Below are 57,671 nucleotides of genomic sequence, written 5' to 3'. Positions count from 1 at the left end.
GTTGGTTATTTGTACAAAATGTTCGTTGTGGCCAGCACCTTTTTGGCCAGCACCTTTGTGACATAGTGAACTACGCGAAAAGGCGATAACGCAGTAGAAATACCCAACAAACGCTGGCGCTGAGGTTTCAGTAAAAGCGTTTTTCTCTTTGTTGAGCAGTATTTGCTTAGAATGCTAGGCTACACACTGCCCGCCGCGATAAAAACGCTTTTAGACAAGGAGTTCCCTATCGAACAAAAATTAACCACCAAAGATAAACTGCCCTAGGGTCATTTAGCTTAAGAGTTGCCCACACATTTTCTTATTTTACAAGACTACACATATTTTACCCCTCTAGGTAACATGCTCTTTGGTTTTTACTCTGGTGCATTTAAATGAAAAATTGGTTGTTTCTTGCAGTTGCTATTGTTGCTGAGGTACTCGCGACATCTGGCTTGAAGGCCAGCGAGGGGTTTACAAAACTCTGGCCAAGTTTGTTGGTGGTTTTGGGATACGCCATCGCTTTTTACTTTCTTTCACTGTCTCTTAAAGCTATTCCTGTTGGTATTGCTTATGCAATTTGGGCTGGAATGGGGATAGTGTTGATTTCTGTTGCGGGTTGGTTGATTTATGGGCAAAAGCTGGACTTTGCCAGTATGGTAGGCATGGCCCTGATTGTTGCTGGTGTCGTGGTTCTCAATGTGTTTTCTAAAGCGAGCGTGCACTAAGGGCCTTAGTTTAAATCAGCCGTACAGGCTACATTTCGTTTTCAGGGATGAAAAGCCAAAGCCTATCAGGACATATTCACAGCAGTTTACAGGCAAACATACTATTTGCTGCTCCAGTTATTAACACAGACTTATCATGTCGAATACGACGCAATACCGTCAACTTAAATGGCTTTTCTTAATTTTACTATGACTGGGTTGCAGTAATGTTTTGAGGTAGTTTTCTAATTTGTATAGCGGTTTATAAAGGGCCGCTGGCGCGTCTAAGTTGCCTTGAGTGGTGTAGTTAAAGTAATTTAAGTTTTCGTGACAAACTTGGTTGAACAATGCAATGTCGCGATTGGTCATTTTACTCATCCACTTATTGGCATTTTTATTGTCAATATCGGCGGCCAATTTTGGGGTTTGTAATTCGTTTGGCTGGCTGGATTTAACTTTAAAATTATTAATGACATCGGGATGGAAATCTTGGCCGATGAAGTTAAGGGCCTCGGTGAGAATTTGGCTTGGCTGCGCGATTAGGTCTTCATAATTTAGCGTGATGATGCGATCGCTATATTCTGAATTGAGGGCTGAGCGGAGTGGCTCTAAATAGTAGTTCCAATGCTTGGCGGCGGTGTAAACATTGTGAACACCAAAATCATGGCAACGATCTATCATTGATAAGGCGACATCGCGGCCATCTCGTACGATGGCAATAAATTTGGCATCGGGAAAATGGCGCGCTAGTAATGGAATGTGACGAATATAATAGGGCGTTTTTTCTCCCCAAACTGACTTGCCTTCGCCTCGCGCATTGAGTTGATACAGGGCGTCAATAAACTCTGCCATGGAGTGGTAATCTCGTTGATTGAGCTCTTCCTCCACTTGGGCTATATCGGCTGGTAAACCATGTAAGTCCGTGTCAAAAAAATCGATATTAAAGTGTCTGATATCATTAAGTAGACTGGTAATATCTTGGCGAGTTTTGGGCGATGAGAATCCCTTTAACAGAGGAACAAAGAAGTGGGACTCACCCGTAGGGATTGAGATGTTAGGGTGGCTGCGAAGCATGAATTGCAACAAGGTTGTGCCCGAGCGTGGTGGGCCAATAATAAAGAATTTGTTCATTATCTCTTCCCTGAAGTGCAAATATCCTACTATGACTCTAGTCGAGAGCACGTTAAGCAGCAAGGTTCGGTGTTGCTTTGTACAGCTTCACTTAGCTTGCTCTTTTCCCCTTTTTTACGCGCTAAGCTAAAAATTCACCACTATACTTAAGCCGAGTCTTGGGTAAGCAATACTAAGGTGACTTAACCTTAATAACAGATAGCGTTAGGAATATGCTTGTTACGGCTGTTGGCTTGGGCTTTTTCATAAGGAGGGTGGATCTTGTTAAATAAGCTATGTGTTGTTATTTGTAGCCATCAACGCCAAATACTGCTGCAAAAAACCCTCGACTATCTCAATCAAGCGCAGCGACCCTTGCTTGAATTGCAAATTTGCGTGGTCGCCAATGCCTGTAGTGATGGCACTCAGCAGATGTTGGAGCGATACCATCAAGACCATCCTGGGAGTATTAAACTTATTTGGTTGGACGAACCACGCGCGGGTAAATCTATTGCCCTTAATCTTGCGTTAGCGCATCTGCCCGATTGGCATATTGCTTTGGTGGATGATGATCATCGGGTGGACAGTCAATACTTAGTGCAAATTGAGCAGGCCTTGTTAGCTTGGCCTAACGCCGACTTGATTTGTGGTCGCATCGTACCCGATTGGGATGGTTCTGAGCCCAATTGGGTGCATTTAAAAAGTGATTATGCGATTTATCCTTTGCCGATTCCAGATTACTCTCTGGGCGCTAAGCCGCTAGTGTTAGCGAATCAGCATCGCTTACCGGGTGGTGGAAATTTAGTGTTACGGCAAGGTTTATTTGCCAAAGTAGGTGGTTTTTCCGAAGATTTAGGCCCGACCGGACACAACTTATGTGGTGGTGAGGATGGTGAGTTCGTCAGTCGAGTAATGGCACATCAAGGCATTATTCAATACACCCCTGAGATAGTGCAATTCCATTATGTTGATCCTGAACGTTTACGGCTTACTTATTTGTTATCTAAGGCTTTTCAGCGTTCTTGCTCGGTGGTGATGCTGTCGTCGCCGTTATCCAGTCCGATCCCTAAATATTTGTGGCGTAAGCTATTAAGCTATTTGTTCCACATACTATTTTCATTGCATTGGCCTAAAACCCGCTTCTACATGATGCGCTGCGCTGCTGTGGCGGGTGAAATGTGTGGCTACTATCGGCAGCGTCGAGAATGAGCTGCCTTATACTGGTTATGTTATTGAAGGCTGCAGCCATTCCTGCTGCGCTGGCAAGTTGTGGGTTGCTGCTGCTTAGTGTGCAAGATAGCGCTTACTCGGGGCCTAAAGTAAAAGCGGAAATAACCCAACACTTTTCACTGTATTTTGTTGCTGTGATGTTGCGTTTAAGCAGTTGGAGTTTTCTTATTTTCTTTTGGTTGGGGATGGCGGGGGCATTAATTGGTTTCAGTTTGCTACAGGTATCGGTTAGGGAGTTGAATTTTACAGCTTTAATGGCATCCGCCGGATTAATGATTTTGCTCGGCTGTGGCTTTCAATTTTGTTATCGCTTGCTGATCAAGCCCGGCGCTATATTAATTACGTCGAGTTACAGTATGGCGCGCTTAATCCCGTTATGGCGGCGTTTAAGTATCAGTCGACTGCGCTGGGTTGCGTTGCTATTTGTTGGCTCTTGCTGTTGGCTAGCTTGGCAAACCAGCTTGCTATTGGCCGATGTGGCTCTTAGCTACATATTGCTATGTTGTTTGCTTGCCTTGCCGGTGTTAATTGCTTATTGGCCAGCACTGTGTTTCCCTGCGCGATGCTGGCCCGTTGCGGCTGGGCAGCAGGCCAAAATGAATGTGATTACCTTAGGCTGTGATACCTTACGAGCGGATTGTTTAGGCATTGATGGCTGTGAACGGCAGTTATCGCCAGCCATTGATACCTTAGCGAAGCATAGTTGCTACTATTCACGCTGTTATACGCCTATCCCGCGTACCGCACCGTCACTGGCCTCTTGGTTTACCGGAACCTACCCTGATAAGCACGGCGTTAAAACAAACTTTGTTTCTGATGAGACGGCCAAGCTTAAAGTCAGTGATTTGGCGTCAGAATTGGGCCGTGCTGGTTATCAGACCGCGGTGTTTACCGATTGGACCGGTTCCGATTTCAAAAAAATGGCGATGGGGTTTGATAAAATTCAAGCGCCTGATGATCAATGGAATTTGAAATACTTGCTGCGTCAAGGGCCTAAACATTTTCGTATGTTACTGGCTCTTTTTTCACAGAACCGCTTATTTAAACGGTGTTTGCCGGAGTTGTATTATTTACCTGGCGTGCCTTTAAATCAGGCGGTGACTCAAGATGTCTGTCATTGGTTAGCTTGTGAGCGCAAGCCGGACCAGCCGTTTTTTCTCAATATGTTTATTGGCGCCACGCATCCTCCGTTTAGCTGTGAATATCCCTATTACAGTGCTTATGGTTCGGCTGAATATTTGGGTAATTCAAAATTTGGCATGTGTAAGCTGAATGAGCCTGAAGATATTATTCGCAGCCAAAAAGAGCCTGAGTCTGCGTTTGATTTATCACAGATATTGCACCTTTATGATGGTTGCGTACGCTGTTTTGACGATCAAGTACGCCGAATAAAACAGCAATTAGATCAGCTTGGCTTAACGGAAAACACCTTGTTGGTGATATACAGTGACCACGGCATCGATTTTTTTGAGCGCAATTGCTGGGGCCAAGGTAATGATATTTTTGGTACGGCCAGTGCTCGAGTGCCATTGCTTATTTTTGATCCTCGCCAGCCACAGCCAGAATATAACCAGCAACTTTGCAGCAGTGTCGACTTGATGCCTTCGTTATTGAGTTTACTGGATTTGCCTATTCCCACTTCGGTACAAGGACGAGTGCTACAGCAGCATATTGAGCAGAGCTGTGTTTATTATGAAACGGGACTTTGGCTAGCGCCGCCACCGGCCATGCCTGAACAGCATTTGCGTTATCCTGAGTTGACTGAGTTATTGGAAATTCCCGATAAACAAACAGGTACGTTGGCAATCAAATTGCAATATCAACTAGCGGTCGAGCAAGCTCGGGATAAAATGTTGTTACATCAAGATTGGGCGTTGGCACGTTTAGCCATGAACTCAGGTTATCAGTATCAGTTATATAACTTTGTCAGCGATCCGAGCTTTACTACGAATTTAGCGTCGCAACACCCCGAGTTAGTTAACAAGTTACAATCGATGTTGTAACTAAAATGTATTTTATGCCCGCTTTATCTTTTGGCTTATTTTATCGGTTAATGAGCGTTTATCGAGGGCGCAGTCCATTAAAAATTTCCCTAAGTCGTGATGGCTAGGGGCAAAATATTCGGCTAATTTTTGATAGCGGACTTGGTCATTGCTGCTTTCTTTTAATTGTGTGAGTAAATTCGATTCAGCTTGTTGGCGCTGACTTTTTTGTTGCAGCCATAACTGGGCTGCAATGGCGATCAGCTCGGACTCCGATAAGTGCACCTGAGGGGCTTGCTCAGGGTAGCGTGCAAAATCGAGTGTAAACATGGTATGTCCGCCAAACCAAGTGTCGGCAACATGAGCATTGGATGCTGCAAACTGTTGATAATAGGCTTTTGCTTCAGCACGAGGTGGCAGTGCGGCTGGGCCACTAAAAAGGGCTTCCATTGCTTCTAGTATCCCAAAGCGGTCGGGGTTTAATTGGTTGTTTACATACATAGGCAAGAACTGATTGAACTGTTGTAAAAAATGTTGTCCTTTGGCGTCGAGGGATTCGTTTTGCATTAGGGTTTGCTGGCACAATTGAAAATCTATTTCATAACGCTGGCAAAAATCATAGATAAGATCGCCCTTGGCTAATTTAGTCGGGCAAAAAATAGCGGGCTCTATGTGGGCATAGCCAAATACTTTGGACCATTTTTCTAGCAACAATGCGTAATTAAAAAAGGCATCTTGTGGATCTTCAGGGCAAAAATAGTTTTGTCTCGGTTCGTTATATTTGAGCTTAGTACTATATAAACTAACAGCAAGTTGATCTTGACGCCGAAGGTAAACGCTAACAGCGATTTCTGAAAAGAGTGGTTCGAGTAACTCTTTTAGGCGTTGAATTTCATTCTCGCGAGTGAGTCTTGAATGGCAGTGTTCGTTAGAAAAAATAACCGTATGAATACCTTGTTGCGCAGCGTGTTTTATCTCTTGTTTAAGTTCATGTTGAAAGGTTGCGCGCCATTGTTGGCGCTTGCTTAGTTCTTGTAATCCGCGATAAATGTAAGCATCGTCCTGTTTGTCATCATCAAGGGCATAGGTGTACAACTTTAGGTGGTTTTCATCACCAGGAGAGCGTGCATACAGTATGCCTTGTTGGCTTAACACTTGTCGGTTGTTGCTGAAAAAATGCTGTAGAGAAGTGGTGCCCGTTTTTTCAGTACCGATGTGCAAAATGGCTTTCATATTAGCTCCTGCTGTATTTTGTACGATCTTTTTGAGCGCCAATTATTGTCATTTCAGCTGCTATTTTTGGCTCGGTAGCCTTTAAGCATGCCTAAGGTATGGCAGGCGTTCATCCATTGCCGCAATGCTTCAGGTTGGCCTTTTAATTGTATAATCAAACTATGCCAACTCTGTTTAAGTACTTGAATAAATAAGAAGCCGGGAATGCCAAACAAGGTCTTGCCTTGATACTCAGCTTGGTTGAACTTGGCTTGTTTATAGCCACAGCGATAATGTAATTTTAGGAAATATAGGCGCTTTACGCGCCAAGCTTCAATATGATGTTGCACTTGCATTTGAGGCTCATAGCGTATTCTAATATTGGGTAATGCTAGGCATTGCTTAAATAACTGCATGTCTTCACCGCCGCCAATATCACTGCCGATACGATTGAATCTGGGATCGAATCTTAAGTTTGCATGGTCGCGAAATAGGGACATGTCATAAGCAATGTTAGCTGTCCACAGTGCAGATGTTGTATCTGTTATTACAAATGCTTCTTCGCCATAATCTACCGCCGCTAAGAAAGGTAAATACATATCAGTCAGCCATTTGGGTCTGGGGCAATCAAGCTCCAATATGACTTTTCCGCCCACAATATTAAAGCCATCTTGGTAAATCGATTTGCTGGCGGCCTCAATTAATCCTGGTAAGGGCAGCTCGTCATCATCAATGAATATCATCACGCCTTTATTTAAGCATTCTTTAATCGCACGGTTACGAGCGAAGGTTATGCCCTGCTGGGTTTCGGTTACCACTTTGAGCTCTGCACCCGGTAAATTTTGTAATTCACTGAGAACTTCTAAGGTGTTGTCCTGGCTGTTGTTATTGACGGCTAAAATATCAAAGGGGACGCTACAGGTTTGCGCTCTAATAGAGGCAAGTAATTTGGGCAGCCGCCAAGCGCGATTGTAGGTACAAAAAGCCAGTGTGACTGATGCCGTCATATTAATGCCCTCGTTTTAAAGCCAGTAGCTGCTGATGCAGTCGAATAGGTAGCCAGCTAGGTAACATATAAAGCCATTGTTTTATTTTGCCGTAGCGTCGTTTCATCAATTGACGAAATACTTGGCGGGCAGCATTTAAGTCACCTTGCCAATAGGCTGTCATGGCTTGTGTATATAAGTGGCCCTCACTGAGCTGGGTTAATAGCCCTTGGCCCAGTTCATTGACAAGTTCGGGATGTTGCTTGAAGTAATCTTGTTGGATCTGAAAATGATCGAGTAAGATTTGCGCTCGATTATCGGTTTGTTGGCCATGTGAATGGTGAACGTAATAAGCGAGTACTTCAGGCACTCTGACGATGTCGCGATTAAGAGTTAGACGTAGCCATAGCGCAAAGTCTTCACAGGTTCGATAGTGAGTGTTAAACATACCATTTTCAATTACCAGCTCGCGATTAACCATCACGCCATGGATTGGCCAACGAGTGCTTTGGATAAGCTTTAATTTTTTATCTGGCATGGCTTGGTAATCGGGCGGTACAAAAGGTTCGCCTTGTTGGGTGCCCACGTTTTGCCAGCCACAATAAGCAAAATCTTGTTGCTCCCTTTCGAGCGCTTGGCTCATCTTTTGTAAAAAGTCATTACGCCAGCGATCATCTGCATCTAGAAAGCACAGGTATTGCCCTTTTGCTTGGCTAATGCCGTAATTACGTGCACTTGGTGCCCCCTGATTGGTTTGAGTCAACAGTAGAATTCGAGGCTCTTGGGTCATTAATTGCTGTGCGATCGTTGGGCTGCTATCGGTTGAGCCGTCGTTAATCAAGATTAATTCGAAATCGGTTAAGCTTTGCGCCAACACTGAATTGACGCTTTCAATTAAGGTTTTTTCGGCATTGAACACAGGCATGATCACCGACACTATCATGAGGCCACCTTGGTTTTTAAAATGCGCGAGGCATAGTAACCCGCGACGTCAAACCAGCTCATTTTATTACTTATAAATGTCAGCTTACGTAGCAACGTAGGGGCGCAATCATTGGCGAAAACGGTGATACGAGGGATCGTCAGTGGTTGAGTATGGGGTTGCACAGCGCCTGCACGCGTGGTGCAAGCGTACTCAAATCCAGCCGCAGCCAGTTGTTCCTCATGATGCTGTTGATAGCGGCCAAAGGGGTAAGCAAAACTATTAACGGCTTTGCCTAGCTGCTGCTCCAAATCATCTTTACAGTTGTTTATTTGTTGTTGCGACTGCGAAGCTGAAAGGCGAGTTAAATCAAGATGGTGGCAAGTGTGGCCACCAATTTCCCAACCTTGTTCATCAAGCTTTTGCAATTGTTGGGGCGAGAGCAATGGCTTAGGATTCGGGCTCCATTGACTCACAGCAGGCGCGGCACGAGTGACCATAAATAAGGTAGCCGGAAATTGATACTCAGTGAGTGCCGGTAACGCATTGGTTAAATTATCAAGGTAGCCATCATCAAAGGTAATCGCAATTTGCAGGCCTTGGCTATCTCGGGTTGTCATTAACGTATTAAGGGTGACAACTTGGCTATTTAGCTGAGCTAATAAAGCGAGATGCTGCTTAAATTGGGCGAGTGTGCTGTCGTATTGGGTGGCTTGCTGCGATAGTGTTGGCACGCTGTGATACATCAGCACTATCTTACGTGGGCGATCTAAAAGATTAGCGGCAAATAGTGGGTTAATCATCCGGCTATCCTTTCATGTTGCAGCCAATGGCGAATTTCGTTTTATATTTTTTAATGGCGAGTTTTGCTGCCATCAAAAATCTGCTTCGTTCTGCAGCAATTGCAGTAGAAGGCAGAGTAAAAAACAAAATTAGTGCCAATAATGGTGAGCAGACTAAACAAAGGATAAAGCCAGAGGGCGTGTTGACATCCATGTTAGCCATATTCATCCCTTTTAAGAGTAGAAGAGAAAGGCCCAAATAGCCGAGTAAAAAAACAAAAACACCACTCAGTTGGCGTAACCACTGTTGCAGCGATAAATTTACTAAAGGCAGGGCATAGCTTTGTGCTCTCACTAAGTTATAAGCACTGGCAGCAACTAATGCATAACACAAGCTGCTGAGATCTCTTTGCCAAAACGCAATACAATAAATACCCAGTAAAATAATAATCTCTATATTTATTCTCATGTCTTTTAGCAGTTTTGCTTTGCTAGAAAGCACGGTACTGGCAGGGTTTATCATTAAGCGGATAAAGCCACTCCAAGCAAGGATGCCCAGTAGCTCGCCTGATATTGCCCAGTTTTCACCAAAGACGAGAGAGATAAACGGCTTAGACAGGAGTGCAAGGCTAATGTAGATGGGGCCAATATAAAGCAATAACACACTACAAACTTTGATAAAGAGATCTTGATAGGCTTGGGGTTGATCCCGGAGTTCCGACATGCGGCGAAAGTTAGGTTGTGCTAAAGCATTCACAAATACCATCAAAGGGGTTTCGGCTAAGCTATCGGCTTTGTTCATCAAGCCTAGAGAGCTAGGGCCTAACAAGCTGCCAACCAGAAAACGAGGGATTTGATTCCGAACGTAAAACAGTAAATTGTTGCCGGTAAAAGTAGCGCCAAAGTTGGCTAACTTGTTGACCGAAGCGCGCTTCAAACCAAGTCTTGGTATCCAGTGACTGCAGCGGGTGAGCAATGGAAATGAGATTAAGCTACTGACCAAACCGCCAATGATTAAGCTGTGGGGATTGCGGTAGACCAAAGCCAGTACCAAGCTAATGGTTGAACTGGCGATTAAAGTGATGATTTTAATTCGGGTAATGTGGTGATACTGATAATCACGTTGTAGCAGTACACCTTGAATATTGACCCAAGGTCGAGCGATGAAGGTGGCGGCCGCGAGCGGCATCAGACTGAGGTAAATATCTTGTTTAAAAAAATCAGCAAAGCTTGGGCTGACAGCGGTAAAAGCAGTAAAAAATCCTAAACCTGTTAGCAGTTGTATCGTAAAAACGGTGCGCCTGTCATCCTCTGTTATCTGGTGCTGACGTACGAGAGCTTGACCTAATCCACCTCCGACCAGCAAGGAGGCGAAGCCAGTAAATATTTGTACTGTGACGACTTGGCCAAAGTGTTCGGGTAATAAAATACGAGCCAGAGCAATGGAAAAACCAAACTCAATCACGCGGCAGCTTAAATTCCCTAGGGCAACCCAAGATGCGCTTTTGCGTAGAGTACTTGAAGAACTCATTAGTTAAGCCAACACTATCAAGAAATAAGCGTGCACTTTAGCTTGCCATTTACTGTGCGTTAGTGGCATGGGGCTGCTCGGTTTGTAAAGCTTGAATTCGATCTTGTCGTGGCTTGATCGTGCGAAGTTTAGGAGCGAGTTGTTTTACTTCATCTAATTTAGCTTGCGCTAAAGTGAACTCCCCAATTTCAGTATAAATATCCACTTCGAGCAACTGTGCTCTTATGTCTTTCGGTTTGTATGTTAGGGCATGCTGTAATGACTTTAAGGCGTCGTCATGGCGTTTATCGAAGTGTGCGATTTTAGCATTGAGTAAATAAGTGTCGTACCAAAGTGGGTACTGTTTACCAGCGTGCTCCATCATGTAATCAATATTGTTTTTTGCCCGATTGAGATAGTCTTGGCGCTCGCCAGCATGGGGGCTGGTATAAAAGCGATTTAAGTCGGCCAAGGCAAAGCAATGATGATGTATGTGTACAAAATCTTTGCCAATGACATTTTTCCAATACAAGGTGGTAGGGTGATCGGACTGTAGTCCAATCTTGGCTTTGCAATAGCCTGGCAGGGACGCCAGTTCATTCGCGTCGGGAGAGATGCTTTTTACCGCCGCCAGTGCGGAGCAAGAGAAAACTAATAAACACCAAAGCCATTTCATTTTATACCCCTTCAAGTTGTTGGGTTTGCTGCGCTACCTTTTCCCAGCTTAGTTCATCTAGTACTCGTTGATAGGCGTGACTGGCGAAAGATTGATGGTCTTGAAGTAAGCGGATCAGGGCTTGGCTTAATGCGGCAATATCCTCGCCATCAACATTTAGGCCGGTTTTTTCATGTAACACGGCGTTCGGCGGGCCGCCGACAATACCTGACAAAGACGTTTTACCGCAGGCCGCGGCTTCTATAAAGACCATGCCAAAGCCTTCGGTATCACCATTAATTTCTCGATTAGGCATAACGAAAATGTCACAGGCATTATACCAACGTGGTAGATCGTCAACGTTGACATGGCCAAGAAAACTAACTTGCTCTCTCACTTTTAATTCGTCGGCAAGCTGTTTGAGATAAGCCTCGTCTTCGCCGATTCCTATTATGGCATAACGTACATTGATGCCTTGTTCACGGAGTAATGGTAAGGCGCGAATCACATTATCAAAGCCTTTACGCCGACTGAGCCGACCAACAGAGAGTAATAACTGCTCTTTCGGTTGTAAGCCAATTTGCTGCTTTAAATCTTGGCAAGGCAACTTAGGTTTGAAGGTGCTGGTATCAACTCCTGGATGGATCAAGGTGATTTTTTCTTTGGCGATGCCAAGTTTTAATAGCTCTTCGCGAGTAAATTCACTGTTGGCAATAATGGTGTCGCAGTGTTGATAAACGTAGACCATGGCTTTAAATTTGTTTTTTTGTCGCCAGGTTGTGATCTCTTCGCCATGAGCATAAATGACACATGGAATGCGAAAGACTTTACTGCAGAGTAAGGCGATTGCGCCTTCGGGTAGTACGCGGCCAGCGTGTATGGCTCGACTGCGATAGTGTATGCAAACCCAGCAGCTGTGGAACAATAGGTTCAAGTACATCCAAAGTGACTCTGGTTTTAGCCAGCTTACTCGAGTGAGGCTGATGCGATGCACTGTGTTGGGGTGAGTACTATCATGTTGCGCAGCCCCTGCCACATCTGCGGTAATGATGTGATGCTCTTTACCGCCTAAGCGCCGATAAACTTGGTCAAACCAGACGGCGGTTCCGCCCTTGGTCGGTAAAAACAATTCACTTAACACTAGAATGCCTTTTTTTCTTGTCATGCTCAGCTCCCTATTGCCGATTTAGTAACAGATAGCAAATCACGCAATGTGACTTCGTGATGGCAATAGCCTCGGACAATATCTTTCAGTGCAGCCCAGCGAAGACCTTGATTGAGTTGGCAATAAGCCAAGTCTAAATAGGCTGAACGCAACGCAATTTTTACTCCAGCATGGATAGCGGGTTTGAAGGGCTCTTGAATTAATTTTTTGTAGGCGGCCAGTGTTTGTTGCTGGGCAAATAGAGGATTGGTGCGAGTTGCACTACTTGGGTGTACATAATATGCCGCTAGGGGTTGGGTCACAGCGCCAATATTGTGGCTGTGCTGGCAAAGGCGGATCAGCAGGCTAACATCTTCACATACCTTGAACTCAGTGGGGTAACCACCACTTTGTAAAAATAAGGTTTTACGCACACTGAGAGTGTGGGTATCACCGAAATGCTTACCGACAAAAAGGGTCAGGGCGTGTTCGTCAAAAGTTAGCTGAGTTTGACTTGGGTACTTGCCCAATAAATATTGGCCAGCTGGGGTTTGTGCTAAAGATCGCTTAATGGCATTGTCGCCATCAACCCAGTATTCAAAATCCCCCGTTAGGATATCTATGCTAGGTTGTTGCTGGAGCCATTCACCGTGTAATTGAAGACGGTCAGGGTAATACCAATCGTCGGCATCTAAAAAACACAGCCAATCTCCCCCAGATTTCGCCACGCCAAAATTTCGAGCTGCGGAAACGCCTTGATTTTCTTGGTAGTAGTAATGTACCTGGTGTGATGTAAATGCTTTGGCGATCTCGGCGCTGTCATCAGTCGACCCATCATCCACCAGAATAATTTCATAAGCAGGCCAGCTTTGCTGCAAGATAGAATGGATCGCTTTGGCTAAGGTTTCGGCTGCATTATAAAACGGCACTATCACTGAAAACTTAGGTTGGTATTGGGCGTCAGTGACAGTCTTGACTGTCTCTGATGATTTTTTGGTCGGGGCGAGGTTATCAAAGGGGTTACTCATAGCCAAGCTTCTGCATTAGTGGGGCAATGGTATCTTGGATGGACACTATCGCGTCGTAGTTACGTTTTTTCCATTTCTCTGGCTCGGGCTTACCTGAAACCATGCTGGTGGGCCTTGATGATAGTTGTTCACAGTGGCGTTGTATCTGCGGGTTGAAATTCAACTCAAGTTGCTGGCAAACGCGATTTATCTGTGCCACGGGTTGTGCAATAAATTGCTCATACTGCAGCTCAACCCATTGCTGAGGGGGAATGAGCTGCTTTGCTTCTAATGCTAAATTGTTGGCACTGAGCCATTGCATTGCACACACTTCGGCAAGGCTACTTTGATTGTAGTCACGCCATTGTGGTGGTAAAAAAAAGTGCCACTGATTGAATTCGCCATGCTCGATGTTGACTGGCTCAGGGCTTGCACCAAGAAATTGGTTGAGACCAAAGTGGTTGTGGTTACGCCATCCATCCATTAATGAGCTGATATTGTCACGCCCGTTACGGTATAAAAATACAAATTTGGCATTGGGAAATAGCTGATAAAGATAGGGTAAGCGCAAAATGTTGATACAGGTTTTATCTAAAATTTGGCCGTGGCTAAGTCGTTGGTAATAGTGTTTAAAATAAGCATTTCTATGAGCGGGTTGGGCGTCTTCTGCAGTGGCGGCTTCGGAATGCCATTGATTATGCTGAGGTCCGTGTAGCTTATGCCATAGTTGTGGGGTTTCATAGCCTAATGAGACCACTTCATTTGATTCGCCTAGTGTTTCAAAGGTGACCGTAGTGCCACTACGTGAGCAACCTATGATGAAAATTGGGTCAGGAGTGTTGGGTTGAGTGATTTGCCACCATTGACCTTTAAGCTCCTGCTTTAATGCTGTCAGGTTTTTATGCAGGTAGTCTGCGCTGGTGAGCTTGTGCAAGATGTTGCTGGCCATGGTGTCCGCGTCCTTGTGTCTACTAATGATTTTATTACTTTTTTTAGTTTGGTCTCGTTTTCTGGTTTTGGTGTTGCCACAAGTTAAAATCGGCTATTGGTTTCATCTGTATGATGAGCCAGCAGATAAAGTTCAGCCCAGTTAAAGTAGCAAGGTGGCGAAACTTTGGGAGCGTAAAAGCGCGATTTCGCCAGCACTGTAAGCGATGGCGCCAGTTATGGATCAGAAGTTTATCGGGATCATGTTGTGGCAAACGTACTAACTCGAGACTTGATAGGAAGCAACAATCTGGCCATGTTTTAATGGCTTGCTCCAATAGGTTTCGTATTTGGCTCAAGCTGTTTTGGCTGCCCTCTGGTGAATTAACAAAATTAAATCGATGGGTTTCAAATAGGCAGGGACGTGCCAATCCAATGCTGTTACACACTTTGTCTAGCGCTTCTTGCCATTGGTGACCAAATTCGGGCTCAAAATATTGGTTTCTTACTAAGTATGTTTGCCCTGTGGCAGAAGTTTGATGATTAACGATGCGTTTTTTGTCAGAACTAAAATGGCTATCAGTTCGTTTGATAAAGCGCTGTCCGGGTGTGATGATGGTATGAATACCATGACTGCGCCAACTGATTTCCACCTCTTCGCTCCAGACGAAAGTCGGTGGCACTACAACTTCAGGGGCAAAACCAAAACAACGTTTAAATAAGTCTACCTCTTGCTTTACCGCTACCGCAATGTCAGCAATGTTTAGCGCTGGGTTCCAGCGACTTTGTAGTGGCGATGGCAGTTTTTCGGTGTAGGCGCTATCATGTTCAAGCCATTCTTTTAATTCATTATTTTTCTGTATTCCCGAGAGTAGCTTACTTGGCCAATAATGCTCGCGACCATGTAATTGCAATGAAAATACACCCGCTTGCTGACCTTGTTTTAGGCTACTGAGAATATCGGAAAATTGCGGCAGACATAAGTCGAGGCCAGCATACTCTTGGTACTGACTCTGCTGAATTTTCTCAGCATCCGGAATGGATAAGACGGTGCCTATGGTCATATGAGCGCAATGGCCTCGATAGTCTCTAAATTCACTGAGTAGCTGCTGGATCTTATGCAGTGTTTGAGCGTGCTCGATTGGGCCCGGCCCCCAATCGTCACTTTCAAAGATAATAATGGGCTGCTTAATCATGGGCTCTAACCAAAACTGTCTCAGGGAGTGGCGGTAGCTAAGTAATAAAATTAGGTTACCCACTATTAGCCATAAAAATATAATTTCCAATGAAAGCAATATCATGCAGCAGCTTCCTTGTTGGTTTTTAGTTTCAGCTGTTGGTGTGCTTTTAGCCACAACCCCAGCATCATCAGGATCCAAATTAGCTCGCCATAGTATTCAGCATGCTCCTGTTGATGCAGTTGTTGAACTTGGCTGAGTAGCTGAGGCGAAAAAATATTAAGGCCAGAAAGCGTATTGATACCGGTGCTGGCTAAATCTTGCAGTGCTTGGTTTTCTTTGGTCCAAATACCAAAGGGTAAGCCAAAGCCATGTTTAGGTTTCTTTTGCAGCTCATGAGGCAGAAAGGTTCTAAAGCTTTGCTTGTAGAAATGACGCAGCTTTCCAAAGGGTAACTTCCACTGACTGGGGATGCGACAGCTAAGATCGACTACTTCACGGTCTAACATCGGGAAGCGAACGTCTATGTTTGCCAGTTGGCACATGCTACTCACTTTACGTAAGTCATTATCGGCTAAGGTATGTTTCCAATCGAGCCAGAGCATTCGGTTAAGTTGGCTGGCAGGCTCTGGTATATCAAACCAAGTTTGGTTCTGTTGTTCGGGCTGCTCTACATCCACTTGTGCTAAGAATTCAGGGGTGAAAAAATGCTCTGGGCCAAGGCGATGTATAAAGTTGTAGCTTTCTAATCGCGTCGGTAGCTTTATTTTGGCTTGGTTGAGATAGCTTTGTATTTTTTGCCCTAAGCGCCATTGCTTTAAAGTAGAAGATTGCAGTAACGGGTCGCATACGTTTTTTTGTATAGCCGTTGGTAGTTGTTGATAAATTTCAAAAATTTGCTGCTTGGCATAGCGGGCATTTCCGGCAAACAGCTCATCGCCGCCATCACCTGCTAATAGGGTGTTCATGCCATGCTGCTTAGCTAGGCGGGCACAAAAATAGGTGGGCACGACAGAGGAATTACCAAATGGCTCATCTTGCCATGCGGTGATCTTGTCGATCACGTCGGCGGTTTCATCGGCCTCGATTTTTAATTGCTGCATAGGGCTAGAAAAATGCTTCGCACATAGCTCAGCCCAAGGTAGTTCATTGTATTTTTCGACATGAAAGCCAATCGAAAAGCTTGGGCTATTGGCTTTTATTTGGTTGAGTAAGCCGGTAATGGTCGAGCTGTCTAAACCGCCACTTAAAAAGCTACCTACTTGCTCGGCAGACTCAGGTAGCTGGCGTTGTACGGCCTCTTGTAAGGTGGTGAATAACGCTTGTTGCAATTCCTGCTGACTTTGCTTTTTGTCTTCGCTGAATTGCGGGACAAAATATTGTTGGTGTGTGAGTTGGCCATCCCTAAAGCGCAGCATTTCACCAGGTTTTAGCTTGTAAATCCCTTTGAAGATCGTTTGCGGGCTAGGGATCATATGAAAGTAGAGGTAATTAAATATGGCTTGGTGATCAATAGCAGGGGCTTGCTGTAATTGCAGTAAGAGCATATTCATACTGGTGGCGAATATAAGTTGCTGCTCTACTTGGGTGTAATAAATACACTGGCTAGCGAATGGATCGCTGGCGACAATAGATTGCTTGGTATCGCTATAAACTAAAGCAAAGCGCCCGTTAAGTTGATTGAGCGCCTGTTGCGGTGACTGTATAAACTGATGGCTGAATTGTTGCTGTGCGCTTGGCTGGGTTAATGCCGTTTGCAGCCACTTTGGGTGGCCTATTAAGCAGTAAAAACCAAGTTGGTTTGAAGTAAAGCTTAATTCAGGTTGCTGGGTGGCAAGGCTTAGGTTGGGCCTATCAATCAGGGTTAATTGCCGTGCTTGGTTAACCCGAATCTTGGGGGACCCTGAAATGCCAACCATTGCATCCATGCGCGTTTTCCTGCCAAATTGAACGTTTTTTAAGTGTAGTCAAAAATAAATTTGTTAGGGTAAATCTGTTTATTTTCATACTTTAGGTGGTAAGGAATAAGTGACTTTTTGTTGCTGATCCTTGCGCGAGGTGACGCAAACAAGTTCAACCACCAAGGTAAACAGCTCCAGATCATTGCTAGCTTTCATGGCGGCCGCTAGATCGCTATTTCTTTATGTGCCAAGTTTTCACCTGTTGCGCCTGTCGCTGTTTGAGCTCTATTTGTGTCGGTGTAATGATTAAACTGAGCTGGTAATTGAGTCGCGAGAGGGCGAGCTGATGGCGTCCCTGCTCGGTGAAAAAAGTGTGCTTTGTTATATTGGTTCGATTGGCTAGCTCGGGCTTGAGAACTACCAAAAATTCATCGTTAAGTTGCTGCTTTTCAGGGATTATCTCTAATCGCCATTGACCCGGCTCGGGTTTTGGTTGGCGTTGTTGGTTGATGATAGTGTTGATCTTTCCTGCTTCATCGTAGTTTTTTCCGTCGACATAAAAGTCAAATTCTGGGCCGCCTAAGGTAAGCACGTATGATTTTTGTGGTAGCAAGGGTGATACCCATAAGTTAGCCTCTTGCTGGCGTTCATATTGGGGATAATTTTGTACTAACCAGTCACCATTTTCTTGTTGGCGAGGAACTTGGCTGGTATGGAGTAACCAGCGTTTGGTAAATGCGCTGTGAGTGGCTAGCACCAGATCGTACACAATGGCACTGTCTAAAAATTTATCATAAATAAACAGCCGCTTGATGGACTCTACTCGACGCGTTCGGGCCGAAAATTCGCCTCGGCCGGACGCTAGATTGGTATAGGCAGGGGTCAGATCTGCGTAGACTAATACAAAATCATTGGTTTGGACTTGCTCTAGCACCTTAGCAGTATGATAAGTATCTCTTTGTTGCTGCCATTGCGCTAGGCTAACTGGCGCGGCGCTGCCCCAGCCAGAGCCAATACGCCTTTGCCCACCATCATTGGCTATTTCACGTTCGGCTTGGCCTGAGTTTTTTGCGGGCATCGGCTGGTTGTCTTTGGGATCGGTGATAGTCAGGGTGTTATGGGCAATGGTTTGATAGCTGTAGTTTAAATGGTGATCAGCGCCATAGCCGGGGCCGTAGAAGCCACTGTCGATAGCAAGAGGGCTACCTTTGTATAGGGTGAAGCTGCCTTGATCTAAATGTTGGTGTGACCAGTAGTTATCACCTGCACGAAAATTGACCATGGTGGCTTGATCATCGTCACTGCTACGCGCGATTAAATGCCCAATACCGTCAAACCATTTAGCCCAAGGCAGTGGCGCGGGTTGAGCGGCGGGGATCATCTCTCCAGCCAACGGTCCCCAAGGCCATGAGGTAGGAGCTAGGTCGCGATGACTGATCCTATCTAAGCTAGCTTGGTGGTTAAGCTCAAGTGCTAAGGCTAGTTGATCGGGTATGCCTCGGTTGAAAAAGCGGCCATCACCCCAGCGAATCTGACTATCATCTGGCCGAATACGATACAGTAGAAAATCGGCAAAGCCTCGGATGCTGGGGTCGTTGAAAAAATTGTCACCAGTTGCTTTGCGCCACATTGCAGGTAATTGATAGATGGCTTGGCCAATGCCTATTCCGACATATTCGGCACCTTCATGCCAGCCGCCATGTTGCCCCATAACCTGACGCCAAACTGGCAATACCTGCTCTAGCCAAGTGTAAGCCGTAAAATTCATCACCGCATCAAACTCTGGTGATTCTTGATAGCCAGCAATAGCGCAGGCCATAAGGGCTTGCAATGGGCTGTTATACAAATATACGTTATAGGGAGAGAGTTGTTCGGTGACAATATAATTTTGGGTAAATTGACAACCTTCCAGTAACTTAGCCCTTAACTCAATTAGTTGTTGCTGACTCCAACGGGTATAAAGCCAGTCATAAGCAAGGGCGAGGGGTTTTACTTGTACATTGCCGCGGCCACTAAATTTAAGTGCCATTAAGCTTTGATGCAGCTGCGCTAAATCCACTGATTCTGGGGTGAAATAAGCGAGCTGTACTTGGCTTTCTAACTTACCTCGCTGGCTAAGCCTTGCTAGGGAGCGTAAGTATTGGCCATCATTTTTCAACGCCACTATTTCTTCAACATTAGGTGAAGGTAGTCTAGGGCGCAGTGAATTAAATTTGTTAACGTCAAATTGATAGCTATTGGGTGCGGCTTGAGCTGGCGTTGTTATTTGGCTGAATTGATGAATGCTTAACATGGCGCCAACTAACAGTAAGCACAAAGAAAATACGGCGATGGGCCAATAAGGAACGTGAGCTTCCTGTTGGTTTTGAGTTAAGGCAACATAACGATTGCGCCAAAAATGAACAATAAAGATCCAGCTTATAGTGGCGATAATCGCATCGGTAATATCGGGATAGCGACCCGGCTGACCGACTTGCAGAGCCTCTAAGGCAATAAAAAGTAACGCTATCGCAATGGCACAAATCAGTTCTCGCTTAACAAACCAATTTGCATGGCGTTGCATGGCACAAAAAGCCAATGCAAATACTGGCCACACCACGTTGAACATAGTGGTGGCAAAGGCTAAGTTTTGTAATTGATAAAAGAAAGGTACCCAGTTAAATTCTTGTATCTCACCTGTACTGGGCATTAGCGCCTTGATGAGTAACCAAGCTAATACTATCCCTGCTATGACGGAATATTGCCGTTGACTGGTTTGCTGTTGTTGGCAAGCAAACAGCAGAATGAGGCTGGCACTGATGCTGCCGAGTACTAAATCCAAACTCAACCAGTGATACAAGATAAAGGGGTGCAATAAGGTTAGGGCTAAGGGGGTAAACCAAGCTAACCAGCGTTTTGGCGCTAATAAAATAGCCCGTAGTAATAACCCCATAATCAGGTGTTGTAGGAAAAAACTCACCAGTTTGAAAGCGCTAAAGTCGTATAAGTGAGGCGCGAACAAGGGCTTAATACTTTGCCATACACCGAACGGGCTGAGGTTTGGTTGCAGTGGGCTAAAGTAGCCAATGAGTATACAAACTAGACTTAGCATACCTAACAAACTACTCGGTCTATCAACTATATAATGCTGATACAGGCGGTTTATTTTTTCTAAGTAGTTGCTGTCTGGATGGTAGCGAGCGGCGATTAAACTGCCTAGCCCGCCACCTAAGGTGTTGAGTAATAAATCCAGCTGGGAAGTATTTCGTTCAGGTAAAAAATATTGTAAATATTCCAAGCTATAGCTGAGCAAAAATGCCCAGAGCAGCACCCATAAATGGCGCTTAATCACGGCGCCATAAAAGTGTTGATGCAGCATAAAACCAAAAGGTAAATAGATGATGCTGTTTACTAAAATATCGGTACTGCTTAGCCCTGCTGGTTGGCTGCTAAGCACTGACAACAAGTTTGGTAAGGGGATGCTCTGCCACTGGCTAAAAGGGTATAAGGTGCCGTAAGTGATTAGAATGGCGTATAAAGTTAATGGCCATGCACTAATGTGTAACGAGTGTGATGACGCTGATGCAGAGGATTTAGGTGTGAGTGAGATACTTTGCACACTGAGTTTGCGCAATTGTATCAGACCCATCATTAGCACTATGTAAGGAAGCAATGATAATAGGGTAATAAGTGCCATTGAAACCTGTTGTTGGCGATCAAAGCCCAGCATAAAGCTTAAAGCGGAGTATTGACTGCCGTACTTTTCTACTTGACTTGCGGTGCTGAGCCAGATTAAACCAAAGCTAAATAACCAAGCAATAAAATAAACCAAGATGCGTCGGCCTAAGCGATTAGGATGGCTAAGTAAATCTGCAGTGAAAAAGAGTATAAATAGTGCCGCGGTGATACCAATCAGGCCAAAAGGTGATTGTAATAGTTCGGTAATGTTGTCGGTAGCGGCAAAGGTAATAATAACTAAGTAACTAAAGCTGTAAATAAAAGGACAAAGGGCCAGCCAAAGCCATTTTAATGGGTTGTTTAATGTGGCCAATAACCAACTTAGCTGAATAAGCCAAAGCCAAGCAAAAAACCGCATCATTAACTCGGTTTCCCACGGCCACTGATAAATGGGGTTACCAAGAATATCAAATAAGCTTTCAGCTGCTACTTGGCTGCTTAAGATTAACCAGAGTAAGCAATGACTGATCAGTAAGTAGCCGAGCAAGGACGCAATCGAGATTGAAGCGCGTAATAAGCTAATCGGAAACACAAACACTAAGTAAAGGGTGGCAACTATCGCGAAACTTAAGCCGATAATATTAGATTGTGCAATGAGCTCGTTGAGGTTTTTTCCTACAGGGAGATAAGGCAGAAAAAACAGCAAAGCAATGAAAGCGGCAAACAGTGGTAGTAAGTGCAGGATCTGGTATTGAACCAGCGGCCAAAGTGGCGTTTTTAATTGAGCGTCAGCGGAATTGAGAGTCGGCTTCATTAAGCATCCTTGCACAACAAAAAAAACAGCGTTGTTACAAGTCTAGTCAGCCTAGGGCTAATGGTGTTGGAATTTTAAACGAGAGATATAGGAATATAAGTGGCACTAGTTGTTGTTAATGCCACCCATTGCTAATTATGCAGTTTGTTTCGTGGGCGTGTTAGATTGCGATTTTGTTGCATCGCTGTGCGATTGATAAAACCAAAAACGTTTTCTGCCAGTAGTTCTAGCCATAGTGTTATCCAAAATAAATGTGTAGCGTGTAGGGGATTATTGAGCGTTTATCGACGGAAGACTTAGATACAACGGAGGACGAAGGTAAGAAGTGTTCGGAGGTATAAATGAAAGCAATAAAAAGTGTTGGGTAAAATAATGCTGGCCGAAACCAGCATTTTTACTAAGTAAAGTTCTAATTAAAGACCAATTACGTTAGCAGCTTGAGGGCCTTTTTGACCTTGCTCTAGGTCAAAAGAAACTTTTTGACCTTCAGCTAAAGTTTTGAAACCTTCAGAAGCGATTGCGCGAAAATGTACGAATACGTCAGCGCCGCCGTTATCTTGAGTGATAAATCCGAAACCTTTATCTTCGTTGAACCATTTAACGATACCAGTAGTGTTAGACATGATGTCTCCTAACTTTTAAAAAATAATTTGCATAAAATGCGTTGTAGTAGCCAGAGAATAATTATTTATGTGTTGCGAAAAGTATGAAAGGAAAGACTTCATGACACTAACTGTAATACAGATGGAGCGAAGGTTTCTAAAGCATAAAATTACGATGTTACATATAAACAAAGGACTGTCTGACAGGCCGAGTGCGACAATAGCACAGTTAAACCTAAAGTAAACAAATATAATTTTATTAAACGAGATAAATTCCCTTTTATTTATCTAGAGTTATGCGATTTTTCCATATGTTATCATGGCGATGCTACTGTTTAGCGGCTGTGTTCGGGTGGTTAAAATATATTCAGGGGTGTAGATGATTCAGCAAATTGAACAAGTATTAAGTTTTATAATGGAAATTGAGAAGCTCAAAAATGTGCATCGTAAAACCAAGCCTGTAGGACTGACGCGATATGAAAACTCGGCCGAGCATAGCTGGCATGTGTGTTTATCGGCTCTGATGCTACAACAATATGCTAATGAGCCTGTGAATATAGACCGCGTGATTAAAATGCTGCTAATCCATGATTTAGGTGAAATTGATGCTGGCGATACTATTATTTATGCCAGTGAAACACCTGAAAATAAAGCCTTAGAGCTAGCGGGTATAAGGCGCATGATGGCGTTACTGCCTGAAGGCCAAGGTGAACAATATATCGAACTCTGGCGTGAATTTGAGGCTGGTGAAAGTAATGATGCAAAGTTTGCCAAAGCCATCGATCGCGTGCCGCCGCTATTACATAACTTACACGGCGAGGGTCATAGCTGGAGAGACAACAAGGTAACCAAGGAACAAGTGTTTAAAGTCAATAGTCGCATTGCCAAAGGCAGTGAACCCTTATGGCAAGTGCTTGAGGAGAAATTGCAAGGTGCCATAGACGATGGGCTGCTTAAGTAATCGCTTTGACCTGAGCGCATTCATCAGTAAACATAAAAAAGCACAGCCGAAGCTGTGCTTTTTATTTTCGATACCGAGTTAATTACTTAACTGGCTTGACGATATACAGTAGATCACCCGTCGATACTTGCTGACCACTGGTGTTCATAATACGCTCTATGCGGTATTTTTGATCAGCAGGATAAATCACTGCATCTTTACGGTTAAAGCCAGCCAAAGTGACTTTCGAGAACATCTTCATCGCTTCCATCAAACCTAGGGTTTGATTCACACTCACGAGATCACCCTCTTTAACAAAATCAGGCTCGCTTGGTGATGAAGCGGTATAGAAGATACCCGCACTTTGTGCTATTACTTTCAGCTCGTCTGAGCCTTCTACCTTAATTGAATCGGCGGTTGAAGCACCAGCAACAATTGCCGCCGCTTCCATTTCAGCGATTAAGGCATCTTGATCTAGCTCAGCCATTAACTTAGGTAAGTAGTTGGTATCGTAAACGCCTTGACGGAAGGTTTCATCTTTCAAGATGCGTTTAAGTAGTGGGATGTTTGTTGCAATCCCTTTGATCACCACTGAATCAAGATAAGCGTATAGCTTCTCAACCGTGTCTTCGCGATCTTTACCCTTGATGATAATTTGTGCGATCAAGCTGTCGTAATAAGGCGATACTTCTTTGCCTTCTGCGATCATTGCCATGATTTCAACATCATCGCGCTCAGGTAATACGCATTCAGTCACTAGGCCTGGGTTAGGCACTAGTTGCATGATACCGTTTGAGTCCATTGCCGCTTTTTCTGCGGTAACACGTACTTCGATAGCATAACCATTTGGTACTGGTTTCATGTCTTCAATGCTTTCGCCCGATGCGATTTGGTATTGGGCGGATACAATATCAACACCTGAAGTCGCTTCAGTGACAGGGTGCTCTACCTGTAGACGAGTATTCATTTCCATGAAGTAGACATCGTTTGCGTCTAAGTCGTAGATAAACTCAACGGTGCCCGCGCCAAAGTAATTTACCGCATCTGCAATCGCAGCGGTGTATTTGTAGACGCGATCTTCCAGATCTTTTGGCAGCATGGTTGAGGCTGACTCTTCCACCACTTTCTGGTTGTTGCGTTGTACCGAACAATCACGCAAGCCGAGAACACGGGTGTTACCAAATTTATCGCGCAGTAACTGGACTTCGATGTGGCGTAGTGAAGTCACGTATTTCTCTAGGTACAAGTCGCCGTTACCAAATGCCGCACGTGCTTCTGCGGTAATTTGATGGTATAGCTCGTACATATCTTCTGCTTGAGTCACGACTTGGATACCTTTACCACCACCGCCATTAACGGCTTTTAATAGTACTGGGTAACCAATTTTCTCAGCGATGTCTTCAGCTTGCTCGGCGCTACTTAGAATACCGTGTGAGCCTGGCACCACAGGTACATTATTGTCTTGCGCGGTTTTAATTGCGTTTGACTTGTTACCCATGGTTGACATGCTTTGTGTACTTGGACCAATAAAGTTGATGCCGTGATTCACACACATGCTGGCAAATTGTGGACTCTCAGATAGGAAGCCGATACCAGGGTGCAATGAGTCAACTTGTTCATGCTCTGCCACACGCAATACCGAGTAACCGTTTAAGTAACTTTCATCAGACGTGTTACCCCCTAAACAAACTAAGCGGTCGTTCGGGCGTAGCATATCAGCTGGTACAGAGGTCATGTCTGGATCTGAAGCAACTAAGACCACATCAATGTTGTTTTCTTGTGCTTTGCGAATTAGTTTTACTGCGGTACAGCCACGAGCATGGATCAAGGTGCGTTTGACTGGTTTCATTAACTCAACAGGATCGATTTGCTTCACTTCATTAAGCTCAGCATCCGGTTGTGGTACAAAGCCAGAAAGAGCACGGTTGACCACTTCTTCTATGGTATTGGTCGGCATTGGCATGGCCACGTCAATATCACGTAGTTTATGGTCCAAATCGTCTGAGAATGGGTTTTTAACCAAGCCAGCCATTGAGCCTGGTGTCACAGACAAGTAGTTCGATAGGGTTGCCGTTGATGGCAAGTACGCTGGCACTACCATTTGACCAGCAAATGGCATGTTAGTGCCAGACAAGTAGTAAGTTTGTGCTAATGGATGAGTTACAAAGCTAGCTTGTGCTCCACCAGTACAGTCACCATAACCAAACATGACGATAGGTAACTCGTTATCGCGCACAAAACGCGTGATACGATCGTTTACGACTGCCATTGAGAATAGTGCGGCCGCACCTTCTTTGGTTTGCATCCCGCCTGAACTGATAAATGCAATGACTGGCAGGTGTTGCTTAGCACATTCTACAAGTAGAGCACAGAATTTCTCGGCACTTGCCATGTCAAAGGCGCCGGCTTGGAAGGCGGTGTTTGATACGGCGATACCAACGCGCTGGTTTTTGCCTTCGCTTAGTTGGAAGTCTGCAAAACCGGTCACTAAACCACAAGGCTTAATGCCTTTATCGAGAGCATCTTCTACCGATAGACGAAAACCTGGGAAATCCAACATGTTTGCTGTGATTTGGTTGCCGTTAATCTCTTTAAAGTTGGTAAAGAACTTGGCGATGATTTGATCGTAGTTTTTGTTATTTTTACGTTTTTCATCGCGCAACAGGCCTTGAATTAACAAGTCTTGGTAACCCATGGTTAAGCGGTTCCAGAAGTCTTTACGACGACCGATACGCATTGGGTTAATAGCACCTTTGTAACTCGCTTTGTCTGTTTCAGTCTGATAGTACTCAGGCAATAGACGTTCGAAGAAGTAAGTGAGAATTACAAATAAACTGTCGTTTAGCTGTGGGAAACCAATGCTTTTCCACTGCTCTACTTTTGACAATAGATCGCCACGGTGTGACTGCGCAAGGAAGAACTTCAACCAGTGATTAAATGCGGCTTTTTGTTCAACCGGATCGCCTTTACCCACTTTTTCTAGCGCAGCTTCTAATGATTCGTTCATTAGTTTAGATACAGCGGTACGCGATAGCGCTTGGTTATCCATCGCTTCTTTCGCAATGCTGGCTAAGTTACCGATGGTGATATCGTAAAGTTGGTTGAAGATCAAAATGTTGCGACATTCTTGGATGAAGTCTTCACGTAACTCTTTATGCACAATAACATCAACGACAGTCAGCTCATTAAGATCAGGCCAGCCTTTGGTGATAGGGTTCGCTTTATCATCTTGCAAATAGCGAATTAGCGCACGGAAGTTATTTGTTGCACTTGATTTCCAACGGTTGTACAGCGACAAGCTTAAGTTAAACAGTAAGGCTTGTTTGGCTTTTTCAAAGTTTTCTTTTGGTTCACCAAGGATTAGCTTAGTTAGTACGTTACGCTCTGTGCCAATCTCTTCGCGCTTAGCGATGAAATTTTTCCAGTCTTTGCTAAGTTGGTCATCGTATTTAATGTTATCTGGCGCGTCTAACCAAGATGCGAAAACGCGTTTTTGGTCTTCTTTAATTCGCGCTTTTAAATCCCCTTCTGGCACTTCTAGTTTAGATAAACGGCCATATTGATCTTCAGGGATCGAATGAATACGCGAGCGTAAAGTAAGGTAACGCATGTAGCGGTAAGCTAAACCAAAGGCATTGTTATGTACCGTTGGGTTTTTCGCTAAATGGAATGAAGATGCATCTTCAACTGCTTGTAGGTGCTTCGACGGGTTTAAGTAACGCGTTAAACTGCGGTGGTAATGTTCGAGAATATCAGGGTATTTGCGAACAAACTCAATGGAAGCACTTTCAATCGAGTTGATTGATGAAACAATGGCTTTTTGCAAGTTACGCTGACGTTCATCTTCATCAACCGGTGAGAAGTCGATGATGCCATCAATACAACCATTGGTGTAAAGCTCTTCCGGAGACACACCAACGAATTTGGCACACTCTTGCCAAGATAGGTTGTATTTACGCGCAATGCTTTGTAAGCCTTTTGGTTGAATAGTATTGAAGATACCATCGCGAACCGATAATAGAATGTTAGCTGTTGCCAGTGGGATTGCGCCACCTGAGTAACCAACACCGATAATAATACCCACAGTTGGTACATCGACATTGGCACTTTCTGCAATCATTTGCGAAATGCTGTGGGCTTGATTGCCAGCATTCGCGGCTTCGCCAGCATCGGCTCCCGGTGTGTCAATTAAGTAAACAATGGGCAGTGCCATTTCTGAGTATTTACGAATGGCTTTGCTAGCAGCTTTGTGATGCTCTGGCATCCAAGCGCCGTTATTAGTGCTACGCTCTTGTGCAATTAAACCGACGCGGCGTGTGTAACCACCAAAGTCTAAGTCCATTTCAGCACAGTAAAATGGGCCCTTGCTGGTTTCACTGATGATTTTACCGTTGAAGCCAGAGATAACATCTTTCGCACTTGGGCGCTTGTTGTCTTCAGCTGGCTGCACTGTACGGGCAATGTAGGCATCAACATCCAATTTTTTGATGGCTTTTAGATTCGACTGAATTTTATCGTCAGCAATAAGCCCGTCTAGTTGGGCTACAACAGAAGGCAAGCTGTCGTCAGGAAACAGGGAGAAGTCTTTCGCTAAATGTTCGGCCTGGATAAATAAAGGGTCTGCGCCTTTGCTCATTTCCAGAAACGAGGATGTTGGTTTACCAGCCATACATTATCCTTATTTTTTCATATACGTATATAGGTGGCATAATCTACATCAAAGTTAAATGTGTTACTATGGTTTGCTATTAAACAGCATGTTCCAAATATGGAACAGCAAGGAAAAGTGTGACAGATCTGAATGGTATGGCAATTTTTGCCAAGGTAGTTGAAGCAAAAGGGTATTCTCAAGCGTCGCGCTTAACGGGATTACCTAAGTCGACTATTAGCCGAAAAATTTCTCAATTAGAAGAAACGTTAGGTGTTCGGTTGTTGCAGCGTAACACGCGCGGTTTGAGTCTTACTCATGTTGGTGCGCTTTATTATCAGCATTGCGCCAATATTGTCCAAGAGATGGAAGAAGCCTTAGCTACGATAGAAAATACTCATCAAGATATCAGTGGCATGTTGCGCATCGCACTGCCGGTGTCGTTTCATCAAGATGCCATTGCGACCTTATGCAGTGGCTTTTTGCGCAAATACCCCAAAGTTGATTTAGATATTCAGTTTATTGATGCGGAAGTAAGCCTAATTGGTGAGGGTTATGATATCGCTATCAAATATGGTCCGTTAGATGCGTCTGACTTAATTGCTCGGTTATTAGTTGAACGGCAGCCAGTGTTAGTGGCCAGTGCCAAATATTTGAAAGCCCATGGCGCTCCTGCGACACCCACAGAGTTAGCCAGCCATCAAGGGCTGCTATTAGGAACGCCACGCTCATCGGCGATTTGGCCAATCGGCGTTGGCGCAGAAAAAACCATGGTGCAGTTTGAACGTAAAGTGCGAGTAAACAGTAATACAGTGTTGAAGCAAATGACAAAAGCGGGCGTGGGTATTGCAATGCTAACAGAATCCGTTTGCCATGAAGAACTGCAATCTGGCGAACTGCGCAGAGTGTTGGCTGATTATCCATTAGAGCCAATTAAAGTTTACGGTGTTTATTCAAGTCGGCGCCAGCTGGCGAATAAGATCACCAGCTTTTTAGACTTCTTCAGCCAACATTTCAGCAATCATGAGTCATTGCAGCCATTAATGCGTAGCGTGCGTTAGAGCAACAAATCACATTTGTTTAAATAAGGTTTGGAAGCTACGACTGACAGCAACAGGACGCTTCACGTTGTTTAGATGTACCACCATCTTACCTGTAATATCTTTATTAACATGCTTGATGGCCGATACATTAACGATACTGCTGCGATGCACTTGCCAGAAGTTTTGCGGGTCCAGCTGTTGAGCTAAATCCTTGATTGGGGTGCGAATGACAAACTCACCTTCATGGGTAATGGCAGTAGTGTATTTGTCCTCGGCATGGAAGCAAAGCACATCGGCAATGGCGATGATGTGAATATTATCTTTACGACTTGCCTTAAGCCACTCAAGATAATTGCCGTTTGGGTTACTTAACTTTGCAATCAGTTTGTTAAGGTTCTCTTTTTCAGGCTCGGGGTCGTTTTGCTTTGACTGCAAGCGCAATTTGACTTTTTCAATTGAACGAACCAGACGATCTTCCGAGATGGGCTTGAGTAGGTAATCAACCGCTTCATGCTCAAATGCTTCTACAGCATACTGATCATAAGCCGTAGTGAACACGATCAAAGGTGAATTTGGTTGTTGGCTTAATCTGCGCGCGACTTCGATGCCATCTATTCCCGGCATACGAATATCGAGAAAAATAATATCAGGGTTGAGTTCTTCGACCATTTCGAGGGCTTTGTTGCCGTCACCAGCACTGCCAACAATGCTCAGCTCTGGCCAATTATCCCCAAGTAGTTTATCAAGGTAAATACGAAGTAGTGGCTCATCATCAACAATTAATGCAGTGATTTCATTGTGCATAAGGTATTTCCATTTCTAATTTAAACCCACCTTGCGAAAGCTCTTGAAAATGTAACGCACTATTGCCATCGAATAGGCTTAATAGTCGTTGTTTAGTGTTATGGATACTCAGCCCAGATAAACGCTCACATCGACCTGCTGCGCCATTATCGCTAATAATTACTTTCAACTTGTGGAGCTGATTGTTTTCACACAGACCTGTTATTTCTATATCAATTGTACCGCCTTCTAAGGCGGGTTCAATGCCGTAAATAATAGCATTTTCGATCCAAGGCTGTAGTAGTAGCGGTGGAATGAGCAACTCGTCATCCAGTTTTGGATTAACCGCGATATGGTAGTCTAACCGTTCGCCTAGGCGAATTTTATGAATAGATAGATAAGCACTGATAAAGTTAAGCTCATCTTTGAGGCTAACTAATTTTTTTCGTGACCCAGTGAGACTTTGTCTGAGTAATTTTGTGAGCAAATTAAGTAGTTCGAGGGCTTTATCGGGATCGGATGGGATCACTGCTTGCAAATTGGCCAAGGTATTAAACAAAAAGTGCGGCTCTACTTGGCTTTGTAGTAGCTGAAGCTGACTGAGGATCAGTTCTTTTTCATGTTGTGACTTATCTAACTGGGCTTGTTTCAGTTGCTCTTTAATTTTAAATGAAGACTCTCTGGCATAAAAATACCAAGCTATGACCAAGCTAAATAGTGTGGCGGCGATGAAGACTTTGATGCTAGCAAAGATAGCAATGTTTAGACCGTCGCTATAGGCGAGATGATGGACCCAAAATCCTATGATGATGCCAAAAGGTAAACAGAGTAACCAAGGAAGTGCTATTCGACTGATCCGCAAACCGTTCCCTTTACGTGATGGTAACCAAAACAACGGAATAATGACTATTAGTCCCACGGCATTGGAAATTAGCAAACTGGTCCAAATAGGAGTTGAGATAACGTTAAAAATAGAACCAGAGAGTCCAATCAATGAGAATATAAGCATGGCAAGCCCTGTTCTTTGCAACAGTAGCTTTAAGCTGGCAGCAGATGTATGAGAAAATTGTGACATAGCTTAAGTTGCCCTGAATCAATGCTTACTGATGATTTGTTATCATGATGTTATTTCGTAAAACTATCTTAAAAAAAAGCCATCACTAGTATGGGCCTTAACTAGTGATGGCATATGCCTATTAAGTCACTCAACGCATGCAGGGAGCTTCGTAATTAAGAGTGTGTAGGCGCACAAAGTTTGTTTTAGACAGTTTTCAAAAAAACTAAGATTAATATATAGCAAATGATTTGGCTGACTATGCCAATGCGACAGAAAGTAAAGCTACTCAGATAGTTGGTAACTGATGCAGATAAATGGAAATAGATAACTTTATTGTTTAGACCCTGAATAAAGGTCATAAAAAAGCCATAAAGCAATAGAGGCGGCGGCTATCCAAGGTCCGATATTGAGCAATAGGTGAAGTGCATTAGCAAAGTAAAACCCTGCAGGCATAAGCGTAAATAAAAATAGACACAAAACGACAAAGCTTTTCATCTTATTTACGTTCTATATAGAGGGCTACTTATTGATTTGTTTTACATCTTCGTGAATTTCTTGGGCGTTCCAAACGAATTCTAAAAGATATTCTTCTGACCATTCCTGACGTGGAAAATGGATTTCTACATAGTTATCTTCAAACTTGTATAGAGATGCACCGATTTTTGTATCACTGCAAATCCACAGTAAAATAAAGGCGACAAGTGGGTAAACGAACAATACCTTAAACATAATTCTTCCTTGAGAATTTCCTATAGCAACCGGACGTGTGTATTCTACCTGAGCATGGCCACAAAAACATTGGATAAAATATATTTTCCAGTTAAATCACGGCAATAAATCAAATGGGGAAACGTGGATGGAGTGTCGCAGGCTTCGCCTAGCTGGAGTGTTAAGTTAGCAATCATGGATTATGTATATGTTAAACAATGGCATCAATTTTTAGCCGTTTTTAGTCTGTTACTGTTTTGGCTGCGCGTGATATTGCGGCTGACTCACCGTAAATGGTTGCAGTCTAAGTGGCTAAGGGTCCTTCCTCATGTTAACGATTCCTTACTATTGGTGGCTGGGATATGGATGTGCTATTTACTTACTTCATGGCCTTGGCAGTTACCATGGTTGCAGGTAAAGCTAGCGGCTTTACTGGCATACATCGGCGTTGCGAGCTATTGCTTAAAAGTGACCAGTTCCAGAGCGGCTTGTTTACTGGCTGCAGCTGGTGCGACTGGAATTTATATCTACATAGCCGGGGTTGCTATATCAAAATCTGTCTACTCTTGGTGGGAGCTTTATGGACATTGAATATCGTTTACCCGTGTTAAGGGTCATTTGGAAGTTACTTATTCTGGCTGCATTTCCATTATTAGTTTGGGGCTATTTAAAAGGGACGGGCTTAAGTTTTGTTCAGCTGGATGCAGGGACAAATATTCACAAGATGATTATATTTGCGTTGTATTTTGTACTGATCCTCGTTTGGTGGTGGCTTAACCCCAAAGTGCTGCGCTTATTAAGCCGGAGACGATAATGGTTTTAGAGTCACATATTTTTTACCCGTTGCTCACGCTGGTTATCTCAGGGTTAATCGGTTTTATTGTGGTCATAGTGTTAAATCAGCGCCATCAACAGGCTTGTACCCAACTAAGTACTGAAAACGCTCTTTTGGCGCAACGTTTAGAAGATATCGGTAACGATAAATCAGAGTTGCAATTAGCTCTTAAAGAGCTGCAAGTTAAAAATGATTTACAACAAGAACATATTACCAAGCTGACAACACGTTATCGTGAGGCGCAGGTGCAGTTACATAACGAGCGCCAGCGAGGTGAAGAGCGGCTTGCTCAACAAGCGTTATCGGAGCAAAAGTTAACCGAGCAATTTGAACGTTTATCGCAGCGTATTTATGCCGAAGAAACGGCGAAGTTTAAATCATTAAATAGAGACAGCTTGGAGCTGTTGCTTAACCCTTTACAGCAGCAATTGGCTGGTTTTAAATCTCAAGTAACCGAAACCTACAATAACGAAGCCAAAGAACGCTTTAGCCTAAAAGTTGAAGTGGAGAAATTGGCTAACCTTAACCAGCGCATGGTCGAAGAAGCTGCCAACTTAACGCAGGCATTAAAAGGGGACAACAAACAGCAAGGTAACTGGGGCGAAGTTATCTTACAACGTATTTTAGAAGACTCAGGTTTGCGAGAAGGCCATGAGTACCATGTGCAACAAAGTTTAAAAAATGAATATGGGCGTCGCTATCAACCTGATGTCATTGTCCATTTGCCAAAAGGTAAAGATATAGTCGTGGACTCGAAAGTCTCCTTAACGGCTTATGAACGCTTTTTTAATGCCGATTCAGAAATAGCTAAGAAGCAGGCATTGAGCGAACATGTACAATCGGTACGGTCACATATCAAGGGGCTTGGGCAAAAGGATTATCATAAGCTTAAAGGGGTCAGGACATTAGATTATGTGCTGTTATTTATTGCCGTTGAACCCGCTTTTTTACTGGCTGTGCAAGAAGACCCGAGTTTAGTTAAAACGGCATTAGACAATAATATTTTGCTCGCCAGTCCGGCTAATCTAATGATCGCGCTGCGCACCATAGAGAACCTTTGGCGTTACCAAAGGCAAGAGGACAACTCTCAGCTCATTGCGCAAAAAGCCGGTAAGCTATATGAAAAACTTAGGCTATTCAGTGAAGATTTACTTGAAGTTGGGGCATCTATTGATAAGGCGCAAGTTTCTTATCAGCGTTCGTTTAAGCGTTTTTCTCAAGGGCGAGGAAATGTCGTGCAACAAGCGGAGCAGTTAAAGAGTCTAGGCGCTGAAGTTAATAAATCGCTACCTTCTCAGTTACTTGCTGAGGCGGGGGAGGAAGGTGTAATGGCAGCAAGAACGCCATTATTTAAGGTGTCTGAATAAGCCGGTTTTGACGTAGTTAACCCAGGTGCTTGATGAGCAAAACAGTACATTTTTCTGCAAAAACGCGGTAAATATATCCCTCTAAGCTTTGCGGTAAAATATACGGTATCCGCTCGTAATTGGCTTAAGTAAAACTGAGGCTAGTTATGCTTAAGGGCGGCACAAACGGAACCAAAGTGTAGCCGCTTATTCACGCTCTAGTGATTGTAATGCTTCTAGTTTAGCTTGCAGTGGTAGCTCGGGTGCTGGTGTGCGTACTATGTCGATAGGAGATTTTGTCCCCCCCAGTAGTTGCGAGACTAGAAAGCACTGCCCATAAAGCAAACTTACAGGATTAAATAGGACGATAAGAGAGCCAATTATTAATATTTGTTTCATTATTTATTATCTTTTTTAAGCTAGTACAGCATATTACTTCACTGAACTTATAACATAGTTTGGCCTAATAAGCCTTTTTTCATGTCATATTATTACATCTAGGGCGTGGCTTGCCGTTTAATGATGTTTTGTTTTCTATAGCAAAGTAAGCAATGTCGATCATGGCTACGACTCTAACTAAGCTTAGTTAGCAGCTTGGTGTTATTGACTAAAAATAAGCGGATTGTCGGTGAAAATACTTGTGGCGCCCATTTGCCATAATCGCTGCGCTTGTTTTTTGTTATTTACTGTGTAGCACAGCAACGGGTAGCCTGCTGCAGTGATCGCCTTTGCTTGTACCTCGTTAATTAAATCGCTATCACAATGTAAACTCACGGCATTAAGGCGTTGCATAATGCCAAGCCAGCCCGAGGGAACGTCTTCAAATAATACGCCTATAGCCACATCAGGGCGCAGTGCCTTTAGTTCTGCCAAGGTGTCATGACAAAAGCTACTAATGACTAGGCTGTGGCTAAATTCCACTTGGCTTAATGCGTGGCAAACCGCTTGAGCCATGTGTTTGGGAGATTGTTGATAGGTTTTGATTTCCAGGTTTAGATTTAAACCTAAGCGATCAATGTAAATCAGCGCTTGGCTCAGGCTTGGCAGCTGCTCTCCTTGAAAACTAGCTGCAAACCAGTTGCCAACGTCTAACTGTTGTAATTGCTTAAAATTGAAGTCTGTTAAGGCGCCATTGCCGTTGCTACATCGGTCCAATGTGTCATCGTGCATGATGACACATTCACCTGATCCGCATAGCGTTGTGTCAATTTCAATCCAAGTTAAACCCAACTCAGCAGCGCGTTCAAACCCAGCGAAGGTGTTTTCTGGCGCTAGCTCTTTCACTCCCCGGTGTCCAATTAAAGGGGGAAAAGTGATGTTATTGCTCATACTAGCCTCGCCAAAATGCGGGAAAAAATAATACGGTAACCGTCAAAATCTCGAGCCTTCCCATCAACATAGCGACACTAAGTGCCCACTTTGAGCCATCAGGTAAACTAGCGAAGTTGCCTGATGGTCCAATCAGTTCACCTAAGCCTGGGCCAACATTAGACACAGCAGTGATAGCCCCCGTTAAAGAGACGACAACGTCAGAGCCAAAAGCGGCCAATATTGCGGCCGTGACCAAGATAGTGATGAAATAGGATAGGATGAATGCGACTAACGAGCGAATAATAGCGTCATTAACGCGGCGTTTATTATAGTTTTGTGGGAATACGCCGCGTGGATGTAGTAGCTGTTGAGTTTGTTTTTTTAGTAGTGTGGCGGCAATTTGGAAGCGGAATATTTTAATGCCACCAGAAGTTGAACCAGAGCAAGCACCGGCAAACATCAAGAAGAAAAAGATAAGTGTAGAAAAGTTCCCCCAGGCGCTGAAATCTGACAAACCAAAGCCAGTGGTCGTGATCACTGAGATAACGTTAAATAAACTAATTCGCACCGCGTCTGCAAATGTGAATGTGTTATGCCACCACAGAAATAACGTAATTAATACGGTGCTAACGAGCACTAGCTTAACAAAGCCAAGTATTTGAGCATCGCGATAAATGTGCTTGGTACTGCGTTTTTTAAAGGCATGGATGAGCAATAAAAAAGGTAAGCCGCCCAAGAACATAAATAAGCTGGCATTCCAGTGTGCAGCAGGACTGAAATGTGACATAGAGCTGTCAGATGTGGAGTAACCGCCAGTGGAGAGGGTGGTCATCGCGTGATTAATTGCTTCAAACTGGGTCATACCAGAGGCAAGGTAACCGAAGTAACAACAAATAGTGAGTACGAGATAAACCTGTAATATTTGCCATGCCAGTTGCTGCGTTTTGGGGGTGCTTTTATCGGACCATTCGGACGACTCGGTTTGGAATAAACGCATCCCCCCCACGTTTAAAAAGGGCAAAATTGCCACGCCCATTACAATAAATCCAATACCGCCAAGCCATTGTAGAATTGAGCGCCAGATTAGTACGCTATGAGGCATGGTATCTAGACCACTAAGAACAGTACTGCCAGTGGTTGTGATCCCAGACATGGTTTCAAAATAGGCATCGGTATAGCTTATGTGTTCAATCAGCATAAAGGGCAGTGCAGCAAATGCGCTACCTACCACCCACACTAAGGTGGTGAGCAAAAACATTTCCCGTACACCTAAACGAAAGTGTTGTACGCGGCCGAAATGAAGCAGTAAGAATGAGGCGGTATGGCCTAACACTATGGAGAGGAAAAATTCTTGCGTGCCGATGCCTGCGGTAAATAACGCCAGCAGCATAGGGATATACATAAACAAGGCAAGCTTAGATAATATCAATCCAGTGATAAAAAAAAGCGGCTTATAGTTTAGCATCTTGCTAGCTCTTTATTGGCTTAGAGGAAGAATGGACTAGGCTGGAATAGGCGTTCCACCTCAGGAATAAATTTCTTATTCACTAAAAACATCACCACGTGATCATCTTGCTCTATCTCGGTGTTGTCATGGGCAATCAACACTTCGTCACCGCGTACTATCGCGCCAATGGTTGTCCCAGGTGGCAGTTTGAGTTCACTGAGTTTTCGACCCACCACTTTCGAGGTGATTTTATCACCATGGGCGATAGCCTCAATCGCTTCTGCTGCGCCGCGGCGTAATGAATAAACGTTGGCTAAGTCAGCTTTTCGAACATGGGTGAGTAGAGCTGAGATGGTGGCTTGTTGCGGCGATATGGCAATATCAATTGGGCCACCTTGAACTAAGTCAACATAGGCGCCACGCTGGATTAATACCATCACTTTTTTCGCGCCAAGCTGTTTGGCGAGCATGGCCGACATAATATTGGCTTCATCATCGTTGGTCACGGCAATAAATACGTCGGTTTGGTCTATGTGCTCTTCTGTTAATAATTCATGATCGGAGGCATCACCACAAAATACGATGGTGTTATCCAATAATTCAGATAAGCGTTCGGCACGTTTATGGTTTCGCTCAATCAGCTTAACGCTATAGCTTTTTTCGAGAGCTTTCGCTAAGCCCGCACCGATATTACCGCCGCCAACAATCATAATGCGCAAATAAGGGCGCTCTAGTTTTTGCAGCTCACTCATTACGGCTCGAATATGGGCACTTGCCGCAACAAAAAACACTTCATCGTCCGCCTCGATAATAGTGGTGCCTTGCGGGCGAATGGCGTTACCTTGACGAAAGATCGCCGCTACGCGGGTTTCGATGTTGGGCATGTGTTGTTTAAGAGCAGCCAGCGCATTACCCACTAAAGGCCCGCCATAATAGGCTTTTAGACCCACCAAACCAACTTTTCCTTCGGCAAAGTCCACCACTTGCAGTGCGCCTGGATAGTCAATTAAGCGTTTAATATAGTCTGTGACTAATTGCTCGGGCGCGATTAAGTGATCGATGGGAACGTTTTCATTATTAAATAAGCGATCTTTTTCGCGTAGGAGCGCGGCTGAGCGGATCCGAGCGATTTTGTTTGGGGTATTAAATAGGGTATAAGCAATCTGACAGGCAACCATATTGGTTTCGTCGCTGTTGGTCACCGCGACTAACATATCGGCATCTTCTGCACCTGCTTCTCGTAACACATGAGGGTGAGCGGCATGGCCTTGCACTACGCGAAGATCAAATTTATCTTGTAAATCTCTCAGGTTTTCTTCATTTTGGTCAACGATGGTAATGTCATTGTTTTCGCCAACTAAGTTTTCAGCTAGTGTTCCACCTACTTGACCGGCACCGAGAATAATAATCTTCATTACTGACCCTTTAAACGGCCCATCGGGCCGGTTCAACGAATAACTAAGCTTTAAGCAATCTAGGCTTTACGCAACTTAGCATAATAAAACCCATCCATGTGTTCTTGCCCCGGCAAAATCTGCCAACCCGGATTTTCTGGGGTGTCGTCAGGATTGATGGGTAGCAGTATAGCGTCTTTATTTTCGGCTAAAAAGCCTTTGATTTGTTGTGTGTTTTCATCGGCTAAAATTGAGCAAGTGGCATAAAGCAAGGTTCCACCTGATTTAAGTAGTGCCCAGTTGGCTTTTAATATGGCTTTTTGTAGCTGCACTAGCTCGGCAATGTCCGAATCACGCCGTAACCACTTAATATCAGGATGACGCCTTATCACCCCCGTTGCACTACACGGAGCGTCAAGTAAAATACGATCGAATAGCTGTTCATCCCACCAAGTCTCCGGCAGGCTGGCATCACCATGGATCAAGCTTGCATTTAACCCGATGCGATCCAAATTATCTTGTACGCGCAGTAGGCGTTTTTGATCAAAGTCGATTGCTGTCATGGCTTGCAGATCGGGCTGATTTTCTAAAATGTGCGCCGTCTTGCCGCCTGGTGCGGCACAGGCATCTAAGATCCGCTCACCCGGCTGAGCATCAAGTAACAAGGCGGCCATTTGCGCGGCAGCGTCTTGTACCGAGCTCGCACCTTGGTCAAAACCAGTGAGTTTGCTGACATCAACGGGTTTATCTAAGCGCAGCGCTTGGCTTGAGATAGTCGAGGTTTTACTGGTAATGTCGCTTTCTGCTAATAAAGTTTGGTATTGCTCGGGTGAGTAATGACGACGGTTAACCCTTAGCCACATTGGTGCACGCTCATTACCCGCTTCAAGAATGGCTTGATAATTACTTGGGTAATTAGCCTGTAAGCGTTTTACAATCCAGCTTGGGTAGCAGTAAGTTAGTGTAATGTTATTTTCTACTTGTGCTATTAAGCTTTCTTCTTGACGCTGAAAATTGCGTAATACTGCGTTTATTAAACCTTTAAGGGCTGGAGCTTTGAGCTCTTTTACCCCGTTGACTGTGTCGGCGACTGCGGCATGAGCGGGAATTCGGGTATAAAGCAGTTGATAAATTCCCACTAGAACTAAGTAATGCAATGGCCGCTTTTTACCGGTTAACGGCTTGTCCATCAGACTTTTGCAGAAAAAATCTAATCGGGGAAGCCAGCGTAATACGCCGTAGCAAAGCTCTTGTAACAAAGCTTTATCTCTTGCCGCAACATTTTGCTGCGCTAGAGGTAGAGCATTACTCAGTGATTCCCCACGCTCTACTACATTGTTTAATACTTGAGCTGCTGCCGCTCTGACATTTTGATTAGCCAAGTTGACGCCCCACTGTGAACCAGTCTTGTTTTGCATTTAATACGTCTTGTACCGCCATGGCTTTTTTCCCTGGAATCTGTATCTGTTGTAAGTTCAAAATACCGTCACCCGTGGCGACTTGTATGCCATGTTTATCAGCAGAAATAATCGTACCTGCGGCAACATTAGCGTTTTGCTTGATAACAGTGGCTTGCCAAACTTTAATATTTTGGCCGTCAAGCTGAAAATACGAACATGGCCAAGGATTAAACGCTCGCACGCAACGCTCTATAAATTCAGCGCTGTCTTGCCAGTTGATTAATGCTTCTTCTTTGGACAGTTTCTTCGCGTAGTTAGCTAAAGCATCGTCTTGCGGCTGCGCTTGTGCTGTTTGATTAGCAATCGCTGCAACAGTATCTAGTAATGCATTCGGTCCTAACTCTGCGAGCTTGTCATACATACTTGCGCTAGTATCGCCGGCAAGGATGGGTAACTCGCTCTTACTAAGCATAGCGCCTGTGTCTAAGCCTTCGTCCATCTGCATAATGGTTACGCCGGTAGTGGCATCGCCAGCCCAAATGGCACGTTGAATCGGCGCCGCGCCGCGCCAGCGAGGTAGTAGCGAGCCATGTACATTAATACAGCCCATTTTTGGGGTGTTTAGTACCGCTAATGGCAGAAGTAAGCCATAAGCAACCACTATCATTAAATCAGCATTGAGGGACGCTAGCTCCGCTTTCGCTTCTTCAGACTTAAAGTTTTCAGGTTGAAACACAGGTAGATTGTGTTCAACAGCGAGGCTTTTGACGGCGCTGGGAGTGAGTTTTTTTCCGCGCCCCGCGGGTCTATCCGGTTGCGTGTAAACACCAACAATATTGCAATCTGCTTGGATCAAGGCGGCTAAATGGCGTGCGGCAAAATCAGGGGTGCCGGCAAAAACAATATTAAGTGATTTCAAGGCATTTCCATCTTAGTAAATTGGCAGGTCAAACTGCACCGCAACCTTTCAGCTAGCTGACGGGGCGGCGACAGTGAATATCATAGTGACAGCAAGGTTGATTAGCCTCGGCGCATCGCTTTTTCGATTTTGCTTCTGATGCGTTGACGCTTTAGTGGCGACAAGTAATCAATAAACAATTTGCCATTGAGGTGATCTATTTCATGCTGAATACAAACAGCCAGTAGTTCATCTGCTTCAAATTCGATGGTTTCACCATCAACATTTAAAGCGCGAACTTTGATGTGATCCGCTCGTTGAACATCTGCGCGGGTGTCTGGCACCGAAAGGCAACCTTCTTCCATAGTCTCAATCCCTGATGTTTCGATGATTTCAGGATTGATTAGCACTAAGCGTTCATTGCGTTCTTCTGACACATCAATCACTACAATGCGTTGATGTATATTAACTTGGGTTGCGGCAAGGCCGATGCCTTCCTCCTCGTACATAGTGTCAAACATATCCTCAACAATTTGTTTTATTTGAGGTGTGACCTGTGCAACAGGTTTCGCAACTGTTCTTAGACGTTCGTCTGGAAAATGTAATACTTCGAGCAAAGCCATGTTATTATCTTGATACAACTATAAATGTGATTATATGGATTGTTTCAATTCTAGACACTTCTTCGACGAATTGACAGACTAAATGCCTACACAGGGAGAGTTATGAAATTTAAACAAGCTGCGGCAGTCTTATTTGGGGCTTTGCTGTCGTTTTCCGTCACGGCCGATACTTTAAAATTAAAGGAAGGTCATCCCGATAGCTATATCGTCAAAAAAGGCGATACCCTGTGGGACATTTCAGCCTATTTCTTAGATTCGCCATGGCTGTGGCCAAGATTGTGGCAAACCAACCCTCAGGTTAAAAATCCACATTTAATCTATCCTGGCGATAAATTATACCTAACTTGGGTGGATGGTCAGCCTCAACTGGGGCGTAAACGTCTTAAAAAAATGTCGCCTAAACCGCGTATTGATGAAAAACGTTCGGCGGTGCCGACCATTCCACTGAACATTATTGAACCTTTCTTAACTAAAGATCACATTATCGATGAGAGCTTGCTGAAAGATGCGCCGCGAGTGATGGGGCAAAACAGTAAAAGTACCCGTATCATGAAAGGCGATATTTTTTACGGAGAAGGGCAGTATGATGCCAATGTTCACTACGGTATATATCGTGTCGGTGCAACTTACACAGATAAAACTACCAAAGAAGTATTAGGTTCTAAATTAAGTTATATTGCATCGGCTCAAGTTAGTCAGTCTAAAGATGTGACTACTACCGAGCGTGTTACGCCGATGTTAGTAACGAAGAGCGATACTGAAGCCAAGTTGGGTGACATTATACTGCCGATTCCTGAATACGATGTGCTGCCGGCATTTTTTATCCCAAGCTCTACACCGAAAGATATGCGTGGTTACATTGTTGATTCGTTATCTGAAAGAACAGCACTTAGTCGTGGCGATATTGTGGTGATTAATCAAGGTCGCCGTGAACAAATTGAACCAGGTGCTATCTTTAGTATTAAGCGCCCTGGAGCGCAGATAGTTGAGCGCGGTGAAAAGGTTGTTTATAAAGAAGATGCAAATACTTTTGAAAAAATATTTCTCTCTGGTGACGACAGTTTAACACTACCAGAAGAGACTATTGGCATGATGATGGTGTTTAAAGTATATGAAAAATCGAGTCTTGCGATTATTGTTCGTGGTAGAGAATTAGTTGGTCAGCACTTTGATATTGAAGGAGTCGACTTCTAATCCTGCTTACACTCGGCTCTGGTTGGCACTTCAAGCCACGCCAGGGCTGGGTAATGCCAAAGCCCTCAAAATAGTTGCTCACTGTGGTATTGAGCAACTTTTTCAACTCAGTATCTTAGCGCTCCAGCCTTTCAATTTAAATCCTATTCAAGTTAACAGTATTCTCCATCCTGATTGGCGTGCTATTGATGCAACCATTGCTTGGGCAAGCGAGAACAAGTGCGCCATTATTTGTTATGGTGATGAAACATACCCAGCTATTTTGAGAGAAATTGCTAGCCCGCCTTTAGTGTTGTTTGCCCAAGGTAATTTGGCTTTATTGGCGCAACCTCAAATAGCGGTTATCGGCAGTCGTAATGCAACTTATTATGGCCGAGATAAGGCGACCGAGTTCGCACAGCAATTAAGTCAGGTAGGATTAGTTATTACTAGTGGCTTAGCGTTAGGGGTGGACACTTGTGCCCATCAAGGGGCATTGCAGGGCAGTGGTGAAACTATTGCTGTATTAGGCTCTGGGCTGGGTAACATTTATCCAAAACGCAACCTTGGCTTAGCCCAAAAGATTAAAGAGCAGGGGTTATTGTTATCAGAGTTTTTACCCAAGACTCCCCCTCTTGCAAAAAACTTTCCACGACGTAACCGAATTATCTCTGGTTTGTCTCTTGGCACGTTAGTGATTGAAGCATCGATTAAAAGTGGTTCGTTGATCACCGCAAAGTATGCGCTAGAGCAAAACAGAGAGGTATTTGCGCTACCTGGATCGGTGGATAATGTTCAAGCCTGCGGCTGTCATTGGCTAATTAAACAAGGCGCTAAACTTGTCACTGAGCTGGCCGATATAATAGATGAGCTACAATTAATAGTAAGCCCACCGCCAGTTCAGCTGGCTTTACTAGAGGAGAAAAACACGGGAAATACGTTGCCATTTCCAAGATTGTTGGATAGTGTAGGTTTTGAAGCCACCTCGATTGACTTGGTGGTGGAACGTAGCGGAGAGCCTGTGCAACAAGTACAAAGTCAACTGCTGGAATTGGAACTCGAGGGTTGGATTGCACAAGTGCCCGAAGGATATGTCAGACTGAGGAGGGATTAATTATGTTCGACATCCTCATGTACCTTTTTGAAACATATATACACAGTGATGCTGAATTATTAGTGGATCAGGAGGAACTTACCGAAGAATTAACCCGTGCGGGTTTTCATCAAGAAGAGATATACAAGGCATTGGATTGGCTAGAAAAATTAGCTGACTTGCAAAACAATGACGAAAATCCATATCTTTGTCGTGATGTACAAAACTCAATTCGTATTTACACTCAGGAAGAGATGACTCGCCTTGATACTCAATGCCGAGGATTCTTATTATATTTGGAACAGATAAAACTCCTAAATTCTGTAACCAGAGAGATGGTTATTGATAGAGTGATGGAGTTAGATAACAACGAATTTGATCTTGAAGATCTTAAGTGGGTTGTACTGATGGTGCTATTTAATGTGCCTGGCAGTGAAAACGCTTATCAACAAATGGAAGACTTGTTGTTCGATGTTAATGAAGGTCCTTTACATTAATTAACTTCCGGGTGTAGAGGAAAGGTCAGCCTTTCCCTTACCCGTCCCAGCTTGCTCTCCTCCGCTAGGATCTAATTGCACTATCTCAAAAAATTGACTGCCAGAGTTAATCTTAGTTTGTTAGAATCTGCATGTTTTTTATTCACTAATGAGGCTTAAGTGTCCAAAATCGATCACTCGTTATTTTCTGCACATGAACATGCTCTAGAAAAAGAAGCTTGCCCTGAATGCGGCAACTTACTGCAGATGAAAAACAGTAAACATGGACCTTTCCTTGGGTGTAGTAATTATCCGCAGTGTGATTATAAGCGAGCTTTGCACCATCATGGCGATATTACGAAAGTGCTTGTTGGCAGTGATTGCCCTGAGTGTCATAGTGAATTAGCCATCAAGCAAGGGCGCTATGGCATGTTCATTGGCTGTACTGCTTTTCCTGACTGCCATCACATTGAATCATTAGCCCATGCGGATAAAACCGATATCACTTGCCCCAATTGCAAATCCGGTCGTTTAGTGCAGCGAAAATCTCGCTTTGGTAAGCTATTTTATGCTTGCGACAGCTACCCTAAGTGTAAGTATGCGGTGAATGAAAAACCTGTGGCGCAGCCTTGTCCAGATTGTGGCTGGGGCATCTTGACTGAGAAAAAAACCGCTGCTGGACTGCGTTTAGTGTGTCCTCAAAAATCATGTAAGTATAAAAGCGAAACCCTTTAACCCGCCATAATGAAAGAGTGCGTTGCGAGTTTGCCGTTAGAAAAAATATTGATTAAAACCTCGACGCCGTATTGAAAAAGAAGGACAGTTGTAAATGGCATTGCCAGATAAAGCCCAAGTAAAAGCCTACTTACTTAAGCTACAAGATCAAATTTGTGAATCATTAATGCAAGCCGATGGCTCGGGTGTGTTTATTGAAGATAAATGGCAACGTGAAGAAGGCGGCGGCGGTCGCACCCGCGTGTTACGAAATGGCGCTGTTATTGAGCAAGGTGGGGTTAATTTTTCCCATATCTCTGGCGATAAAATGCCGGCCTCTGCAACTGCTCATCGGCCTGAATTAGCAGGTCGACGTTTTGAAGCGATGGGGGTGTCTTTAGTGATCCACCCTAACAACCCTCACGTGCCTACCTCACATGCCAATGTACGTTTTTTTATTGCCGAAAAAGACGGTGAAGATCCGGTGTGGTGGTTTGGTGGTGGTTTTGACCTCACGCCATTTTATCCCGTGGATGAAGATTGCCAACATTGGCATCAAGTGGCCCATGATTTATGCCAACCCTTTGGTGAGCAAGTATATGGCGATTATAAAAAGTGGTGTGACGAATATTTCTTCTTAAAACACCGCAACGAAACCCGAGGTGTGGGTGGTTTGTTTTTTGATGATTTGAATAAGTGGCCATTTGAAGATTGCTTTGCGTTTATGCAAGCGGTGGGCAATGGCTATTGTGATGCTTATTTGCCGATCATGGCGCGTCGTAAAAATACGCCATTTACCGAGCAGCAACGCCAGTTTCAATTATATCGCCGTGGCCGCTATGTAGAATTTAACTTGGTTTGGGATCGCGGCACCTTGTTTGGTTTACAAAGTGGTGGTCGCACGGAATCGATTTTAATGTCGATGCCCCCGTTAGCCCGCTGGGAATACAATCTACAGGTTGAACCTGATAGTTTAGAGGCCAAGCTGACGCAATATTTAGTGCCACGAGATTGGTTGTAACAGTTGCTAACAAATATCGAACACGGCGTGTTTTTTCGCTAAATCGCAGCAAAACACGTCGCAGTCTCTAACGCGTCCTTAAATTAACCTACCTAGCTGAATATTATTGATTACGCATATGGCTAGCGAGCTGATCTAACGAGGCGCGCATTTGCTCTCGTACTTCAACATTACCGACTTGGCGATCAAGCGCCTTGTTCATACAAAACATCCATTGATCACGCATCTTGCAGTCGACTTTAAAGGGTAAGTGGCGCGCTCTTAAGCGTGGATGGCCATATTTTTCTTCAAACAACGGTGGTCCGCCGGTCCAGCCCGATAAAAATTCAAAGAACTTTTGTCTAATGGCATCTAAAGGTAATGGGTGGATAGCATATAAGTCCGCTGCTTCTGGTGCTGATTCCATAATGTCATAAAAATCATTGGCCAGTGCGCGCACTCCTGCTTCTCCGCCGAGTAATTGATAGGCAGTTAATGGTTCAATAGGTGTTGTTTCGACTTTTTTTGGAAACAGTTTTTTTATCAAATTCATTGTTAACATTTTGCTGTAAATGGAATAATAACGGCAGTAGCGGTTTAGCCGCACCAGATTTATCGATTATCGGCTCATCAGCATCAAGCTATCGAATCTCGAATTAACGACCAAAAAGGTAGAACATGGATAAGTACGCAGTATTTGGTAATCCCATCGGTCACAGTAAGTCACCTTTTATTCACACTTTGTTTGCTCGTCAGACACATGAGGATATCAGTTATCAAGCCATCGCGGCACCTTTAGATGACTTTGCGGGTGAGTTAAAGCGTTTCTTTGCCGCCGGTGGCAAAGGTTGTAATGTGACGGTGCCGTTCAAGGAGCAAGCGTTTGCTGCGGCGGATATTCTCACCCCTCGTGCTCAGTTAGCAGGTGCGGTCAATACGTTAAAACTAACCGACGATAACCTCGTCATTGGTGATAACACCGACGGGGCTGGCTTGGTTCAAGATTTAAAGAACTTTCATGTTAATATCCAAGGTGCGCGTATTTTACTGTTAGGGGCTGGCGGCGCAGCGCGTGGCGTATGTGGTCCTTTATTAGATGAGCAACCCGCCGAGTTAATCATTGCTAATCGCACTTTTAGTAAGGCGCAAACCTTAGCTGACATCTTTGCCGAGAAAGGCAATATTAGCGCCGCAGAATTTTCTAGTTTAAGTGGCGACTTTGATTTAATCATTAACTCCACGTCAGCGAGCTTATCGGGCGATTTACCGCCGATTGAGTCTAGCCTTGTGCGTCCTGAAACAGCGGTTTATGACATGATGTATGGCGCGGGTGATACTGTGTTTTTAGCATGGGCGAAAGCGGCCGGTTCACGTTTAACACTTGATGGTTTAGGCATGTTGGTGGGTCAGGCGGCAGAAAGCTTTGCGGTATGGCGCGGTATTCGCCCTGGCAGCAAGCAAGTGATGGCTGAGTTGCGTCGTAACTTAGCGCTTTAGCAGGTGAATTGAGATGAACCAAAGTATTCAATTTCCAGATCAACAGCAATGGCACCAAGCGAAAGGCATGGTCGTGTTCCCCGCGTTAAATGGCGGGCAGCTTATTCAATGTCATGTAAGCCTGAATTTTTTGACGCAGCACGGTGAGCTAGCGGATTCATCATCCGCCAGTGTATTAGCTTTATTCGAGCAGTTACGTTTTGACTTAGAAGAATTAGCCGAAGAAAAAATAGCTAATGAAGACTTTGATACTAATGGCGACATTAACTTAACGTGATAACAATATTTGAGCGCCGTGGGGGATAAGCGTTATAGACAAGTTAGCTTAAGATTATTAACCTGAGCAAAATGAAAGATGCAGTGAAGCAAATACAGCAGTTGAGGAGAGTAGTGTGGTTAAAGTATTAGTAAACGGTGCTAAAGGCCGTATGGGCAGCGAAGCGGTTAAAGCGATTAATAACGATCCAGAGTTAACTTTAGTTGGAGAAGCTGACTTTGGTGATGATTTAGCGGCAAAAATTGTGCAATGCCAAGCTGAAGTGGTGGTTGATCTGACGGCAGCGTCAGCAGGATTTAACAATACTCAAACCATATTAAATGCCGGCGCTCGTCCTGTTATTGGCACCAGCGGTTTTCAGCAGTATCAAGTTGATGAATTAGTTGCTCTTTCTGTAGAGAAAAAACTCGGCGGCCTGATTGCACCTAACTTTTCGGTTGGTGCGGTACTGATGATGAAGTTTGCTGCGGAAGCGGCGAAATATTTACCCGATGTTGAAGTCATTGAAGCGCACAGCCCGCAAAAAGAAGAAAGCCCATCGGGTACTGGCGTTCGCACGGTCGAGCTAATTGCTGCAGCACGTACGAAAGCACCGCTGCCAACCTCGGATAAAGAGTTAATTGAAGGAGCTCGCGGCGCTAACTTACACGACGTGCCATTACACTCTATTCGCTTACCGGGTGTGGTTGCGCAGCAAACGGTATTTTTTGGCGGCTTAAGTGAAACCCTTAAAATTGAGCATAACTCTCAACATCGTGAATCATTCATGCCTGGTATCTGTTTGGCTTGTAAGCAAGTTATGACCCGAGAGCAACTCGTTTATGGTTTAGAGCATTTAATGGATTAATTGAGTCAATAGAAATTCTGCAAGGACCGTAACGACTAAGGACTGATTTTTCAGTCCTTTTTTGATAAATAAGGCGTAAAGATGAAAAAATATTTAACTCTTTTACTTCTCCCTTTTTCTGCATGGGCTACAGAGATAGTTGATAACCCACCTAAGGTTCCCGTTAAAAAGGATGAGTCGGTTAAAATTGAAGCACCTGCGGCTCATGTCGAAGCCATTAAATCTAATTTGACCTTGCTAGGAACCACTGTTAAGCCCAATAGTTTTCGTACTTTGTCATGGTCGAGCGAGCAATCATTTACTGGGATTGATTTAGGCACCCCTGTATTGGTGGCAAGTGGTGCGCAGCCGGGGCCGACCTTGTGCTTAACTGCAGCGGTCCATGGTGATGAATTAAATGGTATTGAAATCACTCGTCAAGTTGTACACCCATTAGACACTAACAAACTCAAAGGCACGGTGATTGGTGTACCCATAGTGAACTTAGATGGTTTTCATAATTCATCTCGTTACCTTAAAGATCGTCGTGACTTAAACCGTTACTTTCCTGGTTCAACCGAAGGCGCGTCGGCGTCACGTATTGCCTATTCTTTTTTTAGCCAGATTATCACCCATTGTGATGCCTTAGTGGATCTTCATACTGGGTCTTTTTATCGCACCAACTTGCCACAAATACGGGCTGACTTAAGCCATCCGCCATTGGCTGAATTTAGTCGAGGTTTTGGCGACATTACCATAGTGCAAAGTAAAGCCAGTACCGGTACCTTACGAGGTGCAGCGATGGAGCATGGCATTCCAGCGGTTACCATGGAACTAGGAGCACCGATGAGTCTTGATTTAGACAGTGTATCGGTTGGAGTGGCTGCTATTAAGCGTCTGATGCGCAGTATGGATATGCTGCCAGAGCCTTATCGTGGTGGAAGCGTGCAACCTATTTATGTTGAATCGTTTTGGTTGCGCTCTGATCACAGTGGTATTTTTGTTAGCAATGTTTCCCTTGGTGCAAAAATTAAAAAAGGCGATATTCTCGGCACGGTAACGGATCCAGTAACCAATGCTGCATTTCGTGTGCGGGCTCAATCAAACAGCACGGTAATAGGCAAAGCAATTAATCAGTTTGTTTATCCTGGTTTTGCTGTGTTTCACTTAGCGATTAATACTACGCCGGAAAAAGTAGAGAAAAAAGCAGCAGAAATACAACATCAGGAGGAAACTCAAGAGCGCGCGATAGAGGGGTTAGATGAGGAGCCTGAAATTGAGGGCGGTGATGTTGGATCCGATGATGCAGAAGAAATGGATGGCTAGTGGTGTTAGCCTCTTGTAGTCCATAACCCGAGCTATTGATAAGTAAAAAAAGCTTTATCTGTATCTACTCGTAATAGACCTGAGCAAAACTAAGGTTAAGTTGAGCCTATTCAAGGTATCGTTGTAAGCATGCTTTAAGACCTGCTTCTGCTTCTTTTTTGCCGCTATACGACGAGCCTTTGATACTGTTAGCCCAATCTTGTTGTTGCAAAATAAGCCGAGCTAAGAGGGCTTGCTCTGAAGGTGAAACATCTTCAGTACGCCCGTGCTTGATTAACCACTTTTTGATATTGGGTAAGATAAATGCTAGCGGACGGTGATACTGCACATAGGTCTGAATATCTTGGATTAAGTCAGTTGGGGCGGGTGTGTGATGGCTATTTATAATAAAACATGCCAGCTCGGGGGGGAGGTGTTTTAATGGTCCGCAAAAATGATCGCCAAGTTGATTAAATAGGCGCTCTTGGCACTGGAATAGCCAAGGGGCCTGCTCGGCGGTTAATGGCATTAACATTAATGCGCTATAACAACCGCTAGCGCTATCTTGCGTTAAACCTAAATGAGCGATCTGAAAGCCTAAGCGCTGCCAGAATTGACCGAGTTCGAGGGTTAAGCCAAAGCTAGAGCCGAGAAAATCATATCCTTGTCCGCTAGCCCATTTACTGAGTTGTTTAACTAGGTAGCTACCTAAGCCCTGCTGTTGTAGGCTAGGGTGAATAGCAATGCGCATAATACGGGCATAATGCTTAGCGCCTGCGGCTTGCTGTCCACCATGAAATAGCAGCGATTGGGGAATTAAATGACCTTGAATGCGCCTTTGTCCGTGATAAACATCTTGGCTTAATGACTCTGATAATTGACCTTCACTACAAATAATGGCGGCGCCGATAATTCCTTGCCCTTGCTGCAGTGCCATTATCTGAATACCTGGGTTATCCAGCAACGCTCTTAAATCTGACGGCTTAGTCTGATAATGAGCGCATACTAATAACGAAAAAATAGCGCGCAGCAATGCTTCGTTGTTACTTAGCTCTTGTGGCATAACCTGACGAACAACCAGCTCTTCATCTTGTTGGGTTAAGCTCAATGATGGTAGCTGCGCATCGAGTAATAAAGCATTAAAAATCAATGCCTCGACTGGATCGTCCTCAGCCCAACGAATCGGTGATTTGAGATGAGTTTGTTTATACCCGTTTGAAACGCGTTGTAAATAGGGGATAAATTTAAGACTGAAGCCTCGTCCTGAGCCCTCATAACCATGCAAAGTTGAACAAAATACCACCCGTTTGTAATTTTGGTTAAGCTGTTGCAGTAAAGGAATGGGTAGGGCAGCGGCTTCATCAATGAGCAATAATGTTGCTTTTGGCTGTTCTAAAATCAGTTGGTCGGGAGCAAAGAATGTAAGGGTATTTCCTTGGTAGTTTAAATTGTTGCCAACCCTTTCTGCTGCGGGCAAGTTGGCTTGAGCAAGTTCAAAGACACTTTGTACGGCCTGAGGTGAGGGGGCCGTTAATGCTATCTCAATTTGTTGCTCTTGCGCGAGTAATTGCGCAGCGGCAATACCAAGCGCTGCTGACTTTCCGCGGCCACGATCGGCGGTTAGTATTAAAGGGCGGTTGGCTCTGCCGGCACTTACTTTATGGATCGATGCCACGGCATCGGCTTGCTCTTGGTTTTTATATGGTGCCTGATATTGCGGTATGTGAAATGTTACTGACTCAGTGTTTGACAGGTGCTCAATACTAGGTAGCGGCTGACCTTGTTCGACGATAGTTGCACTGGGATCTTGTCGTAATAATGCAACCAACCGTGCCAAAAATAAGCTCTTTTTTGGTGGCGGCGATTGTGCGGATATAAACCTTAGGTAATCAGGATCTTGATAACTAGGCCAGGTATCAAGTGGTGGACAAATAAGAATGAGTATTCCCCCGCCAATTAATGTCCCACTGAGGGCACCGAGTGCGTCTGCAGATAAACCTGAGTAGGCATCAATAATCAGCTGTGAGCACTGTTGTCCCAGTAATAAATGAGCTTGTTTTACTTGATAATAGCGAGTAGATGCCGGTAGCGAGATAGTTGGAACAGGGGCGCCAATAAATAAAGCTTCAGGCTCAATCATAGGCACAATGGCACGATGAGCCCAGGCTTGCTCACCGCTAAGAATAAGTAAGCGGCGGTGATTTGTTTGCTGCGCTTGTTTAATGAGAGCATTAACTAATGGAAGTATGTTCAATCTGACGCTACCTGAATTACAAAATACCTGATTCCGGTTGTCCACTAAGGACAAAGGCACTATATGGGAAAATAGCAGAGAATGCGAGAAGGTGACTAGTGTGCAGGGTTGTGCATTTTTTTCGGTTTTATGATAATTTTATGCTTATTTATTGATGCGGGTCTCATTTCAGGTTGGATTAATTAACGGGTTTATAGCGCTTTGATAATATGGCTAAAACCGCTGATTTATTGCGGGTTTCATACTTAGCGAAGGATGCGCGAACTTATTTTATGTTTCAAACATTAGTTCAAAATATGCCGAGGGCAAAGGGATTCGAAGCCTTTTGTTATTCTGGCCTTGGTAGTTTATCAAGCCTCTATCAGGGCTGCACTTTGTTACTGGTCGATGATCAAAGTTTATATGTGGTTGCGCGTGCTAACCATAGAGAGGGAGTGCGGTATTTTTCTACGCCTTTATCGGTCTACCAAGAGCCTGACTTTCCTTTAATATCATGTTATTCAGTGATAAACGAAGGCAAAAGTGTGGATGGCATTCTGCCTTTAGTAAACCAGCAAGGTATTATTGGTTTATTAATTGTAGAAGGTAAGAAGGGAGTATCGTCAAAAGTAAACGAGTATTTACTCGAAGCCCTTAGTTTTGGGTTAGATAATTATCGCTTGTCATTAGTTCATCAGGCTCAGCAATCAGAGTTACAGCGCAAAGAACTTGCCTTGGCCAGAGCGGACGAGCAAACAGCTGCGTTTTCAGGACTACTGAAAGAGTTACATGAAATCACTATTGAACTGTCTAAGTTATATTCATTAGATGAATTGTATCGCCATACTGTTGAGGCTGGTACGACTCGTCTTGGTATTGATCGTATGGCGGTATTTATCATGGATACCGAGCGCGATATGTATTTTGGTACTTATGGTACTAATGAACAAGGTGAGGTTGTTGATGAGAGCTATTTTCAAAACAACATTCCAAATGTGCCATTTGTACAAGAAGCGTTAACACGTAAGGACTATTTAAGCGTTTGGGATGATGCGCCCATTTTGCATGATACCAAGGAAATAGGCTCAGGCTGGAATGCGATGATTGCCCTATGGCATGGTGATGAAACGATAGGTTGGATTGCCTGTGACAATTTCATTAATCACAAACCGTTACCAGACTACCAAAAAGAAGTATTAATCCTTCTCGCTTCCACGGTCGCGCAAATGATCATGCGCAAACAAGCTGAAGAGCAAGTGATGTTACTTAACAGAGAGCTTGAATTGCGAGTACGAGAGCGTACCACTGAACTTGCTCAAGCCTACCGAGCTTTGGCAGACGCTAATTCTGCATTACAGCTGGTTTCTGCGATTGATTCGTTAACTGGTTTAGCAAATCGGCGAGCTTTCGATGAGCGGCTAGAATCAGAGTGGATTAATGCGCTACGTGAGCACAGCAATATTTCTTTAGTTTTGATCGATGTTGACTTTTTCAAGCAATATAATGACAGGTTTGGCCACCCCGAAGGGGACGTTTGCCTACAACGCATTTCGCAGGCCCTAAAAGAGTGTGTTAATAGTAATAAAGATCTTGTTGCCCGTTATGGCGGTGAAGAAATCGTTTTACTTTGTCCTGGAATCAGTGCCGAGCAAACCGCCGTACTGGCAGAGCTTTGTCGTAAGAAAATTGAGCTGCTCAATATTTCACATCCGGAAAATGGGATTAAAGAACGAGTAACCATTAGCTTGGGACATGTTTGTATCCAACCCGTGAATGGCATGCCTCACAAAAATCTGATTTGCATCGCCGATCAGGCTCTCTATCACGCCAAGCAGACAGGCCGCAATATCTCGGTACAAGCCGAATACGGCCAATTCAAATAGTAAACTTAAAATATCTACAATTAACTGCATTCCATCGATTGCAAATTCACCATATCTCTGTATAATGCGCTCCACTTGCTAATAGAGTAAGTGGAGCAATAGCTCCCTGCCAGAATTACTGGCCACACAGAGCCCCCGATTTGGGTGGCTAATGGTTTAAGCCTCACTAATCACTTATTTTAAGTAAAGTAGATTGGTGGAGTTTTTTTTATGTTTTTAACTATTGGAGCCTTGGTCCATGCAGAACCAAAGAATCCGTATCCGCCTGAAAGCGTTTGATCACAGACTGATCGATAACTCTACAGCGGAAATCGTTGAAACTGCAAAGCGCACGGGTGCTCAGGTTCGTGGTCCGATTCCACTGCCTACTCGTAAAGAGCGCTTTACTGTACTGGTTTCTCCGCACGTAAACAAAGATGCGCGTGATCAGTACGAAATTCGTACGCACAAGCGCTTGATTGATATCGTAGAGCCAACTGACAAGACTGTTGACGCACTAATGAGGCTAGATCTAGCCGCTGGTGTTGACGTTCAAATCAGCTTGGGCTAAACGGAAGAGAAAGAGGTTATAACAATGACAATCGGTCTAGTTGGTCGTAAAGTTGGTATGACTCGCATCTTCACTGAAGATGGCGTTTCTATTCCAGTTACGGTAATTGAATGTACTGCAAACCGCGTTACTCAGGTTAAAGGCCTAGAAACTGACGGTTACAGCGCAATTCAAGTGACCACCGGCACCAAAAAAGCAAGCCGCGTAAATAAACCTCAAGCAGGTATTTTCGCGAAAGCTGGTGTTGAAGCAGGTCGCGGTTTGTGGGAATTTCGTCTTGCAGACAATGAAGGCGCAGACATCCAAGTGGGTGCTGAGCTGAACGTTGATAATTTCAACGAAGTAAATAAAGTAGATGTTACTGGTCAATCTAAAGGTAAGGGCTTCCAAGGTGCTGTTAAGCGTTGGAACTTCCGTACTCAAGATGCGACTCACGGTAACTCTCTTGCCCATCGTGCACCGGGTTCAATTGGCCAATGTCAAACTCCAGGTCGCGTATTTAAAGGCAAGAAAATGGCTGGTCACATGGGTGCTGTTCGTGTAACGACTCAGAACCTAGAAGTTGTTCGTGTTGACGCTGAGCGTAACCTTATCCTTGTAAAAGGTGCGGTACCAGGTGCAATCAACGCTGACGTCATCATCAAACCTGCCGTCAAAGCGTAACAGGAGATAGTAATGGAATTGGTATTGAAAGACGCGCAAAGCGCTCTTGAAGTTTCCGAAACTACCTTCGGACGTGAATTCAACGAAGCCCTGATTCATCAGGTTGTCGTTGCATACGCTGCAGGTGCTCGTCAAGGTACACGTAAACAAAAGACTCGTGCAGAGATCGTTGGTACGGGTAAAAAACCTTGGCGTCAAAAGGGTACTGGCCGCGCACGTTCTGGTAGCCAAGCGAGCCCAATCTGGCGTTCTGGTGGTGTAACTTTTGCTGCGCGTCCACAGGACCACAGCCAAAAAGTTAACAAGAAAATGTATCGTGGTGCGGTTCAAAGCATCCTTTCTGAACTTGTTCGCCAAGATCGTCTAGTAGTTGTTGAAAACTTCGCTGTTGAAACACCTAAGACTAAAGAGCTAGTAGCTAAGCTGAAAGAGCTTGAGCTAAACGACGTTCTTATCATCACTGAAGAAGTAGATGAGAACTTGTTCCTAGCTGCGCGCAACTTATACAAAGTTGACGTACGTGATGCTGCTGGTATCGACCCTGTTAGCCTAATCGGCTTTGAGAAAGTTCTTGTTACTGCTGCTGCAGTTAAGAAGATTGAGGAGGCTTTAGCATGATCAGTGAAGAACGTTTACTGAAAGTACTGAGTGCTCCACATATCTCTGAGAAGAGCACTCGTTCTGCTGAACTAGACAACACAGTTGTGTTCAAAGTTGCTACAACAGCAACTAAAGCAGAAATCAAAGCAGCAGTTGAAAAACTGTTTGAAGTTGAAGTGACTGGCGTTAGCACTCTTGTTGTTAAGGGTAAAACCAAGCGTCATGGTCAACGTGTAGGTCGTCGTTCCGATTGGAAAAAGGCTTACGTGACTCTGGCAGACGGTGCTGAAATCGATTTCGCTGGCGCTGAGTAAGAGGAACTTTATCAATGGCTATTGTAAAATGTAAGCCTACATCTCCAGGTCGTCGCCACGTCGTTAAAGTGGTTAACAACGACCTGTACAAAGGCAAGCCATACGCACCACTACTTGAGACTAAGTCTAAGTCGGGTGGTCGTAACAACGGCGGTCGTATTACAGTTCGTCACATCGGTGGTGGTCATAAGCAACACTATCGTGTAATCGACTTTAAACGTAATAAAGATGGCATCCCTGCAAAAGTAGAGCGTTTGGAATATGATCCAAACCGTACTGCGAATATCGCACTAGTACTTTATGCAGACGGTGAGCGTCGCTACATCTTAGCACCTAAAGGTGTTCAAGCTGGCGATGCACTACTATCTGGTATTGATGCGCCAATCAAAGCAGGTAACGCTCTTCCTATGCGTAATATCCCAGTAGGTTCTACTGTGCACGCTGTGGAAATGAAGCCTGGTAAGGGTGCTCAATTAGCTCGTTCAGCAGGTGCTTACGCACAAATCATCGCTCGTGATGGTGACTATGTAACACTACGTCTTCGCTCTGGCGAAATGCGTAAAGTTCAGTCAGATTGTCGCGCGACGATTGGTGAAGTTGGTAATGCTGAGCACATGCTTCGCCGTCTAGGTAAAGCTGGTGCAAGCCGCTGGCGCGGTGTTCGCCCTACAGTACGTGGTGTTGTAATGAACCCGGTTGATCACCCACACGGTGGTGGTGAAGGTCGTACTTCTGGTGGTCGTCATCCTGTTTCACCATGGGGTGTGCCAACTAAGGGCTACAAGACTCGTTCGAACAAGCGTACTGATAAGTACATTGTACGTCGTCGTAATAAGAAATAATTAGAGGAATACGCCATGCCACGTTCTCTCAAGAAGGGTCCATTTATTGACCTACACTTGTTGAAGAAGGTAGAGAAAGCGTTGGAAAGCGGTGACAAAAAGCCTGTTAAGACTTGGTCCCGTCGTTCAATGATCATTCCAGATATGATTGGTTTGACCATCGCTGTCCATAATGGTCGTCAGCACGTACCAGTATTTGTAACCGATGAAATGATCGGCCAAAAATTGGGTGAGTTTGCACCAACTCGTACTTATCGCGGCCACGTCGCAGATAAGAAAGCGAAGAAGAAGTAAGGAGTAGATAATGGAAGCTTTAGCTAAACATAAGTTTGCTCGTACTTCGGCGCAAAAAGCACGTCTAGTTGCTGACCAGATCCGTGGTCTACCAGTTGAAAAAGCGCTAAACATTTTAACTTTCAGCGACAAAAAAGCCGCTGACCTAGTTAAGAAAGTTCTTGATTCTGCTATTGCTAACGCTGAGCACAATGAAGGCGCTGATATTGATGAACTAAAAGTTGCCAAAATTTTTGTTGATGAAGGTCCAACCATGAAGCGTATTATGCCTCGTGCTAAAGGCCGTGCTGATCGCATTCTTAAGCGTTCAAGCCACATCACAATTGTGGTATCGGACAGGGGATAAGTAATGGGTCAGAAAGTACATCCTAACGGTATTCGCCTAGGTATCACTAAGCCTTTTAGCTCTACCTGGTATGCCGAAAAAGACTTCGCTGCTAACCTATACGGTGATTTCGAAGTGCGTCAGTTCCTTACTAAAGAACTGAAAAATGCGTCATTGTCTAAAATTACTATTGAACGCCCTGCTAAGAGTATTCGTGTGACTATTCACACTGCTCGCCCAGGTGTTGTTATTGGTAAGAAAGGCGAAGACGTAGAAAAATTGCGCAATGCAGTGGCTAAAATGGCTGGTGTACCTGCACAAATCAACATTTCCGAAGTGCGTAAGCCAGAGTTAGATGCCAAGCTAGTAGCTGACAGCATCTCTTCTCAGCTAGAGCGTCGTGTTATGTTCCGTCGTGCTATGAAGCGCGCAGTTCAAAATGCAATGCGTCTTGGTGCTAAAGGTATCAAAGTTGAAGTAAGTGGTCGTCTTGGTGGTGCTGAAATCGCACGTACTGAGTGGTATCGTGAAGGTCGTGTGCCTCTACATACACTACGTGCAGACATCGATTACTCGACGTCTGAAGCTTTAACTACTTACGGTATCATTGGTGTTAAGGTTTGGATCTTTAAAGGTGAAGTTCTTGGTGCACTACCATTAGGTGGTCAACCAGAAGCACCTGCCAAGCCTAAACGCAAAGGCCGTGGTAAGTAAGGAGATTCAGAAATGTTGCAACCAAAACGTACTAAATTCCGTAAGCAGCACACCGGTCGTAACCGTGGTCTAGCTAAAGGACAAGACGTTAGCTTTGGCCAGTTTGGTCTTAAAGCGACAGGACGTGGCCGTTTGACTGCACGTCAAATTGAAG

General features: G+C 44.3%; 54 protein-coding genes (1 of these 54 only partly in view). 27 read left to right on the top strand and 27 right to left on the bottom strand.

What is annotated here, in order from left to right:
• Window positions 1-374: 374 nt before the first annotated feature.
• On the top strand, window positions 375-707 hold the full coding sequence (locus K1M91_RS06555; RefSeq protein ID WP_232800790.1) for an SMR family transporter: 333 nt from the start codon (window positions 375-377) through the stop codon (window positions 705-707).
• Between the two features lie 159 nt (window positions 708-866).
• Here K1M91_RS06555 and K1M91_RS06550 read toward each other — a convergent pair whose 3' ends face one another.
• The gene (locus tag K1M91_RS06550) at window positions 867-1,817 is read right to left on the bottom strand and encodes a sulfotransferase (protein ID WP_232800788.1); all 951 of its coding nucleotides are present in this window, start codon (window positions 1,815-1,817) and stop codon (window positions 867-869) included.
• A gap of 261 nt (window positions 1,818-2,078) precedes the next feature.
• Between K1M91_RS06550 and K1M91_RS06545 the strand changes: the two genes are divergently transcribed.
• Together K1M91_RS06545 and K1M91_RS06540 are read left to right on the top strand one after the other, a co-directional pair.
• The gene (locus K1M91_RS06545; RefSeq protein WP_232800786.1) at window positions 2,079-3,005 is read left to right on the top strand and encodes a glycosyltransferase family 2 protein; all 927 of its coding nucleotides are present in this window, start codon (window positions 2,079-2,081) and stop codon (window positions 3,003-3,005) included.
• Window positions 3,002-5,029, top strand: a complete 2,028-nt coding sequence (locus tag K1M91_RS06540) for a sulfatase-like hydrolase/transferase (protein WP_232800784.1) — start codon at window positions 3,002-3,004, stop codon at window positions 5,027-5,029. Before K1M91_RS06545 ends, K1M91_RS06540 begins: the two co-directional genes overlap by 4 nt.
• A gap of 12 nt (window positions 5,030-5,041) precedes the next feature.
• Here the strand turns inward: K1M91_RS06540 and K1M91_RS06535 are convergent, their stop codons facing one another.
• From K1M91_RS06535 to K1M91_RS06475, 13 genes are all read right to left on the bottom strand, one after another.
• Window positions 5,042-6,241 carry a hypothetical protein gene (locus tag K1M91_RS06535; protein ID WP_232800782.1) on the bottom strand — a complete coding sequence of 400 codons (1,200 nt, stop codon included), beginning with the start codon at window positions 6,239-6,241 and terminating at the stop codon, window positions 5,042-5,044.
• Between the two features lie 53 nt (window positions 6,242-6,294).
• Entirely contained in the window at window positions 6,295-7,227 is a 933-nt protein-coding gene (locus K1M91_RS06530) for a glycosyltransferase (protein WP_232800780.1), read from the bottom strand.
• A 1-nt stretch (window position 7,228) separates the two neighbouring features.
• Window positions 7,229-8,149 (bottom strand): glycosyltransferase family 2 protein, encoded by a 921-nt coding sequence (locus tag K1M91_RS06525; RefSeq protein WP_232800778.1) that lies wholly within the window; start codon window positions 8,147-8,149, stop codon window positions 7,229-7,231.
• A complete protein-coding gene (locus K1M91_RS06520) occupies window positions 8,146-8,931 on the bottom strand; it encodes a polysaccharide deacetylase family protein (protein WP_232800776.1) in 786 nt (261 codons plus the stop codon). Before K1M91_RS06520 ends, K1M91_RS06525 begins: the two co-directional genes overlap by 4 nt.
• A 4-nt stretch (window positions 8,932-8,935) precedes the next feature.
• Complete coding sequence (locus K1M91_RS06515) at window positions 8,936-10,441, bottom strand: lipopolysaccharide biosynthesis protein (RefSeq protein ID WP_232800774.1); 1,506 nt, start codon at window positions 10,439-10,441, stop codon at window positions 8,936-8,938.
• A gap of 49 nt (window positions 10,442-10,490) precedes the next feature.
• On the bottom strand, window positions 10,491-11,096 hold the full coding sequence (locus tag K1M91_RS06510; RefSeq protein ID WP_232800772.1) for a hypothetical protein: 606 nt from the start codon (window positions 11,094-11,096) through the stop codon (window positions 10,491-10,493).
• A gap of 1 nt (window position 11,097) precedes the next feature.
• On the bottom strand, window positions 11,098-12,240 hold the full coding sequence (locus K1M91_RS06505) for a glycosyltransferase family 4 protein (RefSeq protein ID WP_232800770.1): 1,143 nt from the start codon (window positions 12,238-12,240) through the stop codon (window positions 11,098-11,100).
• Window positions 12,241-12,242: 2 nt separating this feature from the next.
• Complete coding sequence (locus K1M91_RS06500; RefSeq protein ID WP_232800768.1) at window positions 12,243-13,247, bottom strand: glycosyltransferase; 1,005 nt, start codon at window positions 13,245-13,247, stop codon at window positions 12,243-12,245.
• Complete coding sequence (locus tag K1M91_RS06495; RefSeq protein WP_232800766.1) at window positions 13,240-14,175, bottom strand: sulfotransferase; 936 nt, start codon at window positions 14,173-14,175, stop codon at window positions 13,240-13,242. Before K1M91_RS06495 ends, K1M91_RS06500 begins: the two co-directional genes overlap by 8 nt.
• A 43-nt stretch (window positions 14,176-14,218) precedes the next feature.
• Window positions 14,219-15,454 carry a hypothetical protein gene (locus K1M91_RS06490; RefSeq protein ID WP_232800764.1) on the bottom strand — a complete coding sequence of 412 codons (1,236 nt, stop codon included), beginning with the start codon at window positions 15,452-15,454 and terminating at the stop codon, window positions 14,219-14,221.
• Window positions 15,451-17,259 (bottom strand): asparagine synthase-related protein, encoded by a 1,809-nt coding sequence (locus K1M91_RS06485; protein WP_232800762.1) that lies wholly within the window; start codon window positions 17,257-17,259, stop codon window positions 15,451-15,453. Before K1M91_RS06485 ends, K1M91_RS06490 begins: the two co-directional genes overlap by 4 nt.
• Before the next feature lie 205 nt (window positions 17,260-17,464).
• A complete protein-coding gene (locus tag K1M91_RS06480) occupies window positions 17,465-21,703 on the bottom strand; it encodes a VanZ family protein (protein ID WP_232800760.1) in 4,239 nt (1,412 codons plus the stop codon).
• A 413-nt stretch (window positions 21,704-22,116) separates the two neighbouring features.
• Window positions 22,117-22,326, bottom strand: a complete 210-nt coding sequence (locus tag K1M91_RS06475; RefSeq protein WP_232800758.1) for a cold-shock protein — start codon at window positions 22,324-22,326, stop codon at window positions 22,117-22,119.
• A gap of 358 nt (window positions 22,327-22,684) precedes the next feature.
• On the opposite strand from K1M91_RS06475, the gene K1M91_RS06470 reads away from it, so the two are divergent.
• Entirely contained in the window at window positions 22,685-23,266 is a 582-nt protein-coding gene (locus K1M91_RS06470) for an HD domain-containing protein (protein ID WP_232800756.1), read from the top strand.
• An 82-nt stretch (window positions 23,267-23,348) separates the two neighbouring features.
• On the opposite strand, the gene K1M91_RS06465 is transcribed toward K1M91_RS06470, so the two are convergent.
• Window positions 23,349-27,914 carry a biotin carboxylase N-terminal domain-containing protein gene (locus tag K1M91_RS06465; RefSeq protein ID WP_232800753.1) on the bottom strand — a complete coding sequence of 1,522 codons (4,566 nt, stop codon included), beginning with the start codon at window positions 27,912-27,914 and terminating at the stop codon, window positions 23,349-23,351.
• Window positions 27,915-28,033: 119 nt separating this feature from the next.
• Between K1M91_RS06465 and K1M91_RS06460 the strand changes: the two genes are divergently transcribed.
• A complete protein-coding gene (locus tag K1M91_RS06460) occupies window positions 28,034-28,954 on the top strand; it encodes a LysR family transcriptional regulator (protein ID WP_232800751.1) in 921 nt (306 codons plus the stop codon).
• A gap of 9 nt (window positions 28,955-28,963) precedes the next feature.
• Here the strand turns inward: K1M91_RS06460 and K1M91_RS06455 are convergent, their stop codons facing one another.
• From K1M91_RS06455 to K1M91_RS06445, 3 genes are all read right to left on the bottom strand, one after another.
• Window positions 28,964-29,740 carry a LytTR family DNA-binding domain-containing protein gene (locus tag K1M91_RS06455; protein ID WP_232800749.1) on the bottom strand — a complete coding sequence of 259 codons (777 nt, stop codon included), beginning with the start codon at window positions 29,738-29,740 and terminating at the stop codon, window positions 28,964-28,966.
• Window positions 29,730-30,794: a histidine kinase gene (locus tag K1M91_RS06450; protein ID WP_232800747.1), complete on the bottom strand. Its 1,065-nt coding sequence runs from the start codon at window positions 30,792-30,794 to the stop codon at window positions 29,730-29,732. The genes K1M91_RS06455 and K1M91_RS06450 overlap by 11 nt, the downstream gene beginning before the upstream one ends.
• A gap of 501 nt (window positions 30,795-31,295) precedes the next feature.
• On the bottom strand, window positions 31,296-31,505 hold the full coding sequence (locus tag K1M91_RS06445; protein ID WP_232800745.1) for a hypothetical protein: 210 nt from the start codon (window positions 31,503-31,505) through the stop codon (window positions 31,296-31,298).
• Window positions 31,506-31,628: 123 nt separating this feature from the next.
• Here K1M91_RS06445 and K1M91_RS06440 point away from each other — a divergent pair, with 123 nt between their 5' ends.
• From K1M91_RS06440 to rmuC, 3 genes are read left to right on the top strand one after another with little or no spacing between them, the layout of a single operon-like run.
• Complete coding sequence (locus K1M91_RS06440; protein ID WP_232800743.1) at window positions 31,629-32,075, top strand: SirB2 family protein; 447 nt, start codon at window positions 31,629-31,631, stop codon at window positions 32,073-32,075.
• The gene (locus tag K1M91_RS06435) at window positions 32,065-32,298 is read left to right on the top strand and encodes a hypothetical protein (protein WP_232800741.1); all 234 of its coding nucleotides are present in this window, start codon (window positions 32,065-32,067) and stop codon (window positions 32,296-32,298) included. Before K1M91_RS06440 ends, K1M91_RS06435 begins: the two co-directional genes overlap by 11 nt.
• Window positions 32,298-33,686, top strand: coding sequence for a DNA recombination protein RmuC (gene rmuC, locus K1M91_RS06430; protein ID WP_232800739.1), 1,389 nt, complete (start codon window positions 32,298-32,300; stop codon window positions 33,684-33,686). Before K1M91_RS06435 ends, rmuC begins: the two co-directional genes overlap by 1 nt.
• A 186-nt stretch (window positions 33,687-33,872) precedes the next feature.
• Here rmuC and K1M91_RS06425 read toward each other — a convergent pair whose 3' ends face one another.
• The 7 genes from K1M91_RS06425 to def all read right to left on the bottom strand — a co-directional run bounded on the left by K1M91_RS06425 (window position 33,873) and on the right by def (window position 40,738).
• Window positions 33,873-34,064: a hypothetical protein gene (locus K1M91_RS06425; protein ID WP_232800737.1), complete on the bottom strand. Its 192-nt coding sequence runs from the start codon at window positions 34,062-34,064 to the stop codon at window positions 33,873-33,875.
• Window positions 34,065-34,265: 201 nt separating this feature from the next.
• Window positions 34,266-34,994 carry a glycerophosphodiester phosphodiesterase family protein gene (locus K1M91_RS06420; RefSeq protein ID WP_232800736.1) on the bottom strand — a complete coding sequence of 243 codons (729 nt, stop codon included), beginning with the start codon at window positions 34,992-34,994 and terminating at the stop codon, window positions 34,266-34,268.
• 1 nt (window position 34,995) lies between these two features.
• The gene (locus K1M91_RS06415) at window positions 34,996-36,441 is read right to left on the bottom strand and encodes a TrkH family potassium uptake protein (protein ID WP_232800734.1); all 1,446 of its coding nucleotides are present in this window, start codon (window positions 36,439-36,441) and stop codon (window positions 34,996-34,998) included.
• Between the two features lie 20 nt (window positions 36,442-36,461).
• On the bottom strand, window positions 36,462-37,838 hold the full coding sequence (trkA, locus tag K1M91_RS06410; protein ID WP_232800732.1) for a Trk system potassium transporter TrkA: 1,377 nt from the start codon (window positions 37,836-37,838) through the stop codon (window positions 36,462-36,464).
• Window positions 37,839-37,897: 59 nt separating this feature from the next.
• A complete protein-coding gene (rsmB, locus tag K1M91_RS06405) occupies window positions 37,898-39,235 on the bottom strand; it encodes a 16S rRNA (cytosine(967)-C(5))-methyltransferase RsmB (RefSeq protein ID WP_232800730.1) in 1,338 nt (445 codons plus the stop codon).
• Entirely contained in the window at window positions 39,192-40,136 is a 945-nt protein-coding gene (fmt, locus tag K1M91_RS06400; protein WP_232800728.1) for a methionyl-tRNA formyltransferase, read from the bottom strand. Before fmt ends, rsmB begins: the two co-directional genes overlap by 44 nt.
• Window positions 40,137-40,237: 101 nt before the next feature.
• On the bottom strand, window positions 40,238-40,738 hold the full coding sequence (gene def / locus K1M91_RS06395) for a peptide deformylase (RefSeq protein WP_232800726.1): 501 nt from the start codon (window positions 40,736-40,738) through the stop codon (window positions 40,238-40,240).
• 102 nt (window positions 40,739-40,840) lie between these two features.
• Here def and K1M91_RS06390 point away from each other — a divergent pair, with 102 nt between their 5' ends.
• The 5 genes from K1M91_RS06390 (at window position 40,841) to hemF (ending at window position 45,215) form a co-directional block, all read left to right on the top strand.
• Window positions 40,841-41,932, top strand: a complete 1,092-nt coding sequence (locus K1M91_RS06390; protein ID WP_232800724.1) for a LysM domain-containing protein — start codon at window positions 40,841-40,843, stop codon at window positions 41,930-41,932.
• A complete protein-coding gene (gene dprA / locus K1M91_RS06385) occupies window positions 41,913-43,025 on the top strand; it encodes a DNA-processing protein DprA (protein WP_232800722.1) in 1,113 nt (370 codons plus the stop codon). Before K1M91_RS06390 ends, dprA begins: the two co-directional genes overlap by 20 nt.
• A 2-nt stretch (window positions 43,026-43,027) precedes the next feature.
• Window positions 43,028-43,501 (top strand): DUF494 family protein, encoded by a 474-nt coding sequence (locus K1M91_RS06380; protein WP_232800720.1) that lies wholly within the window; start codon window positions 43,028-43,030, stop codon window positions 43,499-43,501.
• A gap of 159 nt (window positions 43,502-43,660) precedes the next feature.
• Entirely contained in the window at window positions 43,661-44,215 is a 555-nt protein-coding gene (locus K1M91_RS06375) for a topoisomerase DNA-binding C4 zinc finger domain-containing protein (RefSeq protein ID WP_232800718.1), read from the top strand.
• Window positions 44,216-44,309: 94 nt separating this feature from the next.
• A complete protein-coding gene (gene hemF / locus K1M91_RS06370; RefSeq protein WP_232800717.1) occupies window positions 44,310-45,215 on the top strand; it encodes an oxygen-dependent coproporphyrinogen oxidase in 906 nt (301 codons plus the stop codon).
• Window positions 45,216-45,318: 103 nt separating this feature from the next.
• Here hemF and K1M91_RS06365 read toward each other — a convergent pair whose 3' ends face one another.
• The gene (locus K1M91_RS06365; protein ID WP_232800716.1) at window positions 45,319-45,747 is read right to left on the bottom strand and encodes a group II truncated hemoglobin; all 429 of its coding nucleotides are present in this window, start codon (window positions 45,745-45,747) and stop codon (window positions 45,319-45,321) included.
• A 125-nt stretch (window positions 45,748-45,872) separates the two neighbouring features.
• Between K1M91_RS06365 and aroE the strand changes: the two genes are divergently transcribed.
• The 4 genes from aroE (at window position 45,873) to K1M91_RS06345 (ending at window position 49,120) form a co-directional block, all read left to right on the top strand.
• Entirely contained in the window at window positions 45,873-46,691 is an 819-nt protein-coding gene (aroE, locus tag K1M91_RS06360) for a shikimate dehydrogenase (RefSeq protein WP_232800715.1), read from the top strand.
• 13 nt (window positions 46,692-46,704) lie between these two features.
• Complete coding sequence (locus K1M91_RS06355; protein ID WP_232800714.1) at window positions 46,705-46,968, top strand: DUF1488 domain-containing protein; 264 nt, start codon at window positions 46,705-46,707, stop codon at window positions 46,966-46,968.
• Window positions 46,969-47,083: 115 nt separating this feature from the next.
• A complete protein-coding gene (dapB, locus tag K1M91_RS06350) occupies window positions 47,084-47,815 on the top strand; it encodes a 4-hydroxy-tetrahydrodipicolinate reductase (protein ID WP_232800713.1) in 732 nt (243 codons plus the stop codon).
• A gap of 81 nt (window positions 47,816-47,896) precedes the next feature.
• The gene (locus K1M91_RS06345; RefSeq protein WP_232800712.1) at window positions 47,897-49,120 is read left to right on the top strand and encodes a succinylglutamate desuccinylase/aspartoacylase family protein; all 1,224 of its coding nucleotides are present in this window, start codon (window positions 47,897-47,899) and stop codon (window positions 49,118-49,120) included.
• A 106-nt stretch (window positions 49,121-49,226) separates the two neighbouring features.
• Here the strand turns inward: K1M91_RS06345 and K1M91_RS06340 are convergent, their stop codons facing one another.
• On the bottom strand, window positions 49,227-51,353 hold the full coding sequence (locus tag K1M91_RS06340; protein ID WP_232800711.1) for a GNAT family N-acetyltransferase: 2,127 nt from the start codon (window positions 51,351-51,353) through the stop codon (window positions 49,227-49,229).
• 209 nt (window positions 51,354-51,562) lie between these two features.
• Between K1M91_RS06340 and K1M91_RS06335 the strand changes: the two genes are divergently transcribed.
• The 10 genes from K1M91_RS06335 to rplP all read left to right on the top strand — a co-directional run.
• Window positions 51,563-53,215, top strand: coding sequence for a diguanylate cyclase (locus K1M91_RS06335; RefSeq protein WP_232800710.1), 1,653 nt, complete (start codon window positions 51,563-51,565; stop codon window positions 53,213-53,215).
• Window positions 53,216-53,453: 238 nt separating this feature from the next.
• Complete coding sequence (gene rpsJ / locus K1M91_RS06330; protein WP_119909477.1) at window positions 53,454-53,765, top strand: 30S ribosomal protein S10; 312 nt, start codon at window positions 53,454-53,456, stop codon at window positions 53,763-53,765.
• A gap of 24 nt (window positions 53,766-53,789) precedes the next feature.
• Window positions 53,790-54,428 carry a 50S ribosomal protein L3 gene (rplC, locus tag K1M91_RS06325; protein WP_232800709.1) on the top strand — a complete coding sequence of 213 codons (639 nt, stop codon included), beginning with the start codon at window positions 53,790-53,792 and terminating at the stop codon, window positions 54,426-54,428.
• A 12-nt stretch (window positions 54,429-54,440) separates the two neighbouring features.
• Entirely contained in the window at window positions 54,441-55,046 is a 606-nt protein-coding gene (rplD, locus tag K1M91_RS06320; RefSeq protein WP_232800708.1) for a 50S ribosomal protein L4, read from the top strand.
• A complete protein-coding gene (rplW, locus tag K1M91_RS06315) occupies window positions 55,043-55,342 on the top strand; it encodes a 50S ribosomal protein L23 (protein WP_232800707.1) in 300 nt (99 codons plus the stop codon). The genes rplD and rplW overlap by 4 nt, the downstream gene beginning before the upstream one ends.
• Before the next feature lie 14 nt (window positions 55,343-55,356).
• Window positions 55,357-56,184, top strand: a complete 828-nt coding sequence (gene rplB / locus K1M91_RS06310; RefSeq protein ID WP_232800706.1) for a 50S ribosomal protein L2 — start codon at window positions 55,357-55,359, stop codon at window positions 56,182-56,184.
• Between the two features lie 15 nt (window positions 56,185-56,199).
• On the top strand, window positions 56,200-56,478 hold the full coding sequence (gene rpsS, locus K1M91_RS06305) for a 30S ribosomal protein S19 (RefSeq protein ID WP_119909482.1): 279 nt from the start codon (window positions 56,200-56,202) through the stop codon (window positions 56,476-56,478).
• 10 nt (window positions 56,479-56,488) lie between these two features.
• Window positions 56,489-56,824: a 50S ribosomal protein L22 gene (rplV, locus tag K1M91_RS06300; protein ID WP_232800705.1), complete on the top strand. Its 336-nt coding sequence runs from the start codon at window positions 56,489-56,491 to the stop codon at window positions 56,822-56,824.
• A 3-nt stretch (window positions 56,825-56,827) separates the two neighbouring features.
• Window positions 56,828-57,517, top strand: a complete 690-nt coding sequence (rpsC, locus tag K1M91_RS06295; protein WP_232800704.1) for a 30S ribosomal protein S3 — start codon at window positions 56,828-56,830, stop codon at window positions 57,515-57,517.
• 12 nt (window positions 57,518-57,529) lie between these two features.
• Window positions 57,530-57,671 carry the beginning of a 50S ribosomal protein L16 gene (gene rplP, locus K1M91_RS06290; RefSeq protein ID WP_232800703.1) on the top strand. Its footprint extends 269 nt past the window's final position, so 142 of the gene's 411 nt are visible here — the first part of the coding sequence; the start codon lies at window positions 57,530-57,532; its stop codon lies beyond the right edge, outside the window.

This window comes from Motilimonas sp. E26 (genome assembly GCF_021278025.1).
In the GTDB taxonomy this organism is placed as follows: Bacteria; Pseudomonadota; Gammaproteobacteria; order Enterobacterales; family CBDFNC01; genus Motilimonas.
Note: the sequence above shows the minus strand (reverse complement) of the source record. Positions and strands in the feature narration are given on the sequence as shown.

Coding starts and splice junctions, on each gene's coding strand:
- rpsC (WP_232800704.1), top strand. CDS start 56,828: ATGGGTCAGAAAGTACATCCTAACGGTATTCGCCTAGGTATCACTAAG.
- rplW (WP_232800707.1), top strand. CDS start 55,043: ATGATCAGTGAAGAACGTTTACTGAAAGTACTGAGTGCTCCACATATC.
- K1M91_RS06380 (WP_232800720.1), top strand. CDS start 43,028: ATGTTCGACATCCTCATGTACCTTTTTGAAACATATATACACAGTGAT.
- rmuC (WP_232800739.1), top strand. CDS start 32,298: ATGGTTTTAGAGTCACATATTTTTTACCCGTTGCTCACGCTGGTTATC.
- K1M91_RS06435 (WP_232800741.1), top strand. CDS start 32,065: ATGGACATTGAATATCGTTTACCCGTGTTAAGGGTCATTTGGAAGTTA.
- K1M91_RS06485 (WP_232800762.1), bottom strand. CDS start 17,259: ATGGATGCAATGGTTGGCATTTCAGGGTCCCCCAAGATTCGGGTTAAC.
- aroE (WP_232800715.1), top strand. CDS start 45,873: ATGGATAAGTACGCAGTATTTGGTAATCCCATCGGTCACAGTAAGTCA.
- trkA (WP_232800732.1), bottom strand. CDS start 37,838: ATGAAGATTATTATTCTCGGTGCCGGTCAAGTAGGTGGAACACTAGCT.
- K1M91_RS06365 (WP_232800716.1), bottom strand. CDS start 45,747: ATGAATTTGATAAAAAAACTGTTTCCAAAAAAAGTCGAAACAACACCT.
- K1M91_RS06495 (WP_232800766.1), bottom strand. CDS start 14,175: ATGGCCAGCAACATCTTGCACAAGCTCACCAGCGCAGACTACCTGCAT.
- rplD (WP_232800708.1), top strand. CDS start 54,441: ATGGAATTGGTATTGAAAGACGCGCAAAGCGCTCTTGAAGTTTCCGAA.
- K1M91_RS06465 (WP_232800753.1), bottom strand. CDS start 27,914: ATGGCTGGTAAACCAACATCCTCGTTTCTGGAAATGAGCAAAGGCGCA.
- K1M91_RS06530 (WP_232800780.1), bottom strand. CDS start 7,227: ATGACGGCATCAGTCACACTGGCTTTTTGTACCTACAATCGCGCTTGG.
- K1M91_RS06510 (WP_232800772.1), bottom strand. CDS start 11,096: ATGAAATGGCTTTGGTGTTTATTAGTTTTCTCTTGCTCCGCACTGGCG.
- rsmB (WP_232800730.1), bottom strand. CDS start 39,235: ATGCAAAACAAGACTGGTTCACAGTGGGGCGTCAACTTGGCTAATCAA.
- K1M91_RS06335 (WP_232800710.1), top strand. CDS start 51,563: ATGGCTAAAACCGCTGATTTATTGCGGGTTTCATACTTAGCGAAGGAT.
- def (WP_232800726.1), bottom strand. CDS start 40,738: ATGGCTTTGCTCGAAGTATTACATTTTCCAGACGAACGTCTAAGAACA.
- K1M91_RS06425 (WP_232800737.1), bottom strand. CDS start 34,064: ATGAAACAAATATTAATAATTGGCTCTCTTATCGTCCTATTTAATCCT.
- K1M91_RS06470 (WP_232800756.1), top strand. CDS start 22,685: ATGATTCAGCAAATTGAACAAGTATTAAGTTTTATAATGGAAATTGAG.
- rplC (WP_232800709.1), top strand. CDS start 53,790: ATGACAATCGGTCTAGTTGGTCGTAAAGTTGGTATGACTCGCATCTTC.
- rpsJ (WP_119909477.1), top strand. CDS start 53,454: ATGCAGAACCAAAGAATCCGTATCCGCCTGAAAGCGTTTGATCACAGA.
- K1M91_RS06520 (WP_232800776.1), bottom strand. CDS start 8,931: ATGATTAACCCACTATTTGCCGCTAATCTTTTAGATCGCCCACGTAAG.
- K1M91_RS06420 (WP_232800736.1), bottom strand. CDS start 34,994: ATGAGCAATAACATCACTTTTCCCCCTTTAATTGGACACCGGGGAGTG.
- K1M91_RS06480 (WP_232800760.1), bottom strand. CDS start 21,703: ATGAAGCCGACTCTCAATTCCGCTGACGCTCAATTAAAAACGCCACTT.
- K1M91_RS06390 (WP_232800724.1), top strand. CDS start 40,841: ATGAAATTTAAACAAGCTGCGGCAGTCTTATTTGGGGCTTTGCTGTCG.
- K1M91_RS06355 (WP_232800714.1), top strand. CDS start 46,705: ATGAACCAAAGTATTCAATTTCCAGATCAACAGCAATGGCACCAAGCG.
- K1M91_RS06535 (WP_232800782.1), bottom strand. CDS start 6,241: ATGAAAGCCATTTTGCACATCGGTACTGAAAAAACGGGCACCACTTCT.
- K1M91_RS06540 (WP_232800784.1), top strand. CDS start 3,002: ATGAGCTGCCTTATACTGGTTATGTTATTGAAGGCTGCAGCCATTCCT.
- K1M91_RS06445 (WP_232800745.1), bottom strand. CDS start 31,505: ATGTTTAAGGTATTGTTCGTTTACCCACTTGTCGCCTTTATTTTACTG.
- K1M91_RS06505 (WP_232800770.1), bottom strand. CDS start 12,240: ATGACAAGAAAAAAAGGCATTCTAGTGTTAAGTGAATTGTTTTTACCG.
- K1M91_RS06490 (WP_232800764.1), bottom strand. CDS start 15,454: ATGATATTGCTTTCATTGGAAATTATATTTTTATGGCTAATAGTGGGT.
- K1M91_RS06450 (WP_232800747.1), bottom strand. CDS start 30,794: ATGTCACAATTTTCTCATACATCTGCTGCCAGCTTAAAGCTACTGTTG.
- hemF (WP_232800717.1), top strand. CDS start 44,310: ATGGCATTGCCAGATAAAGCCCAAGTAAAAGCCTACTTACTTAAGCTA.
- K1M91_RS06515 (WP_232800774.1), bottom strand. CDS start 10,441: ATGAGTTCTTCAAGTACTCTACGCAAAAGCGCATCTTGGGTTGCCCTA.
- K1M91_RS06415 (WP_232800734.1), bottom strand. CDS start 36,441: ATGCTAAACTATAAGCCGCTTTTTTTTATCACTGGATTGATATTATCT.
- K1M91_RS06555 (WP_232800790.1), top strand. CDS start 375: ATGAAAAATTGGTTGTTTCTTGCAGTTGCTATTGTTGCTGAGGTACTC.
- rpsS (WP_119909482.1), top strand. CDS start 56,200: ATGCCACGTTCTCTCAAGAAGGGTCCATTTATTGACCTACACTTGTTG.
- K1M91_RS06455 (WP_232800749.1), bottom strand. CDS start 29,740: ATGCACAATGAAATCACTGCATTAATTGTTGATGATGAGCCACTACTT.
- K1M91_RS06500 (WP_232800768.1), bottom strand. CDS start 13,247: ATGAGTAACCCCTTTGATAACCTCGCCCCGACCAAAAAATCATCAGAG.
- K1M91_RS06475 (WP_232800758.1), bottom strand. CDS start 22,326: ATGTCTAACACTACTGGTATCGTTAAATGGTTCAACGAAGATAAAGGT.
- K1M91_RS06525 (WP_232800778.1), bottom strand. CDS start 8,149: ATGATAGTGTCGGTGATCATGCCTGTGTTCAATGCCGAAAAAACCTTA.
- rplB (WP_232800706.1), top strand. CDS start 55,357: ATGGCTATTGTAAAATGTAAGCCTACATCTCCAGGTCGTCGCCACGTC.
- K1M91_RS06550 (WP_232800788.1), bottom strand. CDS start 1,817: ATGAACAAATTCTTTATTATTGGCCCACCACGCTCGGGCACAACCTTG.
- K1M91_RS06345 (WP_232800712.1), top strand. CDS start 47,897: ATGAAAAAATATTTAACTCTTTTACTTCTCCCTTTTTCTGCATGGGCT.
- rplV (WP_232800705.1), top strand. CDS start 56,489: ATGGAAGCTTTAGCTAAACATAAGTTTGCTCGTACTTCGGCGCAAAAA.